This window comes from Faecalibacterium sp. Marseille-P9590, from assembly GCF_017377665.1.
Lineage (GTDB): Bacteria > Bacillota > Clostridia > Oscillospirales > Ruminococcaceae > Faecalibacterium.
In genome coordinates, this window is record NZ_JAFREF010000014.1 from 1 (window position 1) to 56210 (window position 56210).

At 59.3% G+C, this 56210-nt stretch carries 53 protein-coding genes, 1 tRNA gene, 1 pseudogene, 2 riboswitches and 1 other annotated feature (1 of these 58 running past the window's edge); of the genes and pseudogenes, 11 read left to right on the top strand and 44 right to left on the bottom strand.

Annotation, left to right across the window (positions count from 1 at the left end; all coding sequences use genetic code 11):
- Nucleotides 1–323 (top strand): annotated as a pseudogene (locus J3349_RS12465) (recombinase); the annotation flags it as partial.
- A gap of 17 nt (nucleotides 324–340) precedes the next feature.
- Entirely contained in the window at nucleotides 341–517 is a 177-nt protein-coding gene (locus J3349_RS12470) for a hypothetical protein (protein ID WP_223387700.1), read from the top strand.
- Nucleotides 518–615: 98 nt separating this feature from the next.
- Here the strand turns inward: J3349_RS12470 and J3349_RS12475 are convergent, their stop codons facing one another.
- The 3 genes from J3349_RS12475 to J3349_RS12485 all read right to left on the bottom strand — a co-directional run bounded on the left by J3349_RS12475 (nucleotide 616) and on the right by J3349_RS12485 (nucleotide 1706).
- A complete protein-coding gene (locus J3349_RS12475; protein ID WP_207677635.1) occupies nucleotides 616–867 on the bottom strand; it encodes a DUF6061 family protein in 252 nt (83 codons plus the stop codon).
- Nucleotides 868–1019: 152 nt separating this feature from the next.
- Nucleotides 1020–1105, bottom strand: a tRNA-Tyr gene (locus J3349_RS12480).
- 247 nt (nucleotides 1106–1352) lie between these two features.
- Nucleotides 1353–1706, bottom strand: a complete 354-nt coding sequence (locus J3349_RS12485) for an Hpt domain-containing protein (protein ID WP_158396437.1) — start codon at nucleotides 1704–1706, stop codon at nucleotides 1353–1355.
- Between the two features lie 79 nt (nucleotides 1707–1785).
- A riboswitch (cyclic di-GMP riboswitch) is annotated at nucleotides 1786–1880 on the bottom strand.
- A 354-nt stretch (nucleotides 1881–2234) separates the two neighbouring features.
- Here J3349_RS12485 and J3349_RS12490 point away from each other — a divergent pair.
- A complete protein-coding gene (locus J3349_RS12490; protein ID WP_149794774.1) occupies nucleotides 2235–3605 on the top strand; it encodes an NCS2 family permease in 1371 nt (456 codons plus the stop codon).
- Between the two features lie 110 nt (nucleotides 3606–3715).
- Here J3349_RS12490 and J3349_RS12495 read toward each other — a convergent pair whose 3' ends face one another.
- The 4 genes from J3349_RS12495 to J3349_RS12510 form a co-directional block, all read right to left on the bottom strand.
- Nucleotides 3716–4030 carry a hypothetical protein gene (locus tag J3349_RS12495; protein WP_207677636.1) on the bottom strand — a complete coding sequence of 105 codons (315 nt, stop codon included), beginning with the start codon at nucleotides 4028–4030 and terminating at the stop codon, nucleotides 3716–3718.
- A gap of 309 nt (nucleotides 4031–4339) precedes the next feature.
- Entirely contained in the window at nucleotides 4340–5338 is a 999-nt protein-coding gene (locus J3349_RS12500) for a beta-methylgalactoside transporter (protein ID WP_207677637.1), read from the bottom strand.
- A gap of 18 nt (nucleotides 5339–5356) precedes the next feature.
- Nucleotides 5357–6898, bottom strand: coding sequence for a sugar ABC transporter ATP-binding protein (locus J3349_RS12505; protein WP_207677638.1), 1542 nt, complete (start codon nucleotides 6896–6898; stop codon nucleotides 5357–5359).
- 168 nt (nucleotides 6899–7066) lie between these two features.
- Nucleotides 7067–8116 (bottom strand): substrate-binding domain-containing protein, encoded by a 1050-nt coding sequence (locus J3349_RS12510; RefSeq protein WP_174235888.1) that lies wholly within the window; start codon nucleotides 8114–8116, stop codon nucleotides 7067–7069.
- A gap of 512 nt (nucleotides 8117–8628) precedes the next feature.
- Between J3349_RS12510 and J3349_RS12515 the strand changes: the two genes are divergently transcribed.
- Together J3349_RS12515 and J3349_RS12520 are read left to right on the top strand one after the other, a co-directional pair.
- Nucleotides 8629–10554, top strand: a complete 1926-nt coding sequence (locus J3349_RS12515) for a diguanylate cyclase (RefSeq protein WP_207677639.1) — start codon at nucleotides 8629–8631, stop codon at nucleotides 10552–10554.
- Between the two features lie 2 nt (nucleotides 10555–10556).
- Nucleotides 10557–10904: an Hpt domain-containing protein gene (locus J3349_RS12520; protein ID WP_015565918.1), complete on the top strand. Its 348-nt coding sequence runs from the start codon at nucleotides 10557–10559 to the stop codon at nucleotides 10902–10904.
- A 322-nt stretch (nucleotides 10905–11226) separates the two neighbouring features.
- On the opposite strand, the gene J3349_RS12525 is transcribed toward J3349_RS12520, so the two are convergent.
- From J3349_RS12525 to J3349_RS12580, 12 genes are all read right to left on the bottom strand, one after another.
- Nucleotides 11227–12366 (bottom strand): ribose-phosphate pyrophosphokinase, encoded by a 1140-nt coding sequence (locus tag J3349_RS12525; RefSeq protein ID WP_207677640.1) that lies wholly within the window; start codon nucleotides 12364–12366, stop codon nucleotides 11227–11229.
- Between the two features lie 230 nt (nucleotides 12367–12596).
- Entirely contained in the window at nucleotides 12597–13751 is a 1155-nt protein-coding gene (gene metK, locus J3349_RS12530) for a methionine adenosyltransferase (RefSeq protein WP_207677641.1), read from the bottom strand.
- A gap of 110 nt (nucleotides 13752–13861) precedes the next feature.
- Nucleotides 13862–13960: riboswitch (SAM riboswitch) on the bottom strand.
- A gap of 97 nt (nucleotides 13961–14057) precedes the next feature.
- A complete protein-coding gene (gene deoC / locus J3349_RS12535; protein ID WP_158387707.1) occupies nucleotides 14058–14723 on the bottom strand; it encodes a deoxyribose-phosphate aldolase in 666 nt (221 codons plus the stop codon).
- A 42-nt stretch (nucleotides 14724–14765) separates the two neighbouring features.
- A complete protein-coding gene (locus J3349_RS12540) occupies nucleotides 14766–14903 on the bottom strand; it encodes a hypothetical protein (protein WP_015565914.1) in 138 nt (45 codons plus the stop codon).
- 58 nt (nucleotides 14904–14961) lie between these two features.
- Nucleotides 14962–15579, bottom strand: coding sequence for a GtrA family protein (locus J3349_RS12545; protein WP_207677642.1), 618 nt, complete (start codon nucleotides 15577–15579; stop codon nucleotides 14962–14964).
- 87 nt (nucleotides 15580–15666) lie between these two features.
- A complete protein-coding gene (locus J3349_RS12550) occupies nucleotides 15667–17577 on the bottom strand; it encodes a bifunctional 4-hydroxy-3-methylbut-2-enyl diphosphate reductase/30S ribosomal protein S1 (protein ID WP_207677643.1) in 1911 nt (636 codons plus the stop codon).
- Between the two features lie 200 nt (nucleotides 17578–17777).
- Entirely contained in the window at nucleotides 17778–18386 is a 609-nt protein-coding gene (locus J3349_RS12555) for a lysophospholipid acyltransferase family protein (RefSeq protein WP_158396417.1), read from the bottom strand.
- Nucleotides 18383–19048 carry a (d)CMP kinase gene (cmk, locus tag J3349_RS12560; protein WP_158396415.1) on the bottom strand — a complete coding sequence of 222 codons (666 nt, stop codon included), beginning with the start codon at nucleotides 19046–19048 and terminating at the stop codon, nucleotides 18383–18385. Before cmk ends, J3349_RS12555 begins: the two co-directional genes overlap by 4 nt.
- Nucleotides 19049–19168: 120 nt before the next feature.
- Nucleotides 19169–20458, bottom strand: coding sequence for an NAD(P)/FAD-dependent oxidoreductase (locus J3349_RS12565; RefSeq protein ID WP_207677644.1), 1290 nt, complete (start codon nucleotides 20456–20458; stop codon nucleotides 19169–19171).
- A gap of 128 nt (nucleotides 20459–20586) precedes the next feature.
- Nucleotides 20587–21372, bottom strand: coding sequence for a M23 family metallopeptidase (locus J3349_RS12570; RefSeq protein ID WP_207677645.1), 786 nt, complete (start codon nucleotides 21370–21372; stop codon nucleotides 20587–20589).
- Between the two features lie 159 nt (nucleotides 21373–21531).
- Nucleotides 21532–22182, bottom strand: a complete 651-nt coding sequence (locus J3349_RS12575; protein ID WP_207677646.1) for a hypothetical protein — start codon at nucleotides 22180–22182, stop codon at nucleotides 21532–21534.
- A gap of 216 nt (nucleotides 22183–22398) precedes the next feature.
- Nucleotides 22399–23106, bottom strand: coding sequence for a Bax inhibitor-1/YccA family protein (locus J3349_RS12580; protein ID WP_207677647.1), 708 nt, complete (start codon nucleotides 23104–23106; stop codon nucleotides 22399–22401).
- Nucleotides 23107–23216: 110 nt separating this feature from the next.
- Between J3349_RS12580 and hemW the strand changes: the two genes are divergently transcribed.
- Entirely contained in the window at nucleotides 23217–24299 is a 1083-nt protein-coding gene (hemW, locus tag J3349_RS12585) for a radical SAM family heme chaperone HemW (RefSeq protein WP_207677648.1), read from the top strand.
- A gap of 3 nt (nucleotides 24300–24302) precedes the next feature.
- Here hemW and J3349_RS12590 read toward each other — a convergent pair whose 3' ends face one another.
- The 3 genes from J3349_RS12590 to J3349_RS12600 are packed head-to-tail and all read right to left on the bottom strand — an operon-like array spanning nucleotide 24303 to nucleotide 26380.
- Nucleotides 24303–24992 (bottom strand): hypothetical protein, encoded by a 690-nt coding sequence (locus J3349_RS12590; protein ID WP_207677649.1) that lies wholly within the window; start codon nucleotides 24990–24992, stop codon nucleotides 24303–24305.
- Between the two features lie 18 nt (nucleotides 24993–25010).
- Entirely contained in the window at nucleotides 25011–25610 is a 600-nt protein-coding gene (locus J3349_RS12595) for an ATP-binding cassette domain-containing protein (protein WP_207677650.1), read from the bottom strand.
- Entirely contained in the window at nucleotides 25607–26380 is a 774-nt protein-coding gene (locus J3349_RS12600; RefSeq protein WP_207677651.1) for an ABC transporter permease subunit, read from the bottom strand. The genes J3349_RS12595 and J3349_RS12600 overlap by 4 nt, the downstream gene beginning before the upstream one ends.
- A 166-nt stretch (nucleotides 26381–26546) precedes the next feature.
- Here J3349_RS12600 and brnQ point away from each other — a divergent pair, with 166 nt between their 5' ends.
- Nucleotides 26547–27821 carry a branched-chain amino acid transport system II carrier protein gene (gene brnQ, locus J3349_RS12605; protein WP_207677652.1) on the top strand — a complete coding sequence of 425 codons (1275 nt, stop codon included), beginning with the start codon at nucleotides 26547–26549 and terminating at the stop codon, nucleotides 27819–27821.
- Between the two features lie 62 nt (nucleotides 27822–27883).
- On the opposite strand, the gene J3349_RS12610 is transcribed toward brnQ, so the two are convergent.
- Nucleotides 27884–28903, bottom strand: coding sequence for an ABC transporter substrate-binding protein (locus J3349_RS12610; RefSeq protein ID WP_207677653.1), 1020 nt, complete (start codon nucleotides 28901–28903; stop codon nucleotides 27884–27886).
- 168 nt (nucleotides 28904–29071) lie between these two features.
- Here J3349_RS12610 and J3349_RS12615 point away from each other — a divergent pair, with 168 nt between their 5' ends.
- Genes J3349_RS12615 through J3349_RS12625 form a run of 3 tightly spaced genes read left to right on the top strand, consistent with a single transcriptional unit; the run spans nucleotide 29072 to nucleotide 31363 of the window.
- Nucleotides 29072–29752, top strand: a complete 681-nt coding sequence (locus J3349_RS12615; protein WP_207677654.1) for a Crp/Fnr family transcriptional regulator — start codon at nucleotides 29072–29074, stop codon at nucleotides 29750–29752.
- A gap of 46 nt (nucleotides 29753–29798) precedes the next feature.
- A complete protein-coding gene (locus J3349_RS12620) occupies nucleotides 29799–30779 on the top strand; it encodes a glycosyltransferase family 2 protein (RefSeq protein WP_207677655.1) in 981 nt (326 codons plus the stop codon).
- Nucleotides 30776–31363: a flavin reductase family protein gene (locus J3349_RS12625; RefSeq protein WP_207677656.1), complete on the top strand. Its 588-nt coding sequence runs from the start codon at nucleotides 30776–30778 to the stop codon at nucleotides 31361–31363. Before J3349_RS12620 ends, J3349_RS12625 begins: the two co-directional genes overlap by 4 nt.
- 41 nt (nucleotides 31364–31404) lie before the next feature.
- Here the strand turns inward: J3349_RS12625 and J3349_RS12630 are convergent, their stop codons facing one another.
- From J3349_RS12630 to rpsO, 8 genes are all read right to left on the bottom strand, one after another.
- Nucleotides 31405–32445 (bottom strand): P1 family peptidase, encoded by a 1041-nt coding sequence (locus J3349_RS12630; protein ID WP_158403031.1) that lies wholly within the window; start codon nucleotides 32443–32445, stop codon nucleotides 31405–31407.
- A gap of 53 nt (nucleotides 32446–32498) precedes the next feature.
- Complete coding sequence (gene metA, locus J3349_RS12635; protein ID WP_149794871.1) at nucleotides 32499–33437, bottom strand: homoserine O-succinyltransferase; 939 nt, start codon at nucleotides 33435–33437, stop codon at nucleotides 32499–32501.
- A 110-nt stretch (nucleotides 33438–33547) separates the two neighbouring features.
- Nucleotides 33548–34822, bottom strand: a complete 1275-nt coding sequence (locus J3349_RS12640; RefSeq protein ID WP_158396389.1) for an O-acetylhomoserine aminocarboxypropyltransferase/cysteine synthase family protein — start codon at nucleotides 34820–34822, stop codon at nucleotides 33548–33550.
- Between the two features lie 112 nt (nucleotides 34823–34934).
- On the bottom strand, nucleotides 34935–35591 hold the full coding sequence (locus tag J3349_RS12645; RefSeq protein WP_015565892.1) for a methionine ABC transporter permease: 657 nt from the start codon (nucleotides 35589–35591) through the stop codon (nucleotides 34935–34937).
- Nucleotides 35588–36601 (bottom strand): ATP-binding cassette domain-containing protein, encoded by a 1014-nt coding sequence (locus tag J3349_RS12650; protein ID WP_207677657.1) that lies wholly within the window; start codon nucleotides 36599–36601, stop codon nucleotides 35588–35590. The genes J3349_RS12645 and J3349_RS12650 overlap by 4 nt, the downstream gene beginning before the upstream one ends.
- Nucleotides 36602–36759: 158 nt before the next feature.
- Nucleotides 36760–37683, bottom strand: a complete 924-nt coding sequence (locus J3349_RS12655) for a MetQ/NlpA family ABC transporter substrate-binding protein (RefSeq protein WP_207677658.1) — start codon at nucleotides 37681–37683, stop codon at nucleotides 36760–36762.
- A gap of 116 nt (nucleotides 37684–37799) precedes the next feature.
- Nucleotides 37800–38061 (bottom strand) — a binding site (T-box leader).
- Between the two features lie 148 nt (nucleotides 38062–38209).
- On the bottom strand, nucleotides 38210–40354 hold the full coding sequence (locus tag J3349_RS12660) for a polyribonucleotide nucleotidyltransferase (protein WP_207677659.1): 2145 nt from the start codon (nucleotides 40352–40354) through the stop codon (nucleotides 38210–38212).
- Between the two features lie 219 nt (nucleotides 40355–40573).
- Nucleotides 40574–40828 (bottom strand): 30S ribosomal protein S15, encoded by a 255-nt coding sequence (gene rpsO / locus J3349_RS12665; protein WP_005933138.1) that lies wholly within the window; start codon nucleotides 40826–40828, stop codon nucleotides 40574–40576.
- A 227-nt stretch (nucleotides 40829–41055) separates the two neighbouring features.
- Between rpsO and J3349_RS12670 the strand changes: the two genes are divergently transcribed.
- On the top strand, nucleotides 41056–42606 hold the full coding sequence (locus tag J3349_RS12670; protein WP_207677660.1) for a carboxylesterase family protein: 1551 nt from the start codon (nucleotides 41056–41058) through the stop codon (nucleotides 42604–42606).
- A gap of 58 nt (nucleotides 42607–42664) precedes the next feature.
- Here J3349_RS12670 and J3349_RS12675 read toward each other — a convergent pair whose 3' ends face one another.
- The 13 genes from J3349_RS12675 to J3349_RS12735 all read right to left on the bottom strand — a co-directional run.
- Entirely contained in the window at nucleotides 42665–44281 is a 1617-nt protein-coding gene (locus J3349_RS12675) for a GGDEF domain-containing protein (protein ID WP_207677661.1), read from the bottom strand.
- A 5-nt stretch (nucleotides 44282–44286) separates the two neighbouring features.
- Nucleotides 44287–45204, bottom strand: a complete 918-nt coding sequence (ribF, locus tag J3349_RS12680; protein ID WP_207677662.1) for a riboflavin biosynthesis protein RibF — start codon at nucleotides 45202–45204, stop codon at nucleotides 44287–44289.
- 9 nt (nucleotides 45205–45213) lie between these two features.
- Complete coding sequence (gene truB / locus J3349_RS12685; RefSeq protein ID WP_207677663.1) at nucleotides 45214–46098, bottom strand: tRNA pseudouridine(55) synthase TruB; 885 nt, start codon at nucleotides 46096–46098, stop codon at nucleotides 45214–45216.
- Nucleotides 46098–47081: a bifunctional oligoribonuclease/PAP phosphatase NrnA gene (locus tag J3349_RS12690; protein ID WP_207677664.1), complete on the bottom strand. Its 984-nt coding sequence runs from the start codon at nucleotides 47079–47081 to the stop codon at nucleotides 46098–46100. The genes truB and J3349_RS12690 overlap by 1 nt, the downstream gene beginning before the upstream one ends.
- 32 nt (nucleotides 47082–47113) lie before the next feature.
- On the bottom strand, nucleotides 47114–47500 hold the full coding sequence (rbfA, locus tag J3349_RS12695; protein ID WP_015565885.1) for a 30S ribosome-binding factor RbfA: 387 nt from the start codon (nucleotides 47498–47500) through the stop codon (nucleotides 47114–47116).
- 157 nt (nucleotides 47501–47657) lie between these two features.
- A complete protein-coding gene (gene infB, locus J3349_RS12700; RefSeq protein ID WP_207677665.1) occupies nucleotides 47658–50093 on the bottom strand; it encodes a translation initiation factor IF-2 in 2436 nt (811 codons plus the stop codon).
- Entirely contained in the window at nucleotides 50090–50467 is a 378-nt protein-coding gene (locus tag J3349_RS12705) for a 50S ribosomal protein L7ae (RefSeq protein WP_015565883.1), read from the bottom strand. The genes infB and J3349_RS12705 overlap by 4 nt, the downstream gene beginning before the upstream one ends.
- Nucleotides 50451–50756: a YlxR family protein gene (locus J3349_RS12710; RefSeq protein ID WP_158396373.1), complete on the bottom strand. Its 306-nt coding sequence runs from the start codon at nucleotides 50754–50756 to the stop codon at nucleotides 50451–50453. The genes J3349_RS12705 and J3349_RS12710 overlap by 17 nt, the downstream gene beginning before the upstream one ends.
- Nucleotides 50757–50789: 33 nt before the next feature.
- On the bottom strand, nucleotides 50790–51911 hold the full coding sequence (nusA, locus tag J3349_RS12715) for a transcription termination factor NusA (RefSeq protein ID WP_207677666.1): 1122 nt from the start codon (nucleotides 51909–51911) through the stop codon (nucleotides 50790–50792).
- Between the two features lie 100 nt (nucleotides 51912–52011).
- Complete coding sequence (gene rimP / locus J3349_RS12720) at nucleotides 52012–52497, bottom strand: ribosome maturation factor RimP (protein ID WP_158396369.1); 486 nt, start codon at nucleotides 52495–52497, stop codon at nucleotides 52012–52014.
- A gap of 158 nt (nucleotides 52498–52655) precedes the next feature.
- Complete coding sequence (locus J3349_RS12725; RefSeq protein WP_207677667.1) at nucleotides 52656–53081, bottom strand: hypothetical protein; 426 nt, start codon at nucleotides 53079–53081, stop codon at nucleotides 52656–52658.
- Between the two features lie 141 nt (nucleotides 53082–53222).
- A complete protein-coding gene (locus tag J3349_RS12730) occupies nucleotides 53223–54464 on the bottom strand; it encodes an aminopeptidase (protein WP_207677668.1) in 1242 nt (413 codons plus the stop codon).
- Nucleotides 54465–54983: 519 nt separating this feature from the next.
- Nucleotides 54984–56210, bottom strand: partial view of a glycine--tRNA ligase gene (locus J3349_RS12735; RefSeq protein ID WP_207677669.1) — the 3' portion only. 195 nt of this gene lie beyond the right edge of the window; the window shows 1227 of its 1422 coding nt (coding positions 196–1422); its start codon lies beyond the right edge, outside the window; it ends in the stop codon at nucleotides 54984–54986.

Consider the following 56210-nt stretch of genomic DNA (forward strand, 5'->3'; position numbering starts at 1 on the left):
TCGGCAAGCGCACCTTCCTCGGCAACTACTCGCTGACCGAAGAAGAATTTTCCAAACTGAAAAAACAGGCTGACCACGGCTATATGATGGACGTAGAGAACCGCCGCCTGAAAGAAGAACTTTCCACCGCCAAGAAGGAAGCCATTCATTGGAGCAACAAGTACCACGACCTGTGGTACGATGTAAAGCCCTATCTGGATGCGCTCCACCGTGCTCCTGAACTGGTGCGCGGTTTTCTGGAAAAGATTCTTGCTCCCAAGCAGGAGCGCACCATGAATGTGCCACAGCGAAACCGCAAGCGTGGGCAGGATATAGAACTTTGATTTTCGGAGGATACCATTTGAACAAAAAGAAGAAGTCGAACAAATCCGGCTACCCGGATGAAGCAATCAAGACCCTTGCGCGTTGCTTTTATCCCTCCATGGTTGAGTTTTTCAACAGCGAGGAAGGCCAGCGTGAATATGAGGAATGGCTGAAAGAGCAGGAAGCTCTACAAGCCTTGCCTGTTGCAGCATAAAAACAGTAGGACGCTCCCAGTAAAGGGAACGCCCTGCCTTATATAGATGTATCTCACCGAGGTGTGTCCAGTTGGGCACACCTCTTATTTTTTTGTCCTTAATCTTCTAGCCCATGGCTCCCAGCCACATTCTTCAAATATTCCCTCGGATCGCCATTCAGAATCAAATCGGCATAGCCCAGTGGATCATTGTAGATAAGGTAGTCCAGTTCTGTCTGTTGCACCATGGTCACATTCAGCGCATCCTCGACCCCGGTGCAGTCGATGGAAATTTTTCTCCCATCCCGGAGCAGCAGTTCCACGCAGCCAGTGTCCATATTAAACTTGCAGGCTCTTTCATCGTACTTCATAATCATACCCTCCAAATCTTGTTATTGGCTTACGGTCTACGACAAGGCATCGGAGGTTTGCGCCGTCCACGGGAGCCTTCATTGTTGTACCCGAAGAAAACGAAAAATCCGAACCCTTCTCCAATCGGAAATAGGTTCGGATTTTTCTTGTTTGGTGGGCGCGGGTGGATTCGAACCACCGAAGCTGAAAAGCAGCAGATTTACAGTCTGTCCCCATTGGCCACTCGGGAACACGCCCATATTCTTTTCGTGTCCGTTGCCGGACGACTTGCTTAGTTTATCATAGGTTTCTGGATTTGTCAACCTCTTTTTTCATTTCTTTTTCTTTTATCGCAATTTTCAAAAATAGTTCCGGTCAAAACGGCATCTTTGCGATATGCAGTTTGCGGATGTTGCTTGTGCATTAAAAACGCAAACTGCTATAATGTATAAAAAGCCCGGGAGGCCGTGTCATCACAGCTTCCCGGGCTTTTCTTGTTTCAGATTCAGTTTTCCATGCAGGCACGGATGGCACTGAGCGTCACGTCATACTCCCGCTTTGCCTTGTCCATGTCGGCTGCGGCCGCAGCGATATTACCGCCCCGCAGCGCCTCGGTGATGGGATTCAGTGTGCCGCACAGCTGGGTAAACGACAGGCTCTGACAAACGCCCCGGAGGGTATGCGCCGCATTGAAGGCCGCCTGCATATTGCCCTCGGTCATCGCCTGTTCCAGCGCACGAAAGCTGGTGTCGTCGATAAACCTGCCCAGCAGGCGCTTTATCATTGCCTCATCGTAAAAACGGCTCAGGACATTGTTATAGTCTCCGCCCATCTGGCTGTAACATTCCTTAACTGTCATTATTTTCCTTTCCTTCAATCGCCCGAAAAAGCCATAGACACAAAAAAAGACTGCAACAGCCACCCCTTGCGGGGAAAACTATTGCAGCCGAACTACCTTCTGCTTGCAGGAAATAAAAGCAGAAAGCTCCTAGCTTTGCGTCCCTGACTCACATCAGGTTTGCCAACAACGATTCTGTTTTCAGAGTCCATTCCGGAAGCACTATGCTGTTCTCTTTCGCCACACCTCGAAAGTGCGTCGTCCGGCGCAATGCTCCATTAAACTGACCTCTGTTTTTATAGTATAGCACCGACATTTTTTAATGTCAACTCGTTTTGCGTTTTGTCAATACAATGATCGATATTTTCATGCACGCTTCACAAAAGCCCTATCCGAAAAGTCATACTCATTCGTCAAATTTTGCAGAATTATGAATTTTTTGTATTTTTCCGGTGGACAAGCATCCGGCGGGAGTGCTACAATAGTCTTTGTTCTTTCCCGGCCGCTTGCGGGCGGCGGGAGTTTCACACACAAACAGGAGGAACTTTCATGTTCGAAAAAATCTTTCACCTGAAAGAAAACCACACCGACGTAAAGACCGAGGTCATGGCAGGTATCACCACCTTCATGACGATGGCCTACATCCTTGCGGTCAACCCCAGCATCCTTTCCGCTTCCGGCATGGATGCAAATGCCGTCCTGATTGCCACCTCTCTGGCATCCTTCGTCGGCACTGCCCTGATGGCTCTGCTGGCCAACTACCCCTTCGCGCTGGCTCCCGGCATGGGCCTGAACGCCTACTTTGCCTATACTGTCGTCCTCACGATGGGCTACAGCTGGCAGCTGGCCCTGATGGCCGTCTTTGTCGAGGGCATCATCTTCATCGTGCTGAGCCTGACCAACGTCCGTGAGGGCATCTTCAACGCCATCCCCATGACCCTCAAGAGCGCAGTCAGCGTGGGCATCGGCCTGTTCGTTGCCTTTGTCGGCCTGCAGAACGCAAAGCTCATCGTCAACAGCGACTCCACTCTCGTCACCTACCAGCACTTCAAGGGCGAGACCTTCTCCTCTGTGGGCGTGGGCGCCATCCTCGCACTGCTGGGCGTGGCCATCACCGCCATCCTGCTGGTGAAGAAGGTCAAGGGCGGCATCCTCTACGGCATCCTCATCACCTGGGTGCTGGGCATCGTCTGCGAGCTGACCGGCATCTATGTGCCGAACCCCGACGCCGGTATGTACTCCGTCATCCCCACCAGCTTCGTCAGCTTCGACTTCTCCGCTCTGGGCAAGACCTTTGGTCAGGTGTTCAAGACCGATTTCTCCGGCGTGGGCATCCTGAACTTCTTCGCCGTCATGTTCTCCTTCCTCTTCGTTGACCTGTTCGACACCCTGGGTACCCTCATCGGTGTTGCTTCCAAGGCCGATATGCTGGACGAGGAAGGCAAGCTGCCCCGCATCAAGGGCGCTCTGATGGCCGACTCCATCGCCACCTGCGCCGGCGCTGTGCTGGGTACTTCCACCACCACCACCTTCGTCGAGAGCGCTTCCGGCGTCACCGAGGGCGGCCGCACCGGCCTGACTTCCATGACCACCGGTATCCTCTTCCTGCTGGCCGTGGTATTCAGCCCCCTGTTCCTGACCATTCCTTCCTTTGCAACGGCTCCGGCCCTCATCATCGTGGGCTTCTACATGATGGGTTCTGCTATCAAGATCGACTTCTCCGACCCCAGCGAGGGCATTCCCGCCTTCCTGACCATCCTGGCTATGCCCACTGCCTACAGCATCTCTGAGGGCATCGCCATCGGCGTCATCTCCTGGACCATCGTCAATGTGGTTACCGGCAAGGCCAAGGAGAAGAAGATCAGCCCCCTCATGTATGTGCTGACCGTTCTCTTCATCCTGAAGTACGTCCTGCTGTAAGCACCTGCTCTGAACCCGGGACCATCCCCAAAAACAAAACCAGAGCCTCCTGCCCTTGTGCGGAGGCTCTGGTTTTTTGTTGTCTGCTGCAGGGGGGCAGCTGCGGGGGCTTAGCCGCCGAACAGCCCGAAAAAGCTGGTATGGGTGAATCCAAGCACCAGAAACAGGACGATGAGGGCGAACAGCACCCCGATGATGATGTCCATCTGGTGGACCGTCAGCGGGAACTTATCGTAGAGCTTCTCTTTCGGGTTGACGAAATCAGGGTCATTGTTGTTGAGGAACTTTTTGCGGCCCTCCGGAGCCTCTGCACGGGCTGCTTCGAGCTTGGCCTGCTCCTGTTCCAGCTGAGCTTCACGAGCTGCCAGAGCGGCTTCCCGCCGGGCCAGCTCCGCCTCACGGGCGGTTTGTTCTTTTTCGGTCATAGTGTTTCTCCTGCCTTTAGATGAAGTTTTCCTTTTCGGAAAAGGCTCGTCTCCGTACAACCTCTCAGTCTGCTTCGCAGACAATGCCGGATTGCGGCTCCCAGCGTCTGCTGCGCTGTCGCTTGCATCCTGCTGGCCGCGGCCCCAACAGCGACTCCCTGTTTCCGCCGCTGGCGGCGGTCGTCGCCGTTGCCCCTAGTAGGGGAGGTGGCACGGCGTCAGCCGTGACGGAGAGGTTTAACCTATTATAACAAAGTGGGCCGCCCACTGCAACGAGTGGACGGCCCGATAGGCGCTCTCTTAGGGAAATTACTTCTTTGCGAGGTACTTGCGAATATCGATAGCAACAGCCACGATGATGACAAGGCCCTGCACGATGTAAGTGTAAGAAGAGTTGACGTTCATGAACTGCAGAGCGACCTTCATCAGCTCAAAGACCAGCACGCCGACGAGGATGCCGGGGACAGTGCCGACACCGCCGGTGGTGGAGACGCCGCCGATGGTAGAAGCTGCGATGGCATCCAGCTCATAGCCCTGAGCGGTGTTGACGGAGGCGCCGCCGGACTTGGCAGCCAGCAGGCAGCCGGCCAGACCGAACATGCAGGAGGCCAGGATGTAGATGCGGATCTTGGTGGCGTAAACATTGACACCGGCCACCTCGGCAGCAGCCTCGTTGCCGCCGATGGCGTACATGTACTTGCCGTGACGGGTCTTGTTGTACAGGAACCAGAAGCAGGCAGCCACGATGAGGGCGATGACGATCAGCACAGGGATACCGAGGATGGTATCAGAAGCCAGAGAGGTGAAGTTCTTGTTCAGGGAGCCGATGGGGGTACCGCCGGTGTAGACGAGGCAGATACCGTAGACCACCTGCTGCATACCCAGGGTAGCGATAAAGGGCTGGACCTTCAGGTAGCTGACCACGAGGCCGTTGCACAGACCCACGATGGCGCAGATGGCGATGACGAGGATGAAGACCACGGGGGTGGGCAGGGTGGGCATATTGGGGTAGAACTTGCCGGCAGCGCCCTCGGTCTGCGCAAAGATGCAGGCCAGGCAGGCAGCGAAACCAGCCAGACGGCCTGCGGACAGGTCGTTACCGGTGGTGATCAGACAGCCGGAAATGCCCAGAGCGATGATGTAGCGGATAGAGACGTTCTTGAACAGGTTGATGATATTGGCCAGTGCGAAGAAGTTGGGGTGGATGATGCCGACGATGAGGGACACGGCCAGCATCAGGACGATGATGGCGTTGTTGCCCAGCCACTTCTTTACAGACTTGCCCGTTACTTTCTTGGTAGCTTCCACGATAGACAGCCTCCTTGTTTACTGATTGGCCGCCGCCGCTTCGGGCGCGGTCTCGAACTGGGTCGCCAGAGCCATGATGTTCTCCTGCGTAGCATCCTTGCCGTCGATGAAGCCGGTGATGCGGCCATCGCACATGACCATGACGCGGTTGGACATACCGATGATCTCGCTCATTTCGGAGGAGATCATGATGATGCTCTTGCCCTGCTTGGCCAGGTCGGCGATGATGCAGTAGATCTCATATTTTGCGCCGACGTCGATGCCTCGGGTGGGCTCGTCCAGAATGAGGACATCGGGGTTGTTGGCCAGCCAGCGGGCAATCAGCACCTTCTGCTGGTTGCCGCCGGAAAGGCTCTTGATCGCCGTTTTGGGGCTGGGGACCTTGATGGCCATCTTCTCTTTGTTGGTAGCCACCAGCTCGAGGATCTTCTTGTCATCCAGCATGATGGGACCCTTGCGCAGGGCGTCCAGAGAGGCGATAGAGATGTTATCGGCCACGCTCAGCACGCCCATGATGCCGGTGGCGCGGCGGTCCTCGGTCAGCAGAGCCACGCTGTGCTGGATGGCGTCGCGGGGCTGCTTGATGGCGACTTCCTGACCCTTGATCCACACCTTACCGGAGGTGTGAGCGCGCAGGCCGAAAATGCCTTCCATCAGCTCAGTGCGCTGTGCGCCCACCAGGCCGGCCACACCCAGGATCTCGCCCTTCTTCAGTTCGAAGCTGCAGTGGCGGAAAGAGCGCGGATGGATGGAAGTGAAGTCTTCCACCTTCATCATGATCTCGTCGGAGGGATGGTTCTCCAGCGGGGGATACAGGTTGGACAGTTCGCGACCGACCATCTTGGCGATGATCTGCTCTTTGGTCATGTTGGCGACATCCCACTTACCGATATAATGACCATCACGCATGATGGTGACTTCGTCGGCAATGACCTTGATCTCGTCCATCTTATGGCTGATGTAGACCAGAGCGACGCCCTGCTCTTTCAGCTCGTTCATGATGCGGAACAGGGACTCGACTTCGTTCGCAGTCAGCGAGGAAGTCGGCTCGTCCAGGATCAGCACCTTGCAGTTTGCGGAAACAGCCTTTGCAATTTCCACCATCTGCATCTGTGCGATGCTCAGTGTACCCAGCTTTGCGTGGGAGTTGATGTCCAGCTTGAGCTTTTTCAGCAGGTCATCGGTATCTTTGTACATCTTGGCATGGTCCACGATGGTGATGGGACCAGCCTTCTTGGTGGGGTAGCGGCCCAGCCAGATGTTCTCGGCCACAGTACGGGCCGGGATAGGCTGCAGCTCCTGATGCACCATCGCGATGCCGCGGTTCAGTGCATCCAGCGGGGTGGGGATGTTGACCTTTTCGCCTTCGTACTCGATCTCGCCCTCGTCCATCTTGTAAATGCCGAACATACATTTCATCAGGGTGGACTTACCGGCACCGTTCTCGCCCATAAGGGCCATGACTTTGCCGGGGCGGAGCTCCAACTGCGCGTGGTCCAGCGCTTTCACGCCAGGGAAGGTCTTTACCACGCCTTTCATTACCAGACGGTATTCTGACATTCCTCAGAGCCTCCTTGTCTTTGGGTCTTGGAAAGTGCGTCTTTTGCCGACAGGTTCTTAAAATAAGGCGCGTGCGCGGAGATGTTTTCTCGCACGCACGCGCTTTTTAGCTTTTAATTAAGCCTTATTGGTTCACTGCGCACCTTGCAACGATAGGGTTTTGGCTGCTTACTTGATGTACTGTGCAGCGTTCTCCTTGGTGACCTTGACGTAGTCGACCCAGTAGTACTGCTCGACCTTGCTGCCCTCGACGTACAGCTTGGTAGCAGCTGCGGCGGCGGTAGCCTGGCCCACGTCATCGTTCAGAACGGTGCCGGTCATGTTGCCATCGACGACATTCTGGACAGCCTCGCTCAGTGCGTCAACACCGACCAGATAGACGTCCTTGCCGACGGTACGGCCAGCCTGCTGCAGGGACTGCAGAGCGCCCAGTGCCATTGCGTCGTTGTTGCAGAAGACGACTTCGATCTTCTCGCCGTACTGTGCCAGAGCGTTTGCGACGTCCTGCTGTGCGGTGGTCTGGTCCCAGTTGTCCAGGTACTCGTACAGGCACTCGACTTCCTTGCCGGCGTCGGTCAGAGCCTTGATGGAGTACTCGGTGCGGTACTGAGCATCAATGTTCTCGGGGTCGCCCTTGCACATGATGTAGGTGATCTTGCCGTCGCCGTTGATGTCGCCCTGAGTCTCGGTCTCGAGGATCAGCTCGCCCTGATAAGTACCGGACTGACGTGCGTCAGCGCCAACGTAGCAGCACTTGTCTGCGTAGGAGTCCAGAACGCTCTTGTCGGGCTCACGGTTGATGAAGACGATGGGAGTCTCAGAGGGCTTGATGGTATCAACGATGGTCTGAGCGGAAGTGGTCTGGACGGGGTTGATGATCAGGACGTCCACGCCCTGCTGCAGGAAGGTGTTGATCTGCTCGGTCTGGGTGTTCTGGTCGTTCTTGCCATCGACGATGGTGACGGCGTAGCCCATGTCCTTCAGGTACTCTTCCAGGTCGGTGCGGTACAGGGTCATGAAGTTATCAGCAAACTGATAGATGCAGACGCCGACGTTAGCAGAGCCGGAAGCAGCAGCTGCGGTAGAAGAAGCAGCGGTAGAAGCTGCAGTAGAGGAAGCAGCAGTAGAAGCGGAAGAACCGCCGCAGGCAGTCAGAACGCCGGTAGCACCCACAACAGCGGAAGCTTTCAGGAAGTCACGACGAGAAATCATTTTCATAATCTTGTTCTCCTTCATTAACGCTTATCACAGCATCTCGCAAAGCGCACTCGTTACACGTTTTGCGGTTTCTGTTTGTATTATAACCATCCGTCCGACCGTTCGCAATAGAACAAATAGACAAGATTATTTGCCATATTTTGTGAGTGTTCCACAATACATTCTGTTGTATCCAAAAATCTTTTTGTTAAGCAGCACAATTTTTCATATTTGTGCAACCAGCGTCCAAATTTATTGTGTCTGTGCGTATTTTTATCAAATCGGTTACAAACTTTTCGAGCCGTTTCGCGCCGGGATGCAACAATTTTATCGGTCTGCTCCAAATTTCTATTTTCCCGGGAATCCCGGTAGACTGTCATTCCATTTCGGAAATATTTCTTTATGCATTGACGGATTTCCCATGATTGTGGTAGTATATTACATGATTATAATTATCCGCTGCAGAAGGACTGCTGTTTCTCGCCCTCCTTCCACGCCATACCTCGTTACCTCGTTATAATAGGAGCGACATCATGTCCGAACTTACCGAGCAAAATTTGACACGCCAGCAGGCCGAACAGGAGATGGCCTGTCTGCGCAAGATATATGCTTCCGTCCGTCTTCTCGACCCGAAGATGCTGGCGGAAGAACCCTGCTACCCGCCCTGGAAGAATGTCCATCCCTGTACCAGCTGCGTGGGGCGCGAGGCGATGGCAGGCAAATGCCAGTGCTCCAAGCTGGAAACGCTTGGCAGCTCCCTCTATCAGGTCACGGCCCGCTATGTCGAGGTGGACGGCAAGCCCTATGTGATGGAGATGATCCTGCCGCTGGACGCCAGCGCCCGCAGCACCCTCAACTCCAACGAGCTCATCTACCGGGACGCCCTCACCGGTGCCTACAACCGCCGTTTCTATGAAGAGGAATTAAAGCACAAGTACCTTAACGCCGGCGTCGCCATGATAGACCTCGACGACTTCAAGCTCTGCAACGACACCTACGGTCACTCAGCCGGTGACGCAGCGCTCCGGCTCATCGTCTCCATCATCCACCGCCGCATCCGCTCCACCGATATGCTGGTGCGGTACGGCGGCGACGAGCTGCTGCTCATCCTGCCCGACATCTCGGCTGAGGCTTTCGTGCGCAAACTCAAGGACATCAATAAGCGCCTCTTCGCGGCCCATCTGCCCGAGTTCGAGAAGATGCACGTCTCGGCCAGCATCGGCGGCGTGATGGCCGCCGGCATCCCCATCAGCGATGCCCTGCCCATCGCCGACAAGCGGATGTACCTTGCAAAACACCGCAAGAACACTGTCGTCACCGAGGACATCGCCCCCGATGCCGTCCGCTCTGAAAATGACCACCGTCCGATGGTGCTCATCGTGGACGACTCCCCCATGAACCGTGACATCCTCTCGGAGATCCTCTGCGACGATTTCGAGATCCTAGAAGCCCCCAACGGCCCCAAGTGCCTCGAGCTTCTGAACGCATGGGGCTCGAATATTTCCATCGTGCTGCTGGACATCGTGATGCCCGACATGGACGGCTTCGATGTCCTCTCCCGGATGTCCGCCCAGGGCTGGCTCGAGGACATCCCCGTCGTGATGATCTCCAGCGAGGATTCCTCCCAGACCGTCCGCCGCGCCTACGAGCTGGGTGCTTCGGACTACATCAGCCGCCCCTTCGATGCCCGCATCGTCCACCGCCGCGTCTCCAATGTTGCCCGGCTCTACGCCCGTCAGCGCCGTCTCAGTGCGCTGGTGTCCCAGCAGTTCTATGACCGGGAGAAGAACGACCAGATGATGATCGGCATCCTCGGCCAGGTCACGGAGATCCACAACAGCGAGAGCATCCACCACATCTCCCGGGTGCAGCGCATCACCAGCATCCTGCTGGAGCGTCTGTGCCAGAAAACCGACATCTACGGCCTGAGCGGAATGGACCGCTACCTCATCACAACGGCCTCTTCCCTCCATGACATCGGCAAAGTTGCTATCGACGACCGCATCCTCAATGCCCACGACCTGACGCCAGAACAAACTGCCATCCTCCACACCCACCCCATTCTGGGTGCGCAGATGCTGGAAAATCTGTCCCAGTATCAGGACGAGCCGCTGGTGAAGTTTGCGATCCAAATCTGCCGCTGGCACCATGAGCGCTGGGACGGCAGCGGCTATCCCGATGGCCGGAAGGGCGATGACATCCCTATTGCAGCACAGGTGGTAGCGCTGGCGGATGCCTATGACGGTCTGGTCGGCAAGCGGGACAAGCACGAGGCCCTCTCGCAGGAAGAAGCGGTCGCTGAGCTGACCGCAGGAAAGCGCGGTGCTTTCAATCCGCTGCTGCTGGAATGCCTGCGCGACGTAGAAGACCGGCTCGCGGAGGAGACTGAGGGAGATACCCCCGCCCCCCCCCGAAAAAAGGGATTCTCTTTGACGAAACTGTTCTTGGATGAGGTATAAAAATGACGTTGGAACAAGTATATGCAGCCATTGGCGGCGATTACAAGGGCGTGATGGAGCGTCTGCCCAGTGCTGACTTTGTCCGCCGCTTCGCGCTGAAATTTCTACAGGACGACAGCTTCCCGAACCTGAAAAAGGCGCTGGAAGAGAAGGATGCCCCGACAGCATTCCGTGCCGCTCACACCCTGAAGGGCGTCTGCCAGAACCTCGGCTTCGATGCACTGTACGTCCCGTCCAGTGCTCTGACAGAAGCCCTCCGCGGCGGCAGCCTTGACGGTGCCGACGAGCTGTTTCCTCCGGTAGAGAAGGAATATCAGCGTGTGGTCGAGGCGCTGAAAGCATTAGAATAAACCTCTCAGTCTGCCTTCGCTCGACAAGGCCGGGTTGCGGCACCCAGCATCCGCAGCACTTCGTTTGCGTCTTGCTGGCCGCTGCCCCAACAGCGACTCCCTGTTTCCGCCACTGGCGGCGGTCGTCGTTGTTGCCCCTACCGAGGGGAGCCTCTGGCGAAGAGATTAGGCTTTACGAAATGCCAAGGCCTCTCCTCGATAGGAGAGGTGTCACGCCGCAGGCGTGACGAAGAGGTTGTTCCTTAATTATGCAAAAAACACCCGCAGTGCATCAGCATTGCGGGTGTTTTTCTATTGGATGAATATCAGGAAATATCTGTCATTATTTCCGGCTTGCCAGCAGAGCCTCGATCTTCTTGATGGGGTCGATGATGCTGGAAACGGACATGTCATGGTTCAGGGCCACGACGAAGTATGCGGCATACTTGGAGACGTCAACATCGACGTACCAGTCACGGGTCAGCAGCTCAGGCATACGGTAGGTCAAGTTGGTGCCGGTGACGTAGTCCAGAATGCCGTCGGCCACAGCCTTGTCGAACTTCTCGAGGCCGCTGGTGAAGAGCGGGAAGGTGGCGTTGGCGATGATGCGCTTTGCGCCGCGCTCTTTCAGGTTGGTGGCAACTTCCAGCATACTCTCGCCGGAAGCGATGATGTCGTCAGCGACGAAGACGGTCTTGCCCTCGACGGAATCGCCCAGATACTCGTGAGCGACGATGGGGTTGCGGCCATTGACCACGCGGGTGTAATCGCGGCGCTTGTAGAACATACCCAGGTTGCAGCCCAGCACGCTGGAGAAGTACATGTTGCGGCTCATAGCACCCTCGTCGGGGCTGACCACGATGAACTTGTCCTTGTCGAAGCTGATCTCGGGGTTCTTCTTGAGCAGGTTCTTCAGGACCTGATAGGTGGGCATCGCATTGTCGAAGCTCATCAGAGGCACAGCGTTCATCAGGCGGGGGTCGTGAGCATCAAAGGTGATGATGTTCTTGACGCCCATAGCCTGCAGCTCCTGCAGAGCCACAGCGCAGTCCAGACTCTCGCGGGACACGCGGCGGTGCTGACGGCCACCGTACAGGCTGGGCATGATGACAGACACGCGGTGTGCCTTACCGGCCACGGCCTGGATGAGGCGTTTCAGGTTGGCGAAGTGGTCATCCGGAGACAGGTGGTTCTCATAGTTGAACAGCTTGTAGGTCACGCTGTAGTTGCCGGGATCAACAACGATGAAAATATCGTCGCCGCGCACCGACTCCTTGACCAGACCCTTGGCGTCGCCGCTCTGGAAGCGGGGGCAGGCGCTCTCGATGATAAAGCTATCGGTCTGGTAGCCGGCCTCGCTGGCCCAGCGCACCAGATGCTTGTCGATGAGGTTGGTCAGCTCCTCGGCGCCCGGGCAGGCGATGAGGCGCAGGTCGGCGACCTGAGGCTGGTGGAAGCAATCCTTAGGGATAATGACAGACATAATTACAGCTCCTTAAAGTTTCTTTTATCAGTTGATAAAATCAGACGTTGAAGTGCATATCCGCTATTTATTCTATCACATTTTCGGCGTTTCGACACTAGAAACTTGCATCCAACCTGCATTTTCTGCGCCTTGCACATCTCTTTTTCGAAAAAGAGCCGGAGACTATGTGTTTTTTACAAAAACCATACATTCTCCGGCTCAAAAGTCATTCTTTTAAGTTTTTACTCTTACAGGGCAGCGACAGCAGCCTTCAGCTCTTCGACGCGGTCGGTGTTCTCCCACTTCACGCCCAGGTCCTCGCGGCCCATGTGGCCATAAGCAGCCAGCTTGCGGTAGATGGGCTTGCGCAGGTCGAGGTCGCGGATGATGGCGGCGGGGGTCAGGTCGAAGACCTTCTCCACAGCCTGCTCGATCTTCTCGTCAGCCACGACGCCGGTGCCGAAGGTGTCCACCATGATGGAGACGGGCTTTGCCACACCGATGGCGTAAGCCACCTGCACCTCGCACTGCTTGGCCAGACCAGCGGCCACGATGTTCTTGGCCACCCAGCGGGTCGCATAAGCGGCGCTGCGGTCTACCTTGCTGGGGTCCTTGCCGGAGAAAGCACCGCCGCCGTGGCGTGCGTAGCCGCCGTAGGTATCGACGATGATCTTACGGCCAGTCAGGCCGGTATCGCCCTGAGGGCCGCCCACGACGAAGCGACCGGTGGGGTTGATATAATACTTGGTGTTCTCGTCCAGCAGCTCGGCGGGGATGGTTGCCTTGATGACCTTCTCCATCACGTCGGCGCGCAGCTGCTCCATGCTGACGGCATCGCTGTGCTGGCTGGAAATGACCACAGCGTCCACGCGGACGGGCTTGCCGTCCACGTACTCGACAGTGACCTGGCTCTTGCCGTCCGGACGCAGATAGTCCAGCTCGCCGCTCTTGCGGACTTCGGTCAGCTTCTTGGCCAGCTTGTGGGCCAGGCTGATGGGCATGGGCATCAGCTCGGGGGTCTCGTCGCAGGCATAACCGAACATCATGCCCTGATCGCCGGCACCGCCGACCTCATCGTTGGTGCCGAGGGCAATGTCGGGGCTCTGGCCGTCGATGTTGGAGATGACGGCGCAGGTGTCGGCATCGAATCCGAACTTTGCGCGGGTGTAGCCGATGTCAGCCACGACCTCGCGGACGATCTTCTGGAAATCGACGTAGCAGTTGGTGGTGATCTCGCCCATGATGTGGACGAGGCCGGTGGATGCGCAGGTCTCGCAGGCCACGCGGGCATTGGGGTCGTGGGTCAAAATCTCGTCGAGGATGGCGTCGGAGATCTGGTCGCAGATCTTGTCGGGATGGCCCTCGGTGACGGACTCAGAAGTAAACAGACGGTGCTTTGCCATTTTTGTACCTCCTTGGCGTTGGGGTGTGTGTATCGATATTGACAGCTTCCTACTCGTTCATCAAGTTTATGCAATTAAAAACGCTCAGAACCGAAGCTCTGAGCGTTGCACTCTTATCTTTCGGTTTCCCGCAGGATTTGGCACCTTATGCTCACGCACAGGTTGTCGGGCTTCACAGGGCCTGTCCCCTCAGCCGCTCTTGATAAGTCGGTATTCAGTTTGTCCGGGTAATATCTTATCATTGCTTCGTCGAAATGTCAAGAAGAGTCGCACTCTTTTTTGACATTTCGCGCAGATTGATAAGGATCAATAACCCTTTGCCTGCTCGCCGTTCAGGATCTTGACGGCGCGGGAGGTACCCAGACGGTCTGCACCGAGGGCGAGGAACTTTTCCATATCCTCGACGGTGGAGATGCCGCCGGCTGCCTTGACCTTGCAGCGGCCAGCCACGCCCTTGACCATCAGTTCCACGTCGTGGAAGTTTGCGCCGGCGGTGGAGAAGCCGGTGCTGGTCTTGATGTAGTCAGCGCCTGCCTCGCAGACGATGTCGCACATCTTGCGCTTCTCGTCGTCGGTCAGCAGGCAGGTCTCGATGATGACCTTCAGGACCTTATCGCCCACAGCCTGCTTGACGGCGCGGATGTCCTCGCGGACGGCGTCGTACTCGCCGTTCTTCAGGCGGCCGATGTTGATGACCATATCCACCTCGGCAGCGCCGTTCTCGATGGCAGTCTTGGCCTCAAAAGCCTTGGAAGCGGTGTCCATTGCGCCCAGAGGGAAACCGACCACGCAGCAGACCGGGATGCGGCCCGCCATGTACTCGACAGCCTGCTTCACATAGCAGGTGTTGATGCAGACAGAAGCCGTGTGGTTGGCGATGGCCTCGTCGCACAGGGTCTGGATCTGGGGCCAGGTAGCCTCAGGCTTGAGCAGGGTGTGATCGACGTGGGACAGGATCTCTTCACGATTCATACTTTTTTCCTCCTGAATCGAAGTTGTTTTGAAAACAGCTTCTTAGTTCTTGGTGGCACGGCGTACCTTCGCCATGCCGACAGCGCTCAGGGCAATGGCCGTTGCAGACACCGTTGCGCCGATGATGCCCAGCACCAGACCGGAGACCAGAAATGCAAAACCTTTCAGACCACGTTTCATAATACCGTACCTCCTGAAATTATATCAGATATTTTTCTGCCGCTGGCAGAAAAATATCTCACTTACGCTTAAAAACGATGAGCTTGCTGAACACATAATTCAGCACGACCACCACCACGTTGGAGAACACCTTCACCGCCATGCCCCACAGGGCCTGGGCATCGTAGAAGCTGGTGACAAAGATGGCCGTCGGGCCGTCGGCACCGCCGATGATGGCGATGGCGGCAGAGCCGTCGGAGATGGAGGGAGCGGGCGCTGCGCCGCCGGTGGCCATGTGCAGCACCGTATCCGGGCCAAACCAGCCAGCCAACAGACTCAGCGCACCGTTCATAAAGCTTTCCACCAGAGCCGCCCCCTGGGCGGCCAGCAGGTTGCCGAAGATCATCATGATGGCGGCATCCAATACCAGTGTACCCAGACGGCAGGTGACGAATGCACCAAATTCTTTCAGCGCTTCTCTACCCTGCGTCCGGCTGGCGAAGACGAACGCCCGGTTGGTGACGTAGGCGAACAAAATGCAGATGACATTGTCCAGCACATTGCCCCAGCTGTTGGCAGCGGTATAGCCGAACAGGCGGCTGAACAGCGCATACAGTACGATGTTCAGCAATGTGGTCAGCACACCGAAAACGAGATAAGCCAGCACCTCGCGGTGCTTTATAAACCAGTTTTTCATAATTGTACAAAAACAGCCCCGCCGCCGTTTTCCCGGCAACGGGGCTGTAGTTCGCATTGTGTCTGATGAGACTATGCTGCGGGCTGATTACTCAGCGTCGTCGTTCAGCAGAGCCTTCATGGACAGGCTGATGCGCTTCTTGTCGAAGTCAACATCCAGCAGCTTCACGTCGACCATATCGCCGACCTTCAGTGCGTCGGAGACCTTCTCAACGCGGTCATTGCTGATCTCGCTGATGTGGACCAGACCGTCAACACCCGGCAGGATGCGGACGAATGCACCGAACTTGGTCAGGGACACGACCGGAGCATGGAAGGTGCTGCCGATGGGGTAGTTGTTCTTCAGCTGCTCCCAGGGGTTGTCCTCAGCCTTCTTGTAGCCCAGAGAGACCTTGTGGTTCTCGGTGTCGATATCCTTCACATACACCTCGATGGTGTCGCCAACGGAGACGACCTCAGAGGGATGCTTGATGCGGTTCCAGCTCAGCTCGCTGATGTGGCACAGACCGTCCACACCGCCGATGTCAACGAATGCACCGTAAGAGGTCAGGCTCTTGACGACGCCGGTGTAGGTCTTGCCGACCTCGACGCTTGCCCAGAACTCCTCACGCTTAGCCTTGTTCTGCTCAGCGGTGACCTTGTTGATGCTGCCGACGATCTTGCGGCCGGAGCACTCGGTGACGACCAGCTGAACGTGCTGGCCGACCAGAGCAGTGTAGTCCTCGTCGCGGCGCATAGTGGCCTGAGAACGAGGGACGAACACCTTGACGCCCTTGACGTTGACGACAACGCCGCCCTTGTTGAACTCGGTGACGTCGCCCTCGACGACCTCGCCGGACTCAGCTGCCTTGGCGATCTCTTCCATGCCCTTGCGAGATGCGAGCTTCTTGCGGGAGAGCTGGATGACGCCATCCTGATCCATAACCTTCTCGACGATGAGGTCCAGCTCATCGCCAACTTTCACCAGGTCCTCGACCTTGGCGGAGGAATCATCGGTCAGCTCGCTCAGCTTGACAAAGCCGGTCTGCTTAGCTCCGATATCCACCTGGATCTCGTTGGCAGAGATGCTGGTCACGATTCCTTTCACAATACTGCCTGCATGAACACGCTTTTCCTCGGATGCGTTCAGCATCTCCTCAAAGCTCATGCTGTCATTGATTTCTGCGCTCATACTGTTAAGTACCTCCTCAATAATAGACGATGGCGTTGAAGCCCCGGCTGTGACGCCCGCCGTCTTTACATCTGCAAACCATTCCGGCCGAAGTTCGCTCGCTGTCTCGACCGTTACGGCTCGCGTATGCTTTGCGGCGACCTGTACCAGCTTTTGGGTATTGGAAGAATGATGACCGCCAATGACAACAATGATGTCGCATTGTTGGCTGAGGTCTTCCGCTTCCTGTTGCCTCGCCCACGTCGCATTACATATTGTATCAAAAATTCGGGCGTTTGTATAGGCTTTTTTGAGAAACTCCGAACTTTCTTGCCATTTTGTTACCTGAAATGTGGTCTGTGCAACTGCAAAAATGGGCTTTTGGGGGTCAGAAGGCCCTTTCCACGCCTTCAGCTGGGCCAAATCGCTGAAAACGAATACCTCTCCCCGGGTATGTCCGACGATGCCCTGCACCTCCGGATGGGACGCATCACCGGCCACCACGAGCACTGCACCGGCGGCTTCGGCCTCGGAAGCGATCTTCTGTATCTTCTTCACGAAGGGGCAGGTGGCATCGTGATAAGTGCAGCCCCGGGCTTCCAGCTCGTCGTAAATGCTGCGGGGGACACCGTGGCTGCGGATGACCACCTCGTAGCCCGTAGGGACATCAGCGGGGGTGTCTGCTACCAGTGCGCCCCGGTGCTCAAGGTCTTCCACGGTCTGGGGGTTGTGGATGAGGGGGCCGAGGGTGGCCACCTTGCGGCCCTCATCCAGCAGACCGTAGGTCAACTTGACCGCGCGGTCCACGCCGAAGCAGAAACCCGCAGTCTTTGCAAGTCTGATTTCCATTGTACTCTCCTAAATTCAACCTCTCCGTCATCGCTGCGCGATGCCACCTTCCCTATTAGGGGCAACAACGACGACCGCCGCCAGTGGCGGAAACAGGGAGTCGCTGTTGGGGCAGCGGCCAGCGAGACGCAAGCAATGCGAAGCGGATGCTGGGAGCCGCAACTCGGCCTTGTCGAGCGATAGCGAGACTGAGAGGTTCATCACAATTCACTCCACGCATCCAGAACGGCCTGCTTATTTTCCCGCAGTTTCTTTATGTCGCGGCGGCCTTCCATTGCAAACTGTGCAGCGGGCATGGGCTCGCCGAAGATGACACGCACCTTGCAGAACAGCTTCATCTTACCATCAGGGGTGTCGTAGTAGATACGGCAAGGCACGACGTCCACATTTGCTGCCGCCGCGATGACGAAGAGGCCGCTCTTGAGGGGAAGGAACTTTCCCTCCTGCTCCCGTGTACCCTCCGGAAAGAGCAGCAGTGTGCCGCCCTCCTGACACTTTTTCACGGTGTCGTCGATGACGCTGACCTCTTCTTTCGTGCCGCGGACACAGACTGCACCGGCGCACCGGAAGAACCACGACAGGAATGCGTTTATCTCGAACAGCTCTTTCTTGGCAAACACTGTCATCCGCTGGCCCCAGAACCGGGCGATGACGACGAACACCGGGTCGATGGCTGAGATATGGTTGGGGGCAATGATGCAGCCCTTCGTACCGATTTTTTTCAGGTTCTCCCTGCCCTCACACCGGACGCGGAAGCCGATGTGGAACACCAGCCATGCCAGCGGGACCAGAATATAATATAGTATCATCTGACCTTCTCCGTGATAATTTTCTTCATGGCCTCAAAGCTCTGCTCAAAATTCAGCTCCGAAGTGTCCAGCAGCACGGCATCGTCTGCCTGCTTGAGGGGGGCTGCGGCGCGGTGGGTGTCCTGATAGTCGCGCTGCTTGACGTCGGCCAGCACATCTTCGTAGGGGGTATCGATGCCCTTCTGCTGGTACTCCTTCCAGCGGCGGGTGGCGCGGGCCTCCGGGCTGGCGGTGAGGAAGATCTTCACAGTCGCATTGGGCAGCACCACGGTGCCGATGTCGCGGCCATCCATCAGGATGTTCTGCGTCTTGGCCATGTCCCGCTGCATCTCCAGCAGGAAGGCACGCACCGCCGGATTTGCACCCACGGCAGAAGCCGCCATTCCCACCTCTTCGGTGCGGATGGCCGTGCTGACGTCCTCGCCATTCAGATAGATATGCTGTTCGCCCTCGATAAAAGCAAACTCGAGGGTGATATTGGGCAGCAGCGCATCAACTGCCTCGTTGTCCTTCGGTTCTTTGCCCGCGCGGAGGGCATAAAGGCCGATGGTACGGAACATCGCACCGGTGTCCACATAAATGTAGCCGAAGTCCGCAGCCAGACGCCGCGCCAGCGTAGATTTGCCTGCGCCCGCAGGCCCGTCGATCGCAACAGAAATCATTTTTATATCTCCTTCTCTATGAATCTGAAATTTCCAGCCTCTTAAACCTCTCCGTCACGGCTGGCGGCAGTCATTGTTGTTGCCCTAACGAGGGGGCCGTCTGCGAAGCAGACTGAGAGGTCATTCCAGATGATTCGCAAAACTCTGTGCCGTGCAGAATGCGATCTGCAGATTGTAGCCGCCGGTATAGGCGTCCACATCCAGCACCTCGCCTGCAAAGTAGAGGCCGAGGGCCTTTTTGCTCTGCATGGTCTTGGGGTCAACCTCCCGCACCGACACGCCGCCTGACGTGATGACTGCGTGTGCCAAATCGCCCCGGGCGTCGATAGTCACCCGCCAGTGCTTCATCAGCTGTACCAGTTCCCGCTTCTGCTCCCGGGTGATCTGGTTTGCCCTGGTGGCCGGGTCAATGCCCCAGCGGGCCACCATGACCGGCTGCATACTGGACGGCAGCAGCTTCACCAGTGCGCCCTGCGCCGCGTGGTTCGCCAGAAGGGCAAAGTCCCGGGTGATGCGGTCATAAAGCTGTTCCTCACTGAGGGCAGGCTTCAAATCAATAAAAGCTTCGTACTTGTGCTTTTTCATGTCGCCCAGATGGCTCGACGCGCTGAGGGTCAGCGGCCCGCTGATGCCGAAGTGGGTGAACAGCATCTCGCCCTGCTCCTCGAAGATGGCTTTGCCGTCCTCGTGGAGGGTGAGGGTCACGTTCTTGAGGGCGAGGCCCATCATCTTCTTGCAGTCGGCGTCATGGCTCACAAGGCTGACAAGGCTGGGGACAGGCTCCACGAGGGTGTGGCCCGCTTGCTGGGCCAGCTTGTAGCCGTCGCCGGTGGAGCCGGTGGTGGGGTAGCTCAGGCCGCCCGTTGCCACCAGCACGGCGTCCGCTTTGTACTCCCGGCCCGAAGTTCCCCGCACACCCACGCAGCGATAGGCCGGGCCGGGCTTTTTCTTTTTCGGGTGGCGCAGATTTTCCGGCGCGGCAGGCGCTTCTTCCTGCTGGGCCAGCGGCTCCAGCAGCAGCTTTTTTGCCCCGTCGTGGACGATGTCCGCTCCGTCTGCGTACCGCAGAAGAGCCTGCCGAATCTCTTCGGCCTTGTCTGACACCGGGAACACCCGGCGTCCGCGCTCCACTTTCAGCTCCACACCGAGAGATTCGAACAGCTCCATCGTCTTGGCCGGCGGGAAAGCCCCCAGCGACGAGAACAGAAAGCGGGGGTTCGTCCGCACATGGTGCAGAAATTCCTCTGCGGTGCAGTCGTTGGTCACATTGCAGCGGCCCTTGCCGGTAACGAGAATTTTCTGAGCCGGCTTTTCCATATGTTCCAGCACCGTCACCTCATGCCCCTGCCGCAGGGCCGCGCCCGCCGCCATCAGGCCGGCAGCACCGCCGCCTACCACTAAGACCTTCATGTTTCGTTTCCTCCGCTTTTTCTTCTGTCTTCACACTTATTCTAGTTTATCATACCAGAATCGACCGCCAAAAGCAATGTGAAAAAAACAGGTACAGCGTTCTGCTGCACCTGCCCGGAAAATTTTGCTTATTTCATGGCCTTGATGGGGTCGAGATACTTTTCGCCCTCCATGACTTCCAAGTGGATGTGGCTCTCCTCGGCACACTCACAGCTCACGCTGCCCACCTTGCCGATGGTCTGCCCGACCGAGACGGTATCGCCCTTCTTCACCTTGGCATCCGTCGTACCGCAGACCCGCCAAATCCTGCCGGAAGCATCTTCGATGGCGACCACAGGCCCCCACTTGTCGTCCGTGCCGGTCTCCACCACCTTGCCTGCCGCCGGGGCGGTCACTTCCGCGCCCCTGCTGGCGGCGTAGTCCACACCGTTGTGGGTGCGCCAGTCACCCAGCGTCTTGCTGTAGACCAGCTCATCGCCGCTGTAGCTGTTTAAGACGCGCCCCGAGACAGGCTGCGTGGAGGCAGGCGCAGCCGAACTGCTGGCAGGCAAGGACTCGGTTTGCAGCGCGGAGGGTTCGCGCACCGAACCAGACCCAGACTGCGCACCAGAAGAGGACGCAGCCCCACCGGACGAGCTGTCCGCTTTTGGCACATTGGCCACGCTGTTTGCTGCGGGTGCGTTCTGCTGCTGCCATTCGGCTTCCTCCTCTCCGGCAACGCCGGGCGATGTGTTGATGCCCTCGTCGATGCCGGGGGCGGTGCTGGACGGGCTGCGCACCGCGTCCAGATCTTGCTTCAGCTCATTGCGCACCGTGCGCACAGCCCACACCCCGGCCGCTGCCGCCGCCAGCAGGCAGGCGGTAAGCACCAGCGCAAAGGCTTTGTCCCGCAAAAACTTTCTGAATTGCTCCATCGTTCGTTACTCCAATCCATCTTTGTGTACGGAATCGTTTCTTTGGTGGTAGTTTGGAGCGGCAGAGCGGGGTTTATTCATAAGGACGAAAAAAGGCCCCGGCGGACCGGGGCCTAACGGGTTCATGATTCAGTGGGCGGGCATTGCTGCGGCTGAGGCTCAATCCTTACTAGCACCTTCGCCCATGCCATTGTCACCCGGCTGATACTTCGGATTCGTTACAGCAGTGGTCTGGAAGAGCGCGATCATGTACTTCTTACCGCCAACCTCGCCGGTCGCAACGGCAACATAAGATTTGTCACCCACAGTCCAATTAGGCTCACCATTATCCCACTCCGTGTCAGGAGCATTGATGGGGCCTATGGAAGTCATCAGCTGACCTGCATAGTAAATGTTCTTATTGCTACTTGCAGACAGCGTTGCGCTAATATCGGCAAAGCCACACTCATACAGCGGCGAACCATCACCAACATTTGCTTGAGTAAACTTCGCTGCCCAAGCCCCCAGCTTCAGCCTTGCAGCTTTATCTTTCATAATGGCGTTGTACACATCATCGAAGTCCTTGGCATCTCCAAAATCGATGCCCTTGCCGACCTCATCCACGGTCTTCACCAGTGCGTTTACCTGTTCCTGCAATTCTTTATTGCCCTTTTCGAAGGTAGTATCCACACCATAGACCTTCGCCCAGTCATTCAGCGCATCGAGCATTTTCACGGTAGCTACACTATTGCTGTTGTTACAGCCCGTCAGGACGGACAGTGCCAGCACGCCCGCGAGGGCTGCGGCGAGAACCTTTTTGAACAGTTTCATTCGAAACCCCTCCTCAATAAAAATAAGCTCTGTGTGCTGCTGCCGCAAACATCGTCTGCCGCATCACCACACAAATTTTACCCCCCCCCCCGGCATTCTGTCAACCTTTCCCTCGATTTTTGGCAAATCGCACAGTTATCATGATTCAAAGCAGTCATTCTGACAAAAAAGAGCCGCCGTGCAAACGCTCTGCACGGCGGCTCCGAAAAATTTGATTTAATTATTGCGGCTGCGGCTGTTCATGCCCAGCAGGCGGACGACGTACAGGAAGATGTTGATGAAATCCAGATACAGGGTCAGTGCGCCATAGATAGAAGCCTTCTCGGCCATCTCGGCGTCGCCTGCATAGTAGGCGTAGATCTGGCGGAGCTTCTGGGTATCATAGGCGGTGAGCAGCATGAACACCACCAGGCCGATGCCGCAGTAGAGCACCGAGGCACCGAAGCCAAAGCCGAAGAGCGCACCCACGAGGCTGGTGACGATCATGGCCACCAGAGCCATCATGAGGCGGGGACCCCAGCCGGTGAGGTCTTTATGGGTGGTGGTGCCGTACACAGCCATGAGGCCGAAGTAGACCGCCGTGGCGAGGAAGGCCATGACCAGAGTACCTACCGAGAACATCAGGAAGTAGTAGCTCAGGACCATGCCGTTCAGGATGGCGTATCCGAAGAACGCGGCTCTTGCACCGTCGATGGACATCTTCTGCACCCGGGCGCTGAGCATGAACACCAGTGCCAGCTCACCGATGGTAAGCAGGAAGTAAAGCGAATCGACCAGATAGATAAGGGGCGTAGTCGCTGTGATATAGGCCATTGCGAAGGTGACGAGCAGGCCGCCGGCCATCCAGCGGTAGGTGCGGGTCATATAGTCCGATGCGCTCATCGAAGGCTCCGCATAGCCGCGGTCATAGTTGTTGTAATCCATAAGGAATCCTCCATTCAAAATCAGAGCATCGGCCTCGGCCTTGCCCCGGTCTACGAAATATAGTATACTGCATAGAAATGAACGATTCATGAAAAAGGCTGTGATATTTGATGTCTCTCGGACTTTATCTGCATATTCCTTACTGTTTTTCCAAATGCCGGTACTGTGATTTTTACTCAGCCCCCGGCCAGCGCGGCGTCCCCCGCGCCTATGTGGACGCCCTTTTGCGGGAACTCTCCCGGTTTGCGCCGGACGCGCCCCTGCGGCCGGACACCCTTTATTTCGGCGGTGGAACGCCCAGTCTGCTGGACCCGGCAGACGCCGCCCGGCTCATCGCCGCCGCACAGCCCCTGCCCGGAGCCGAGATCACGCTGGAAGCCAACCCTGAGACCGTGACCGAAGACTCTCTCCGGGCATTCCGGGAGGCGGGCGTCAACCGCATTTCCTTCGGCGTCCAATCGGCCCGAGACAGCCAGCTCAAGACGCTGGGCCGCCCCCACACGGCAAAGCAGGCGCGGGCCGCTTTCGCCGCCGCACGCCGTGCCGGGTTCGAGAACATCAGCGGCGACATCATGCTGGCCCTGCCCCATTATACGCAGGCCGAGTTCGACGAGACGCTGGAGCTTATCGAGGATGGCGGCGCGGCCCACATTTCCGCCTACCTCTTGAAGATCGAGCCCGACTCTGCCTTTGGCCGGACGCCCCCCGAGGGTCTGCCCACCTCCGACGAGGCGGCAGATTTTTACCTCTACGCCGTCGAGCAGCTGGAACATCATGGTTACCGGCAATATGAGATCTCCAACTTCGCCCGCCCGGGCTATGAGGGAAAGCACAACCTCATCTACTGGGACTGCGGCGACTATCTGGGCATCGGCCCTGCGGCCCACTCCTGCATGGGCGGCAAGCGGTTCTACTACCCCGCCGACACCGAAGCCTTTCTGCGGGACGAGGCCGCGCCCGTCATGGACGGTGGCTGCGGTGCGGAGGATTATCTCATCTTGCAGCTGCGTCTGCGCAAAGGTCTGAGCCTCGACGAATACAAAAAACGCTATGGCAGGGAGTTCTCCACCGCACAGCTGGCCTTTGTGCAAAACTGCGTGAAGAGCGGCTACGCCAACTTTGACGGCCACACCCTCGCCCTCACGCCAGCCGGGCTCATCGTACAGAACAGCATCCTTGCCGAGCTGCTGTGAGCCTCAGTGAACAGCAAAGCTCATCGCCGCCAGCACAAAAACACCGATGATGCTGGTAATGCGGCTCACCCTCTGCATCGCGTAATACCAGTCGGTGGGCTCACCGCCGTACACTTCCAGCCCGTGACGGAGGTTCCAGAACAGCAGCGGGAACCGGACATCCAGCACAAGGAGCACCACCAGCGCCCCTATCGGCAGCAGGAACGCCACGCTGCCCCGGGTCTCCAGCCGCCCGCCGACGGTTACATTATAGAGCCAGTTACAGCTGGGCCAGAGGTCGGATCTCCGGTATTCGCCGTTGACGACGACGTTCACCTCGTCGGCAAGGCCCCCATCGTCTTCCCTCCACAGGATGGCGTCGCCGGGGTCGCCCAGCGCGGTCCCGGTAAAAACGACCACTCCGTCCTGCTCAATTTTTACGCCCGGGTCGCTCATGCCCTCGGCTTTCGATTCGAGCCGATAGTGCCGCGTCTCTCCGTCCATCGTGAAATCCACTTCCGCACCGTTTCCTGTCTGGGCGATCTGCATGGTGTAGGCGGCATACGCATCCTTGCCCGAAAAGCTGCCGTCGGCCTGACGATACAAAAAGGCATCCCGCAGCCAGACGCCCGGGCGGAGTGCCGCCCAGAGATAGAGTACAGCGAGAAGCAGCGCGGTAAGAACGCAGAGCAGGCAGCTCGTCTTTTTCTCCATGGTCAGGCTCCTTTCGTTTCAGCCCAGTTCGATTATTTTCCACCCCAGCTCCCGGATGGCTTCTTGATCATGGGTCGCCAGCAGGGTGGGCTTTGTGCCGCAGCGTGCCTTGAGCATGGCTGCGGCTTTTTTCATGACGGCGGGGTCCATGCCGGTGAAGGGCTCATCTAACAGAAGCGTGTCGCTCTCGGCCCAGAGAGCGCGTAGCAAGGCGGTGCGGCGCTTCTGTCCGCCGGAGAGCTTCCGGGCAGGCAGGGCAAGGGCCTCGTCATCCAGTCCTAATTGTATAAGGTCATCTCGTATCTGCTCTTTGTATTGTGTTTTGACCTTGTACTGTTCTGCGGTCAGCACCAGCGCCACATTCTCTTCGGCGGTCAGCTGGGGGCAGAGCCTGTCTTCCTGAAAGACCGCGCCGACCCGGCCCACGCCCTCCACGCTGCCGGAGGTGGGCGCTTCCAGCCCCATCAGGATGCGGAGCAGGGTCGTCTTGCCCCAGCCGCTTGGCGCCCAGAGCACCGCCGGGCCGTCCACAGTAAGAGAGAGGTTTTCGAAGAGGATTTTCTCTCCGAATCGTTTAGACAGATTCTTTATTTCCAGTTTGTTGTTGGTTTCACTCATTTTTCAGCCCCCTCTTCGCCCAGAACTGCCGCTACCGCTTTATCCAGCAGAGCAAGGAACAGCTTTTCGAATACGGCGCTCAGCAGGATGATGACGAAGGTCCAGGCAAACAGCTCCCCGGTGGAAAGGGTAATTTTTGCCCGGTAAAGCGCGTCGCCGATGCTGCCGTCCGGCAGGCCGATGACCTCTGCTGCTACGCCGCTCTTCCAGCAGATGCCCAGCGCCACGCTGCATCCCTGCCGAAACGCGGGCAGCACCGCCGGGAGCCAGACCGCCCGCAGACGCCGCCCCAGAGGCAGACGGAACACCTGCGCCATTTCGAGAAGCTGGCGGTCAGCACTCCCGATGCCGGTGCGCACTGCGCTGTAGAGGACGGGCAGCACCATCAAAAAGCTGATAAGGACGGACAGCGACGAGCCGCTGACCCACACCAGCGCCAGAATGATGAAGCTCGCCACCGGAGTAGCCTTGACCAGCTGCATCACGGGGGCGAGAAGGGCATCCACCCACTCCCACTTTTCGGCGGCTACCGCCAGCACCGCGCTGGACAGAACGCCCAGCCCGAAGCCCAACAGGATGCGCCCGGCGCTGAAACCGATGCGCTGCCAGAACTCGGCCTGCGGCAGCAGCTCCACCAGCGTACCGATGGCCTGCACCGGCGAGACAAGAAAGACTTCCTGCCCGATGGCCACAGCCGCCGCCTGCCAGACGCCCAGCCAGAACACCGACGCCGCTAAGATTTGAATGCGGCGTTTTTTTGTTTTATCCATGTATTTCTTTGCTCCTGTTCGTTTTCTCGCTTTCAGAATATCACATCATGTATGAGAATACAATCCTTCATCTTTTCTTCTCTTGACATGAAGGTCATAAAACACTACACTGGAATAAAGTAATCCTTATTCTACGTGCCTCCGCGCACAGCTGGGAGAGATGACCATGCACGATTCCGCTCAGGCCCTCCGGGGCAAAAAGCTCCTTCTGGTGGGGTTCACCCTGTTCTCGATGTTCTTCGGAGCAGGCAACCTCATCTTCCCGCCCTTCCTCGGCGCACAGGCCGGGACGGCGCTCTGGTCCGCTTTTGTGGGCTTTGTCGTCAGCGCCATCGGCCTGCCCATCGCGGGCGTGGCAGCGGTGGCCCGGGCAGGCGGTCTGCCTGCGCTGGCCGGGCGGGTCCATCCCCGCTTCGCACAGCTGTTCGCTGTGCTGGTCTATCTGTCCATCGGTCCCTGCCTCGCTATCCCCCGCACGGCCAGCACCTCGTTTGAGATGCTGACGCCGCTGGTGGGGCGGAGCACACCGGGACAGTTCATCTACTCCCTCGTGTTCTTCGCTGCGGCGTACTTTGTGGCCCTCAAGCCCGAAAAGCTGACCCAGCGGCTGGGCCGCATCCTCTGCCCTGCCCTGCTGGTGCTCATCGTGGTGCTGTTCGCGGGCTGCATCCTCCGCCCGGCCGCGCCCGGCTACGGCACGCCTGCCGAGGCTTACGCCGCCCTCCCCGCCGCACAGGGCGTGCTGGACGGCTATCAGACCATGGACGCGCTGGCAGCGCTCAATTTCGGCGCGGTCATCGCGCTGAACATTCAGGCGGTGGGCATCACGGAAGAAGCTGCCGTCCGGCGCGGCACCATCCGGGCCGGGTTCATCGCAGGCGGGATGCTGCTGGTGGTCTACGCCATGCTGACCCACATCGGCGGCATCTCGGGGGCCGCGTTCCCCGGCAGCGACACCGGCGCCTCCGTCCTGACGGCACTGGCCGACGGCCTGTTTGGCCGGGTGGGACAGGTGCTTCTGGCCGTTATCTTCGTCATCGCCTGCTTCAACACCTGCGTCGGCCTCATCGCCAGCGTAGGCGAATACTTCCACGAGCTTCTGCCCCAGCTGCCCTACCCCGCCATTGCGGCCTTCTTCGCGCTGGTGAGTATGCTGCTGGCGAACATCGGCCTTGCGGACATCCTGAGCCTTTCCGTCCCGGTGCTGAACGCCATCTACCCCATCGCCATCGTCCTCATCGTGGTGGAGTTCCTTCCCGGACGGTTCCAGCGGACATCAGTCTGGCGGCTGAGCATCCTCTTCACGGCCATCCAGAGCATCCCTGCTGCCCTGCCCTTCGGCCCCCTCTCCGCCTTGATGAACGCTCTGCCCCTGAGCAGCCTCGGCTTTGGCTGGCTGCTGCCGGCCCTCATCGGCATCGGCGCGGGCCTTCTGATCTAAGAAAGGGGCTGCTGCACTTTCGGCTAAAACGATGTGCAGCAGCCCCTTCTTTGTTTCAAAGCTTACTTTGCGGAATTGCGGATAGCCGCCATGACCTTGCGCAGGACGGACGGCTCGGTGTAGTAGAAGTTATCGTCCGGCAGCTTGCCGCCCACGGCGGCGGGAGAGGCATCGTAGAGCACCTGCAGGTAAGCAGAGATGTCTTTCTTCATCTCCTGACCGTTGCGGTAGACGATGTTGCACTTGGGCAGGGCCTTCTTGGCGATAGCAGCCTTGGCTACCACGCCGACTTCCTCACAGAGGGCGGCGGTGCCGTCGATGTCCTCGTTCGCCGCCTTGACGCTCTTCTGGTAGTCGGTCAGGAAAGCTGCGATGACGTCGGGGTTCTGCTTTGCGTACTCGGTGCGCACCACGGTGACGCCGGTGATGAGCTGGGTGTCACAGACCCTGTTCCATTCCCTGGTCAGGTCGAGGACGACGCGGAGGTCGCTGTCCTTCATCTGGGCAGCGGTGACGTAGGGCTGAGGCAGGACGGCGATGGCGTCCTTCCTGGCAGCGGCCATCTGGGCCGTGACCTCGGAAGCCTCGCTGTAGTATTCGATTTTCACGTCCTTGTCGGGGTCGAGGCCGTTCTTCTTGAGCAGATAGCGCAGGACGTACTCGGGCGTCGTGCCTTTGCCGGTGGAAAGGATGGTGCGGCCCTTGAGGTCGGCGAAGCTGTGGACGGTATTGCCCTTCTCCACGACGTAGAGAACGCCCAGCGTGTTGACGGCCATGACCTGGATGCCGCCGTTCGTTTTCTGGTAGAGGGTCGCGGCGAGGTTGGCCGGGATAGCGGCCATGTCAAGTTCGCCCTTGATGAGCTTCGGCACGATCTCATCGGCAGCGCCGTAGAGCTGCAGGTCATAGTCGAGGGAAGCAGTGCCGTCCTTCTCCATGCTCAGCAGGTTGACGAGGCCCATGGTGGTGGGACCTTTCAGACCGGCGATGCGCACTTTTGTGCTCGTCTTGGCCGATGCGCCGCAGGCCAGCACGCTGATCATCAGCACCAGCGACAGCAGCAGAGATGTCAGTTTTTTCATAGGATTTCGTTCCTCACTTTCATTGGGAGAAATTTTCCCGCAAAAAAATTGCAAAACCATTTGCTTTACGCCCTCAAGTTTACTATAATAAGAGAAAAAATACCGTTGCGCACGCAACGGAATCGCAGAAGGGCGGTGAGGGCCCGGGGAAAACCTCACGGAATGGGTATGGAAAATTATCTTCCGCTGTTACAATCCACCTCTCTGTTCGCCGGGCTGGAAGCCGAAGCGCTCCGGGTCCTGCTGGGCGAAGTGGGGGCCGTATTGCGCACCTACAGCCGGGGCGAGACCCTCGTACTGGCCGGACAGTCGAACCGCCGGGTGGGCGTGGTGCTCTCCGGCGCCATCGAGGCCTACCATCCCGCCGCCAGCGGGGCGCGTCTGCCCATCAGCCAGATGGGGCCGGGCGGTGTGTTCGGCGACGTGCTGGGCGGCTCGAGCCTTTCCAGCCCGGTAACGGTGATGGCCTCGGCCCCCTGCGAGGTGCTGCTGGTGCCTTATGAGAAGCTTCTGCTGCCCGGAGCCGACCCGGCCCGCCAGCGGGTGCTGCAGAACCTTGTGCGCACCATCAGCGACAAATACTTCCTGCTCTCCCGCCGGGTAGACCTGCTGCTGCTCAAGAGCCTGCGGGCCAAGGTGTGCGCCTACCTGCTCAGCGAGGCCGAGGTTCACCACAGCCTCACCTTCACCATTCCCTACTCCCGCATCCAGCTGGCCGACTACCTCAACTGCGACCGCAGCGCCCTCTCCCGGGAGCTGAGCCTGATGCAGCGGGACGGCCTGCTCGAGACCTATAAGAGCAGCTTCAAGCTGCTGGAACCGGACGCGCTGCGGCACATGGTGCTGTAACAGCCTCTCCCTTTGGGAGAGCCTTATATAGAAGGAGAACTTCATCATGTCCAAACCGATTTTATGGATCGTCATTCCCTGCTACAATGAAGAACAGGTACTGCCCATCACAGCCCCCCTGTTCCTAAAAAAGATACACGACCTCTCCGCGGCGGGCCTTGTCAGCGAGAAGAGCCGGGTGCTCTTCGTCAACGACGGCTCCCGCGACGCCACCTGGTCCCTCATCCAGAAGTTCGCCTCTGAGGATGAGCACTTCATCGGCATCTCCCAGAGCCGGAACCGCGGCCACCAGAACGCCGTGCTGGCCGGGCTGATGGAGGCGCTCCACAGCGGCAGCTGCGACATCACCATCTCCATCGACTGCGACGGTCAGGACGACATCAACGCCATGGACGAGATGGTCAAAAAGTATCTGGACGGCGCCGAGGTAGTCTACGGCGTGCGCAGCCGCCGGGACACCGACACCTTCTTCAAGCGGTTCACCGCCGAGGGCTTCTACCATGTGATGAACGCGCTGGGCGCAGACATCGTATTCAACCACGCCGACTACCGGCTCATCAGCACCCGGGTGCTGGAAAGCTTCGCCGACTACCGCGAGGTGAACATTTTCCTGCGGGGCATGGTGCCGCTGGTGGGCTACCCCAGCGACACCGTCTACTACGAGCGCCACGAGCGTCTGGCCGGCGAGAGCCACTATCCCCTCAGCAAGATGCTGGCCCTCGCCTTCGACGGCATCACCAGCCTGTCGAACAAGCCCATCCGCCTCATCACCGGCGCAGGCATCGCGGTCAGCCTCATCAGCTTCATCGGCGTCATCTGGGCCATCGTGCAGGCTGTTCTGGGCAGCGCCGTGGCAGGCTGGGCCTCCACCATCTGCATCGTCTGCTTCATGGGCGGCGTCCAACTGGTGTGTCTGGGCGTCATCGGCGAATACGTCGGCAAAATCTATATGGAGACCAAGGCCCGCCCCCGCTACATCATCAGCGAGCGCACATGGGCTCCCTACGAAAGGAAGTATCACGGATGAGCAAACAGAGCTGGAAAGGCAGCACCCTCCTGAACCCGGAGCCGCCGGTGCTGGTCTCCTGCGGCGGGCTGGACAAGCCCAACCTCATCACCATCGGCTGGACCGGCACCATCTGCACCCAGCCCAGCATGGTATCCATCAGCGTCCGCCCCGAGCGGTACAGCCACCACCTCATCAGGGAGAGCGGCCAGTTTGCCATCAACCTGCCCACCGAGGCACTGGTGAAGTCGGTGGACTGGTGCGGCGTCAGGAGCGGCCGGGACTTCGATAAATTCGCAGCCTGCAAACTCCATTCTGCCCCCGGCTCGGTGCTGACGGACTGCCCCATCCTCGAAGAAAGCCCCGTCAACCTCGAGTGCAAGGTCACGCAGGTCATCCCACTGGGCAGCCACGACCTCTTCCTCGCCGAAGTAGTCGCCTGCGACGTGGACGAGAGCCTGTTGGACGAGAACGGTAAGCTCTGCCTCGACAAGGCCAAACTCATCGTCTACAGCCACGGCGAATATCTGGCTCTGGGCAAAAAGCTGGGAACCTTCGGCTACAGCGTGCGGAAGAAAAAGCCGACGCGGAAGCCCCGCAGATAATACTATGAAAAATGGGAAGCACAAAAGTGCTTCCCATTTTTTTATTTCTCGTCGAGCAGATCACTCAGACATCTGACCGTCCGGCCATGATAGCCTGTGACCGTCTCGGCATGGAGCAGACTGCTCAGCACACTTTCCTCCACGCACTCGGCCACCGCCCGGAACAGCGGATTGATGGCGTCGTCGTGGAGCATGCCCATCGGCAGGATGGCCTTTTCGGAGTAGTGCGGCACCCGGTTGGCGGTGGTGAAGGCAATGACGATCTCGCCGGAGCCGTTTCCGCAGAAAGAGCCGGTGCGGGACAGGCCCACCAGCGCCCGGTGGCAGAGCCGCCGCAGCTGGCGCTCACTCAAGGGGATGTCCGTCGCCAGCACTGTGATGATGGAGCCCTTGTCCTCGTGGGGCGGGATGTGGGCGTCCAGCAGGCTCTGGATGGGGGTGCCTGCCACTACGAGGTCATCGAAGACGGCGTGGTTGGAGAGCACCAGCGCACCGATGGTGTACTGTTTCCCGTCCAGCTCCACCACACGGGAGGCCGAGCCAATGCCGCCCTTCAGGCCGTGGCAGCGCATTCCCCGGCCCGCGCCCACAGCGCCCTCGGCAAAATCAGCGCGGCAGTCGGCCAGCGCGGCCCTCACGTTTTCTTCCGTAACGTGGAGACCCCGGATGTCGTTGAGGCCGCTGTCGTTGCACTCGCAGACCACCGGGTTTACGCTGCCGGTAGTCTCGCAGATGTCGGGGTTCTTATCCAGCATATACTTCACCAGCGCTGTCTCCACAGTACCTACGCTGAGGGTATTGGTGAAGAGGATGGGCGTTTCCAGAGTCCCCAGCTCGTCGATCTGGACAAGGCCGGTGGTCTTGCCAAAGCCGTTGATGACATGGCTGGCCGCCATCACTTTATCGTGGAAAATATCGCCCTGATGGGGCAGCAGCGCGGTCACGCCGGTCTGGACCTCGCCGTCCGCCAGTGTGCAGTGGCCCACCGTCACGCCCGGCACATCACTTATCTTGTCCAGCGGCCCGCAGGGCAGTTTGCCCACCCGGATGCCCCGGCTCTTCCATTTTGCTTCGATTCCCATAAGTATTCTCCTTGCAAAAATGCCCCCTCCTCACCAGACGGAGAGGGCTGATTTTATTCTTCCTCGTGCTCCACCTTGCTGATAGCACCCAGGTCGTAGGGCGTATTCTGGTAGACGTAGTAGTTCAGCCAGTTCTCATACAGCAGGTGTGCGTGAGCACGCCAGCGGAAGAGAGGCGGCTGCTCGGGGTCGTCGTTGGGGTAATAGTTCTTTGGCACCGCGATGGGCAGACCCTTGCCGACATCCCGCTTGTACTCGGCGTCCAGTGTGTACTTGTCGTACTCCGGGTGGCCGGTGACGAAGATCTGCCGTCCATTCTCGGTACTCATCAGGAAGGGGCCGGCCTCGTCGCTCTCGGCGAGGATGCGCAGAGCCTTGCAGTTCAGCACATCCTCCCGGCTGATGCCGGTGTGGCGGCTGTGAGGGGCGTAGAACACCTCATCAAAGCCGCGCACCAGCGGGTTCGAGGGACGGGTGACTTTATGCTCGAAGACGCCGAACATCTTCTGGTCGAGAAGCTGCTTGCGGATGCCATAGTGATAATAAAGCCCCGCCTGTGCGCCCCAGCAGACATGAAGGGTGGAGTAGACGTTCGTCTCGCTGAAGTCCATGATCTCGCACAGCTCCTGCCAGTAATCCACCTGTTCGAAGTCTATTTTCTCCACAGGCGCACCGGTGATGATCATGCCGTCGTAGCGGTTGTTCTTCACCTCGTCGAAGGTCTTATAAAACGCCTCGAGGTGGGCCGCAGAGACATGGGTCGCCGCATGGCTGGCCGTCTGCAGCAGGGTCATGTGGACCTGAATGGGCGTATTGGCCAGTAGGCGGGCGATCTGGGTCTCGGTGGCGATCTTGGTCGGCATGAGGTTCAGGATGAGGATCTCCAGTGGGCGGATATGCTGGGAGAGAGCCCGTTCCCGGTGCATGACGAAGACGTTTTCCTCGTAGAGGGCATCGTAGGCGGGAAGAGTCTTGGGGATGATCAGCGGCATAGCATCGTTGCTCCTTTTGACGGTTTTAGCGGGAAGTTTTTATCTGCATCCGGAGACGCTTTTTTTCACGGGAAGGGGCCGAAACCGGCAGATGGCGCTGACCGTGTTTCTTAAATCTTATCCAGCGCCTGTGCAATATCGGCGATGAGGTCTTCGCTGCTCTCGAGGCCGCAGCTCATCCGCACCAGCTCAGCAGGCACACCGGCAGCGGCCAGCTGCTCGTCGTTCATCTGGCGATGGGTGCTGGAAGCCGGGTTCAGGCAGCAGGTGCGGGCATCGGCAACGTGGGTCTCAATGGCGGCAAGCTTCAACTCCTTCATAAAGGTGCTGGCGGCTTCGCGGCCGCCGGCCAGGCCAAAGGAGACGACGCCGCAGCTGCCGTTCGGCAGATACTTCTCAGCCAGTGCATGGTAAGGGCTGGACTCGAGGCCGCAGTAGTTGACGTAAGCCACTTTCGGGTGAGCCTCAAGGAACTTTGCGACGGCCATGCCGTTGGCGCAGTGGCGCTGCATCCGGACGTGGAGGCTCTCAAGACCGAGGTTCAGCATATAGGCGTTCATGGGGGACTGCATCGAGCCGAAGTCGCGCATGAGCTGTGCGGTGGCCTTGGTGATGAAAGCCCCCTCTTTGCCGAAGCGCTCCGCGTAGGTGATGCCATGATAGCTCTCATCGGGAGTACACAGGCCGGGGAACTTCTCGGCGTGGGCCATCCAGTCGAACTTGCCGCCGTCCACGATGGCACCGCCCAGCACAGCGCCATGGCCGTCCATGTACTTGGTGGTGGAATGGGTCACGATGTCAGCGCCCCACTCGAAGGGGCGGCAGTTGACCGGCGTGGGGAACGTGTTGTCCACGATGAGCGGTACGCCGTGGGCGTGTGCGGCCTTGGCGAACTTTTCAATGTCCAGCACGGTGAGGGCAGGGTTGGCGATGGTCTCACCAAACACGACCTTGGTGTTGGGCCGGAAGGCGGCATCCAGTTCTTCCTCGCTGCACAGCGGGTCCACGAAGGTGGCGGTAATGCCCATCTTCTTCATGGTGACGGAGATGAGGTTGAAGGTGCCGCCGTAGATGGTGCTGGACGCCACGATGTGGTCGCCTGCCTCGCAGATATTGAACAGCGCAAAGAAGTTGGCAGCCTGACCGCTGGACGTCAGCATGGCGGCGGTGCCGCCTTCCAGCTCGCAGATCTTTTTCGCCACCATATCGCAGGTGGGATTCTGCAGGCGGGAGTAGAAGTAGCCGTCGGCCTCGAGGTCGAACAGCTTGCCCATGTCCTCGCTGGTAGCGTACTTGAACGTAGTGGACTGGATGATGGGGATCTGGCGGGGTTCGCCGTTGCCGGGGGTGTAGCCGCCCTGCACGCAGATGGTATCACGGTTCATTGCAACATACTCCTTTACTGGGTTTGTCTGTATAGCACAATTCCCCGCAGGAGCATGAGCCTCCTGCGGGGAATCGATTCGTTAAATTTTATTCCCTGCAGGAAGCAGAAACTTACTTTCTCAGCCGCTTATCACTCCTGGTCGCCCAGAAGGTGCCGACGGTCTGGAACACCTGCACCATGAGCACCAGCAGCACGACGCAGACGATCATGATGTTGGTCTGGTAGCGGTAGTAGCCGTAGGACAGAGCGATCTTGCCCAGACCGCCGCCGCCGATGACGCCGGACATGGCCGAGTAACCGAGGATGGTCGTCAGGGCAGTGGTCATGCTGGAAATGAGGCCGGGCAGACACTCGGGGATCATGACCTTGGTGATGATCTGGAAGGGAGTCGCGCCCATGCTCTGGGCAGCTTCCACGACGCCCTCGTCCAGCTCACGCAGACTGGTCTCCACCAGACGGGCCACGAAGGGGAAGGCCGCGACCACCAGCGGAACGATGGTGGCCTTGGTGCCGACGGTGGTGCCCACAATGGCACGGGTCAGCGGGAAGACGCAGATCATCAAAATCAGGAACGGCACGCTGCGCAGAATGTTGATGACGATGTTCAGGATGTGCATCAGCCAGCCCGGCAGGGGCAGGACGCCGTCCTTATCGCCAGCCACCAGCAGAACGCCCAGCGGCAGACCCAGAACCAGAGAAAATGCCGTGGAGAGGACGGTCACGTAGAACGTCTCCCAAATGGCGAAGCCATAATCTGCAAAGCTCATTCTCCGGTCACCTCCTCAACGGTCACACCATTCTGGCTGCGCATATAGGCCGCAGCCTGCTTTGCCTGTTCGGTATCGCGGGGAAGTTTGAGCAGCATGGAGCCGTAGCACTGACCACTCAGATCGCGGGTGTCGGCGCTGAGCACAGACACGAGGATGCTCTTCTCCGCAGCAAGGCTCGCCACCAGCGGCTTTGCGGCGGACGAACCATTGAAAGTAACACGGACCACATGATCGTCGGGCGCAAAGCTCGAGAGGTCGCGGGCTGCGCTGCCGCCGTTGGGGGCGACGAGGCGCCTGGCCGCAGCCGTCTTGGGATTCGCGAAGATCTCGCGCACCTCACCCTGCTCCACGACCACGCCGCCGTCCAGAATGGCGACGGAGTCGCAGATCTCTTCCACGACGCTCATCTGGTGGGTGATGACCACCACGGTGATGCCCAGCTTCTTGTTGATGTCCTTGATGAGGGTCAGGATGGCGTGGGTCGTGTTGGGATCCAGCGCACTGGTGGCCTCATCGCAGAGCAGGACTTTGGGGTTGGTGGCCAGCGCACGGGCAATGGCGATGCGCTGTTTCTGGCCGCCGGAGAGCTGAGCCGGGTAGGCGTTGGCCTTATCGGGCAGGCCCACCATTTCCAGCAGCTCCCTGGCGCGCTTTTCGGCATCGGCCTTCTTCACGCCCGCAAGCTCCATCGGGAAGCAGATGTTCTTCAGGCAGCTGCGCTGCATCAGCAGATTGAACTGCTGGAAGATCATGGTGATGTCGCGGCGGCGCTCACGCAGGGCTGCGGGGGACAGGGTCTCCATCGCGGTGCCGTCGATGACGACACTGCCCTCGGTGGGGCGCTCCAGCAGATTGATGCAGCGCACCAGCGTGGATTTGCCCGCGCCCGACATACCGATGATGCCGTAGATGGAGCCATCGGGGATGGTCAGGTCGATGTTCTTCAGCGCATTCACCGCGCCGTCCTTCATCTGGAAGGTCTTGGAAAGGTGTTTGATCTCGATCACGATTTACTCCTTAGTTAATGGGGCTGAACCTCTCAGTCTCGCATTCGCTCGACAGCTCCCCTACCGAGGGGAGCCTCTGGCGAAGAGATAAAGCTTTACGAAATGCCAAGGCCTCTCCTCGATAGGAGAGGTGGCATTGCGAAGCAATGACGGAGAGGTTAACCCACGATGGGTGCCAGGCTGTCCTGCTTGCCGCCGTAGATGCCCATGGGCTCGACGTGGATGCCGGCGACGGTCACCAGATGGGTACCCTTCTCCTCGTTGAAGTTGTCCAGATACGGCTGATGCTGGAAGTAGTTGGTGTCGCACTGGCCGTCCTCGACAATGGTGTTGGGGATCACATAGTCGTCGTACTCCTGAATGTCCAGAGTGATGCCCTTAGCGGCCAGAATGTCCTTGCAGACCTCCAAGACCTCGCAGTGGGGAGCGGGAGTTGCAGCGCAGCTGACGGTCTCGCCGTTCAGTGCATCGTAGTCGATGGAAGCGTCATAGCCATCGGTCGGGTTCTCGACGACGGAGACGACAGCGCCCTTGTAGTTCTCATCCATGAAGTCCTTGACCTGCTGGCTCTGCAGAGCGGCGACGAGGGCCTTGATCTTGGGCTCGTTCTCGTTGCCCTCCTTGCAGACCAGAACATTGACGTAAGCAGAAGAGCCGTCCTCCATTGCCAAAGCGTCGGTCATGGGGTCCAGACCAGCGGAGATGGCGTAGTTGGAGTTGATGACAGCGTAGTCCTCATCCTGCAGGACGTTGGGGACCTGAGCAGCCTCGACCTCATCGACGGTGACGTTCAGGGGGTTCTCCTCGATGTCATTCTTGGTGGCGGTCAGGCCGGCGTCAGCCTTCAGCTTGAAGAAGCCGTTCTTCTCCAGCAGGGTCAGAGCGCGGGCCTCGTTGGTGGTGTCGTTGGGGACAGCGACCTTCACCTTATCCAGCTTTGCCACAGCGGAAGCAGCCTCAGAAGAAGCGGCAGTGCTGGAAGCAGCAGAGCTTGCGGTGGAAGAAGAGCCGCCGCAGGCGGTCAGGGCAGCAGCAGCGGCTGCGACACCGGTAACTTTCAGAAAATCACGACGAGTAATCATAGTTTTTCCCTCTCTATTATTGGATAAATAGAATGTACAGCGGCGGCGCGGCACAGTCCGCGCCCGCCTTGAGCGGAAGCATCAAAAAAGCCTCCGTCCCTGCCAGCCATGCGCTGCACAAGGACGGAGGCCTGAAACTTCCGTGGTACCACCTTGGTTCACAGCATCCTCGCGGACACTGCCTCAAAACTGCGGCAGAATTTTTTCTGCTTACAGCCGGACGCTTTAACGGGCGCACCCGTCGCGGACTAGTGCTCTTGCTCTTCGTCCGCGCAGCTCCGAGACCATTTTCGGCTCCCTGTTTCCTGCCCTTTTCCACCTGCCGGGCTCTCTGGTAAGGCTCATGCGAAAGCTTACTCTTCTCTTCACAGCCATTTTAGTGATATTGCGTTTATTGTACTCGCCTCGACGGGATTTGTCAACCCCTTAAAACAAACTTTTTCAGTAGGGAATTGAAGATCCTTCGCCCATGAGACAAAATATGCCCCCGCGCTGTACGCACGGGGGCATATTCAGAAGCTATCTATCAGCCCTGCTCCTGCTGTGCCTTCTTGGCTTCGAGAGCCAGAATGGCGTCGCGGCGGCTCAGGTTGATGCGGCCCTGCTGGTCGATGTCCGTCACCTTGACAACGATGGCATCACCCACAGCAACAACATCTTCCACGCGCTCGACACGCTTGGTGTCCAGCTTGGAGATGTGGACGAGGCCCTCCTTGCCCGGAGCGATCTCGACAAAGGCACCGAAGTTCATCAGACGGGTGACCTTGCCCTTGTAGATAGCACCGATCTCGGGGTCTTCCACGATGGTCCTGATGGTGAAGATGGCGCGCTTTGCGTCCTCCTGATCCACAGCGGAGACGAAGACATGACCGTCCTCCTGCACGTCGATCTTGCAGTTGCAGGTGGCGCAGATGTCCTGAATGACCTTGCCGCCCTTGCCGATGACATCCTTGATCTTATCGGTGGGGATCATCATGCTGAACATCTTGGGGGCCCAGCGGCTCAGCTCGCGGCGGGGCTCTGCGATGACGGGCTTGATGATCTCATCGAGGATGTACAGACGGCCCTTGCGGCACTTCTCGAAGGCCTCGGCGATGATGTCGTAGGTCAGGCCGTCGATCTTAATATCCATCTGGATGGCGGTGATGCCCTTGCGGGTGCCGCCGACCTTGAAGTCCATATCGCCGTGGAAGTCCTCGACGCCCTGGATGTCCAGCATGGTCATCCAGCGGTCGCCCTCGGTGATGAGGCCGCAGGAGATGCCGGCGACAGGAGCCTTGATGGGGACGCCTGCGTCCATCAGAGCCAGCGTGGAGCCGCAGATGGAAGCCTGAGAGGTGGAGCCGTTGGAAGAGAGAACCTCAGACACGCAGCGGATGGTGTAGGGGAACTCTTCCAGAGAGGGCAGCACAGGCACGAGAGCGCGCTCAGCCAGTGCGCCGTGGCCGATCTCGCGGCGGCCGGGGCTGCGGGGTGCGCGGGCCTCGCCGACGGAGTACGGCGGGAAATTGTAGTGGTGGATGTAGCGCTTGGTCTGCTCGTCGGTCAGGTCATCCATGAGCTGGTTGTCCTTGGTGCCGCCGAGGGTGCAGGTGGTGAGCACCTGAGTCTGGCCGCGGGTGAACATACCGGAGCCATGCACACGGGGCAGGATGCCGACTTCTGCGGCCAGCGGGCGGATCTCGTTGATGCCACGGCCATCCACGCGCTTGCCCTCGTCCAGCAGCCAGCGGCGGACGACGTACTTCTGCATCTTGTAGCTGACGAGGTCGAGGTCGGCCTCGGTCAGGTCGGGGTACTCCTCAGCGATCTTGTCCATGATGGGCAACAGGGCGGCATCACGCACATTCTTGTCGTCGGTATCCATAGCGGCCTTGAAGTCGTCGAGATACTTCTCCTTGATGGCGTGGAACACGTCCATATCGAGGCCCACGACCTGGAAATCGATCTTCGGCTTGCCGCGCTCGGCCACGATGCTGTTGATGAAGGTGATGATCTTCTTGATCTCCACGTGAGCGGCCTTGATGGCGTTCAGCATGGTGTCCTCATCGACCTCATTGGCACCGGCCTCGATCATGACGATCTTGTCCATGGTGGCGGCGACGGTCAGGGCCAGGTCGCTCTTCTTGCGCTGCTCCTGAGTGGGGTTCAGGACGATCTCGCCGTCCACCAGACCCACCTGCACGCCGCCGATGGGGCCGTTCCAGGGGATCTCGGACACAGCGGTGACCAGAGAAGCGCCGATCATGCCGGCGATCTCAGGGCTGCAGTCGGGGTCAAGGCTCATGACGGTCATGGTGATGCAGACGTCGTTGCGCATCTCCTTCGGGAACAGCGGGCGCATGGGACGGTCCACGACGCGGCTGGTCAGGATGGCGCGCTCGCCGGGGCGGCCCTCACGGCGCATGAAGCTGCCGGGGATGCGGCCTGCAGCGTAGAGCTTTTCCTCGTACTCCACGTTCAGGGGGAAGAAATCGACGCCCTCGCGGGGCTTGGGGCTCATGACCACGTTGCACATCACGCAGGTCTCGCCGTAGCGGATGAGGGCGCTTGCGTTGGACAAGCCGCACATCTTGCCCATCTCCACCTTGAAGGGGCGGCCTGCCAGCGTAGTCTCGTAAACTTTGAAGTTGTCAAAGTTTTCTTTGCGGGAACCAAATTCGATTGCCATTTGGTTTGCCTCCTTATGTCCGTTTGATATTCCAAAAGGCTGCCCGCCGCGCATCATAGCAATAAATCCAGCGTCCGTGCCGCTTCACACAGGCGTTCGATTTACTGCTGCAACACGCAGCAGCGGCCTATTTGTTCCAGTGCCTGGGATACAAGGGAAAATCCAACATAAAAGAGCAAAGGGCAGGCACCATTTGCGGTACCTGCCCTCTGTTTTCTATTACTTACGCAGACCCAGAGTTGCGATCAGAGCACGGTAACGCTCGATGTCCTTCTTCTGGAGGTAGGCCAGCAGATTGCGGCGGCGGCCAACCATCTTCATCAGACCACGGCGGCTGTGGTGATCGTTAGGGTTCTTCTTCAGGTGCTCGTTCAGCTCGTTGATGTGAGCGGTCAGCAGAGCGACCTGGACTTCGGGAGAGCCAGTGTCCTTCTCGGTCAGAGCGACTTTGGCCATAACTTCCTGCTTGTTCATAGTAACAGTACCTCTTTATAAAATTTTTATTTGCCAGCGACACAGCAGCGGGAAAACGGTACTCCCGAGTGGGCATACTCCCAGCCCCGTATCGCGGTAACAGGGCTAGTATAACAGAAACCAACGTAAAAAGCAAGAAAAATTTTTACAGATCCGCAAAAATGAGGATGTTGTTTTCCTGTCAAATCATGTTATAATCTGTCTATTGTAATAAAGAGGTAGATCAAATGACACATTGCTTTTCCCGCCGCAGCTTCCTCAAAGGAAGCGCAGCCGCCGCAGCGGCCCTCACCAGCCCGCTCCTCCCGGCTGATGCAGCTTTTTCTGAAACCGAAAACGGCCTGTTCTCCCCTGTCTCTGCTCTCTGCCAGACCCAGTACGGCCCGGTGAAGGGCCGAGAGGGCGAAAACGGTCAGCTCTGCTGGTACGGCATCCCCTACGGTGCCGCGCCCACGGGCGAAAGCCGCTGGACAGCGCCGCAGGAGCCCGCCCGCTGGCTCACTGTGCGGGACTGCACCAGCCCCGCCCCGGCGGCCTACCAGTACACCACCTTTCCCCTCGGCACCGAGGACTGCCTGACACTGGATGTCTACTCTTCTTCTGACGCCAAAAAGCGGCCCGTCCTCGTCTATCTGCACGGCAGCGCCGCCACAGGCTCATCTCTCGAGCTGCCCGGCAGCGAACTCGTGCGGGACGCGGGCTGCGTCTTTGTCGCCCTCAACTACCGGCTGGGGCTGTTCGGGTGGAACTGTCTGCCCGCTCTTACTTCCGGCTCCGACGCCGCCGGCAATTTCGCCCTGCTGGACATCGCCCGGGCGCTGGACTGGGTGCGGGACAACATCCGCCGCTTTGGCGGCGATGCCGACAACATCACCCTCTGCGGCTTCTCTGACGGTGGGCGGATGGCAGCGGCCCTTGCGGGCAGCCCGCTCTTCCGTGGGCGCTTTCAGAAGGCCGTCGCCATCTCCGGCGGGCTGTTCCTCGCCGACCCGGACGCCGCCGCCCAGAAGCTGGCCGAAAATTTCGCGCCGCTGGCCGTGGAAGACGGGCGGTTCGCTGACACGGCTTCCGCCGCCGAATGGCTGCTGACGCCGGGGGCGGACGTCCGGGAATGGCTCTGCGGCCTCGAACCGGCCCGCATTGCGGCCCTCGGCAAACCAGCTATCCTTTACGCAGACGATGTGGTGCTCTCCCGGGGCGCCCGGAGTGCTATCCCCCTCCTGCTGCTCAGCAGCGCCACCGAATTCAGCGGCTTTGTCCGGGACGACCTGCGGCCCGCTTCCAGCGCGGCCCGGGCCTATGCCGTAAAATACGGCTCAGCCCTCTGCCGCTGGAGCAGCACCGAAGCTGTCGCCGAAGCGCTGGGCGGCAGTGCTCCGGTCTGGCTTGGCCTCATCGACTACGGCGGAGCCGACAGTCAGACGACTATTCCGGGCCTCGGCTCCTTCCACGGCCTGCCGCTGGCGCTCTTCTCGTCCGAAAGCAGCTATTCTGCCTGTGCTGATTTGTCTTCGGCAGGTGCGCAGGCCCTTTCAGCCCAACTGAAGCAGGCGCTTGCCGGCTTCATGACCAGCGGCTCCCCGGGCTGGGACGTCTGGACGCCGCAAGACCGCGACGTCCTCCACTTCGATGCCGACAGCGAAACAGCCTGCATCACCTTCAACTCCTACCCGGATACTCAGGAAAGTATCCGTGCCGCCATGGCCGCAGACACGTCCCTCTCCGCCGCCGAAAAGGAAACGGTGGAGCACCTCTATTTTTCCGGTTTCTCTTTCTGACGAAGCAAAAACGCACCTCACCGATTGCTTTCATCGGTGAAGTGCGTTCTTGTTTTATTCAGCGGCTGATGCCGCCCACAGCCTTTTTGATCTCGGCTTTGTTCCGGTACATCGCAGCGTCAGCTTCCATGAACAGCTCGTCCGCCGTCATGGTGCGGCCTGCCTGCATGGCATAGCCCACTGCGATGGAAACGGGATACTCTTCCTTCGCATCCCACTCCGCGCACAGCCGCCGGAGCGTTTCGACTGCTGCCTTCACAGCGTCCTCATCCGTCGCAGCCGCAATGACCGCGAACTCATCGCCGCCGATGCGGAAGCAGTCCTCGGCCCGGTAAAAGGCCTCCCGGATGCAGCGGGCTGCACAGCAGAGCAGTTCGTCACCGGCACGGTGGCCGTATTGGTCGTTGGTCTGCTTGAGCCAGTTGACGTCCATAACGATGTAGGTCCAGTCCGTGCGCTCGGGCCAGCGGGACTTCATATACTTGAAGGCCGTATAGTTGAAAAGCCCGGTCAGCGAGTCGACGTAGGCCAGCTTCTTGTAGTTTTCCAGCTGGGCCTGTTCGTCGATGGCCTGCTGGATGCGGTGGAGCACGATGCGGCCCAGCATCACCAGAAATCCCAGCAGACCGGCGCAGTAGCACACGGCGTAAGTCCGGTCCCGGTAGCCGCTGTAGAAGGTCGCCAGCGCAAGCAGAGTACCCGCTGCCAGCACGCCGAAAGCCAGCAGGATGTTCCTCACCTCGCCGCTGTGGTTCTTTTTATAGGAGACCATGAGGGTATGGAATGCTGCCAGAATGCTGGCAATGACGGTGATATGAATGGGCATGAGCAGCCACAACATGGGCTGTCCGGCCAGCAGCCAACCCGCAGCATCTGCTGCCACCAGTACCAGCGTAGCCATCTGCGGGAGGCGGATGAGCCAGCCATCATTCTTTACGGTGCAGCGGATGAATTCCAGCACGAAAGGCACTGTGAGGCTGAAGGTGACCAGTGAGACGAACACGACGAGATTCGCCCTGTCCGTCACCAGTGCCAGCAGCTCGGAATCGGTCAGCACCCAGATGCCGACGTCCAGCATCAGCCCGATCATCACCCGGGTCTGATGCTGGACCTCCGGAGTGAAGATGCTGCGCATCGTCACCATCAGAACGCCAAGCTCCACGGCGCAGAGGACACAGAGCAGGAAGAACGCCAGCGCATAAAGGCTGCGCCTGAAGTAATAGCTGCTCAGTTTCGTCTGGGTGGCCAGCACCGACTCGCTGCTCAGCATCGCGCTGAGGGCAGACGGCTCCGCACAGCGGAGCACCAGCGTCTTTCCGGCTGCGCCCTCCGGCAGAGCAGCAAAGAGCCGCATCTCTGCCGGGCCGCTGTCCGGGTCATAGGTATAGAACGCCGTCTCCTGGCCGTCCGCTGCCCGCAGCCCGAGGCTGAACTTCTGCTTCGTGCTGCGGATGCTCAGCATCAGGCTTTCCCCCATGCTTTCCGGAATGTCATATACGGCCTGCTGGTCTGTTTCCAGTGTCCAGCTGTCGTCCAGTTCCTGCAGACTGCCCTGCACCAGTGTGCGGTGGGGGTCTTCCTGAACACGGCAGGAGTCTGCCACCCCCAGAAGGACCAGCAGCGCCACCAGCCAGACCAGGATGCGCAGGCACCATTTCTGTTTTGTTTTTTTCATAAAGTTCACTCCGCAAAGTATTCCTGTGCGCGCTGGGCTGCGTGGTCGATGCACTCGCGCAGCTCATCCAGCGTGTCGAACTTTTTGCTGGGGCTGAGGTAGGCGTGGAACTCCACCACCGGGTCGGTGCCGTAAAGGTCGCCGGTAAAGCCCGGGATGAAGGTCTCGCAGGTCACCTTGCTCTCGTCGCTGTTGACGGTGGGCCGGGTGCCAAGGCCGGTGGCCGAGGGGTACCACTTGTCCCCTATTCTGGTGCGGGTGATATAGATGCCGTACCGGGGCAGCTGGAAGCCCTGCGGGTAGAGCTGGTTGATGGTCGGCACGCCCAGCGTCCGGCCAAGGCCCGCCCCGTGATGCACCGTGAAGCGGATGGCGTAGGGCATCCCCAGCATGGCATTGGCCGCCGGGATGTCACCACCTTCCAGCGCGGTGCGGATGCGGGTGGAGGAAACAGGCTTCTCCTCAAACTGTGCCATCGGCAGGACGACTACCTCCACGCCCAGCGGCTCGCAGAGCTGACGCAGCAGCTCCGGTGTGCCTGCCGCCCTGGCACCGAAGGTGAAGTTCTCGCCGCAGAACAGCGCCCGGGCGTTGCAGTCCCGGATGATGCCCAGCACGAACTGCTCCGGCGTCATGGCCTTGATCTCCTCGAAATCAGGGCAGAGATAGTGCTCCACGCCGAGGCTGGCGATAAGGGCGTGCTTGTCCTCGGTGGAGAGCAGGCGCTTGCCCTTCATCTTGTTTTCGGTGGGCAGGCGGAAGGTAAACACTGCCGGTGCCGCGCCATGGGCCTTGGCCCACTCCACTGCGCCATTGATGACCGCGCGGTGGCCGATGTGGATGCCGTCAAAAAAGCCCATTGCCACAGCAGAGCCGTGGGCACCGCCCAGCGCAAGCGGCGCAAGCTGTGAATAGATCTGCATGAATGTTCTTTAATTCCTCTCTACAAAGAGTTTTTCGACCTTGAGCACGCCGCCGGTGATGTTCGCAAGGCCCAGGAACTGACCCTCGGCATTGCGGACACGGTAGCGGCCATCTGCCGCCGGGTAGCGGCTGGTGGGGCAGCCGTTGTACAGGTGCTGCTCCACCCTTGACTCTACCACCAGCAGAGGCAGGCTCTCGAACACGCTCTCCACCGGCAGCATCAAAGCCTGCAGTGCCTCGGGGCCTGCGTCCTTTGCCGCCCGTATCTCTTCCAGCGTGTGGGCGTCGGCCTCGGTGTAGACACCCGCCGTCGTGCGGCGCAGGGCGCTCATGGTGCCTTTCTGGCCCATAGCGGCGGCAATGTCCTCCAACAGAGTGCGGATATACGTTCCCTTGGAGCAGCGGACGGTGAGGACGTATTCGTTCTCCACCGGGCTGCCGCCGTACCGGATGTCCAGTATCTCGATGGGACGGGCCTTCCGCTCCACCGTGACGCCCTCGCGGGCCAGCTTATAGAGGGGCTGGCCGTTGATCTTGACCGCCGAGTACATGGGCGGCGTCTGCATCTGGGGGCCGAGGAACCGAGGCAGAACAGCCAGCAGTTCCTTCTCCCCCGCCGTCACCGGGGCTGTTTCCAGCACGGTGCCGGTGATGTCGCCGGTGTCGGTCTGCATCCCCAGCCGCAGCCGGGCGCAGTAGGTCTTGGTGTGGTCGAGCTGAAGGTCCACAGCCTTGCTGGCCCCGCCGCAGAACACCGGCAGAACGCCGGTGGCCATGGGGTCCAGCGTACCGCTGTGGCCCAGCTTGCGGGTGCCGAGGATGCCGCGCAGCTTGGCGATGACGTCAAAGCTGGTCCACTCCATTGGCTTATCTACGATAAGGATGCCCTGCATCAGCTTTCCTCCTGCGTCTCGGGGCGGTCGAGTTCCGCCTCCACTTCGGCCAGAATGGCGCTCTTGGCGTTGTCGAGGTTGCCCAGCAGCTCACAGCCCGCTGCGCGGGTGTGGCCGCCGCCGCCCAGACGCCGTGCGATGGCGCAGGCGTCCACGCCCTTGGCGGCGCGCACGCTGATGCGGTAGCTGCCGCCGGGCTGCTGACGGAGCAGCAGGCCCACTTTGACCCCCTCGATGCTGATGGGCAGGCTGGTCAGCTCTTCCAGGTCAGCCGGGTCCACGCCGCTCTGCTCTATCTCGTCCCGGGTCAGATACATCAGGGCGCAGCGGCCCTCAAGATGATATTCCAGATGGTTGCGGGCGATACGCTCCGCCTCCATCCGCTCCCGGGGCTTGGTGTCGAAGAGCAGGGTGTTCAGCTCCTCCACCTGCGCACCGGCCAGAATGAGCTTTGCAGCCACGATGTGGGTGTTGGCAGTGGTGGAAGAGAACCGGAAGCAGCCGGTGTCCGTAGCGAGGCCGGTGTAGAGGCAGTTGGCGATGAGGGGGGTGATCTCCACGCCCATCTCGCTGATGACCTCATACAGAAGCTCTGCCGCTGCGGCCGCATTGCCGTCCAGCAGGGTGAAATCCGCATAGCCGCTGTTGCCCGCGTGGTGGTCGATGCAGAGATCGACGTGGCGGGTATACTGCGGCACACCGTTGTTTTCACCAAAGAGCTGCACGCTGGCAACATCCACGGCCACAACGGTCTTGGGCTCAAACTCGCCCCGGAACGGCACCGGTGCGGTAAAGCTGTAGCGGGAAGGCACTGCATCGGAGCAGAGGACAGCTGCCGTCTTGCCCAGCGCCTTGAGCGCGTGGCAGAGGGCGCTGCCGCAGCCGATGGTGTCGCCGTCCGGGTTTTTATGACACAGGACCAGAATGTTGTCCGCAGCACAGAGGCGCTCGGCCATCTGCTGCACATTGAGCTGTTCTGTCATTTGATGGATCCATCCTTTCCGCAGCGCTGGATTTATTCCTCAGTCTCGGCGGGCTGAGAGTCCTCAGCATCGCCGTTCACATTCAGCGTGCGGAGCAGCTCATTGATGTGGGCTGCATAGGCGGCACCGTCATCCTCCACAAAGATGAAGCGGGGTGCCTTGCGGATGTGCATTTTCTTGCTCACTTCGGTGCGCACATGGCCTGCGGCGCGGTTCAGGGCCTCGATAGCGGGCTTGGGGCCGTCCTCACGGCCCATCACGCTCACATAGACCTTCGCCACGTCCAGATCGGGCGTCACATCCAGCCGGGTGACGGTCAGCAGACCGCCCTCCAGCCGCGGGTCTTTCAGCCGTCCGATGATGGCGATGAGCTCACGCTTCATGTCCTGCGCCAGACGGCCCATATTTTTCTGAGACATAGTTTCTCCTCTGAAATAAACCTCTCCGTCATTGCTTCGCAATGCCACCTCTCCTATCGAGGAGAGGCCTTGGCATTTCGTAAAGCTTCACCTCTTCGCCAGAGGCTCCCCTCGGTAGGGGAGCTGGCTGCCGAAGGCAGACTGAGAGGTTATTCTTTTAGTCGCGGTATTCTTCCATCTTGAAGGCCTCGTAGACGTCGCCTTCCTTGACGTCGGCAAACTTTGCCAGAGTAACGCCGCACTCGTAGCCCTCGGCCACTTCCTTGGCGTCGTCCTTGAAGCGCTTCAGAGATGCGATCTCGTCCTCCGTGATGACGATGCCGTCACGGACGACACGCACCTTGCTGTCGCGGGTGATCTTGCCGCTGGTGACACGGCAGCCTGCAACGGTGCCGACGTTGGAGATCTTGTAGACCTGACGGACCTGCAGCTCGCCCAGAGACACCTCGCGGAACTTGGGAGCCAGCATACCCTTCATAGCGTCGGTGACGTCGTTGATGGCGTCATAGATGACGCGGTACATACGCATCTCGACCTTGGTGGCAGCGGCCTCTTCCTTCGCCACGTTGTCGGGGCGGACGTTGAAGCCGATGATGATGGCGTTGGATGCGTCGGCCAGGTCAACGTCGGACTTGCTGATGGCACCGACACCGGCGTGGATGACGCGGACGCGGACCTCGTCGTTGGAGATCTTCTCGAGGCTCTGCTTGACGGCCTCGGCGGAGCCCTGCACGTCAGCCTTAACGACGATGGCCAGCTCCTTCATATCGTTCTGAGCCATCTGGCTGAACAGGTTATCCAGAGTGACCTTCTGGAAGGCGGAGAACTGCTTCTCCTTGGCGGCAGCGATGCGCTGCTCGGCCAGCTCACGGGCCAGACGCTCGTCCTCGACGGCCTCGAACAGGTCGCCGGCCTCAGGCACAGCGGTCAGACCGGTGATCTCCACAGGAGTGGAGGGGCCGGCGTCGTTCAGCAGAATGCCCTTGTCGCTGCGCATGGTACGCACACGGCCCACGGCGGTACCGGCGATGATGACGTCGCCGGAGTGGAGGGTGCCGTTCTGCACCAGAATGGTGGCGATGGGGCCCTGGCCCTTGTCCAGACGAGCCTCGACGACAGCGCCCTTGGCACGGCGGTTGGGGTTGGCCTTCAGCTCCATGACCTCAGCTTCCAAAGCGATGCGCTCCAGCAGGTCGTTGATGCCCATGCCGGTCAGAGCAGAGACAGGGATGCAGGCGACATCGCCGCCCCAGTCCTCGGTGATGATGCCGTACTTGGTCAGGCCCTCCATCACGCGCTCAGGGTTGGCGGTGGGCTTATCCATCTTGTTCATGGCCACGATGAGCTTGACGTTGGCGGCCTTGGCGTGGTTGATGGACTCGACCGTCTGGGGCATGATGCCGTCATCGGCGGCGACGACCAGAACTGCAATATCGGTCATGTTGGCACCGCGGGCGCGCATGGAGGTGAATGCCTCGTGGCCCGGGGTATCCAGGAAAGTGATGAGGCTGTCGTTGACCTTGACCTGATATGCACCGATGGCCTGAGTGATGCCGCCGGCCTCGCCTGCGGTGACGTTGGTCTTGCGGATAGCGTCCAGGATACTGGTCTTGCCGTGGTCAACGTGGCCCATGACGCAGACGACCGGGGGACGGGTGACGAGATCGTCCTGAGAATCCTCCTCCTGGGTGAACAGGCGCTCCTCGATGGTGACGTGGACTTCCTTCTCGACCTTGGCGTGGAACTCCTCGGCCACCAGAGCGGCGGTATCGAAATCGATGATGTCGTTGATGGCATGCATCTCGCCCATCTGCATGAACTTGGCGATGACCTTGCCGGCCTGCTGCTTCAGGCGGGCAGCCAGCTCACCGACGGTGATCTCATCGGGGATAAGAACCTTCAGCTGCGCATTGCGGGCCTTTTCCAGCTGGATGCGCTGCAGACGCTCGAACTCGGTCTCGCGCTTGCCCTTCTGGAACTGCTGGCGCTGGCGCTGGCCGCGCTGGGTGAACTTCTGCTTGTTGCCCTGGGGGGTGGGCTTGCGGCGGTTCTCGGTGTTCTTGGTGGAAGCCAGATCGTCGTAACGGGCGTCGAAGCGGTCCACGTTCATATCGACGGTGCGGGTATCGACGGTGACCTGATTGTCCTCGCGGCGGACAGAGACGGACTGAGCGGAAGCTGCAGTAGCCTTTGCGCCGGTCTCACGGGCCAGCTCGCTCAGGGAGACGGTCTTCTCCTCGCGCTTCTTGTGCTGCTCGTTCTTCTTGCTGTCGTGCTTGGTAGCGGGCTTTGCCTCGGCCTTTGCGGGCTCAGCCTTGGGAGCCTCGGGCTTCTTTTCGGCCTTGGGCTCCGCCTTCTTCTCGGCGGGCTTCGGCTCAGCCTTGGGAGCCTTGGCGCTGTTCAGGAACTCGTCCAGGCTCTTGACGCTGTTGTCCTTGCTGAACTTCTCCAGCAGGTAGTTCAGCTCGTTCTCTTCCAGAGTGGAGCTGTTCTTCTTGCCGGTGCTGCCCATGGCGTTCAGCTCGTCAAGGACCTTCTTGGCAGAGATGCTCAGGTCCTTTGCAAAATCGCTCACTTTATATTTTACGGTCATTCGCTCATATCCTCCTCAGTTTGAATCGCTCCGCACGCCGTCAGCCGGTCAAAGCAGAGTTTGGCGAGGTTGCGGTCGGTGACGGCATAAATGGCCACCGGTTTGCGGCTGATGTCAGCCAGCTTATCCTGTGTCAGCGGCATGGGGATGACGTCCACCATATCGCCCACAGCGTAGTTGAGCCGCTGCACGGTCTTGGGGCTGGCGTCGGATGCAGTCATCACGAGCCATGCCTTACCCTTGACGACGGCGTCTTCCACCGCGTCAAAGCCCATGGTCAGAGCGCCCGCCTTGCGGCAGAGGCTCACGGCCTGGAACAGGGCCTCATTCGGCTCAAGGGCCGGTTTTGCGGGGGCGTTATGCTTCTTTGCCATCGCGGTCGGCCTCCTTTTCTGCTTCCACACTGGCCAGCTGCTGGGCCAGTGCATCGTATACCTCGGCGGGGACCGGCTGCTCAAAGCAGCGCTCCAGCGCCTTCTTCTTTTTTGCCTTTGCAAGGCAGGCGGCATCCGGGCAGAGGTAAGCACCGCGGCCGGGCTTCTTGCCCACGGGGTCGATGCTGATCTCTCCGCTGGGTGCGCGCACCACACGCACCAGTTCCTTCTTGGGGCGGCTGGTCAGGCAGCCGATGCACTGGCGGGCAGGGATCTTCTTTTGTGCCATCCGGTTTTCCCTCCTTCGGCAGGTGTTCCGCGCTTATTCTGCGGCGGTGTCTTCGGTCTTCTCAGCCTCGGCAGCCTTCGGCTCTTCCTCGCCGTAGTAGCCGCTCTCGGGGCGGATGTCGATATTGTAGCCGGTCAGGCGGGCGCACAGACGGGCGTTCTGGCCCTTGTTGCCGATGGCAAGGCTCAGCTGCTGGTCCGGCACGGTCACGCGGCAGGAGCGGGTCTCGCCGGGCAGCAGCTCGACCTTGACCACCTTTGCGGGGCTGAGAGCTGCGGAGATGAACTCGGAGATGTCCTCGCTCCACTTCACGATGTCGATCTTCTCGCCGCCCAGCTTCTCGACGACAGCGGCCACACGGTCGCCGTGGGGGCCGATGCAGGCAGAGACGGGGTTGACGTTGGCGTCCTTGGACCAGACAGCCATCTTGGTGCGGGCGCCGGCCTCGCGGCTGATGGCCTTGACCTCGACGGTGCCGTCGTAGATCTCAGGCACTTCCAGCTCGAACAGGCGCTTGACGAGGCCGGGGTGGGTGCGGCTGATCATGACGCGGGGGCCGCGCTCGCTTGCCACGACATCCACGATGTAGACCTGCAGCATCTGGCCCTCGGTGTAGACCTCGCCGGGGACCTGCTCGTTGCGGGGCAGGATAGCCTCGCCGCCCTTGCCCAGGTCGAGGGCAACGATGCCCTTCTCGGGGTCAACGCGGGTGACGGTAGCCTGCACGATGTCGTGGGCGCGGGACTGGATCTCGCTCAGCTGCTGGCTGCGCTCAGCCTCACGGATGCCCTGACGGATGACGTGCTTTGCGGTCTGGGCGGCGATGCGGCCAAAGTCCTTGGTCTTGAGGGGGGTCACGACGCGGTCGCCCACCTGATAGCTCTTGCGGATGTGCTGAGCCTCGGTGATGCCGATCTCGCTGTGCTCGTCGTACCAGTCCTCATCGGCCACGACGTCCTGGATGAGGGCGACGTTGAACTTGCCGGTGTTGGGGTCGATCTCGACCATGACGTGGTCGTCCTCGACCTCGTAGTTCTTCTTCACGGCGATGACGATAGCAGCCTTGATCTTGTCGATCAGGTACTCCGCGGTAATGCCGCGCTCGTGCTCCAGCATGGAGAGAGCTTCAAAAAATTCGTTGTTCGCTGCTGCCATTTTTCGGGTTCCTCCTAGATTATAATGGTATCTTTTCTCGATTCATCTTTGGCTCTCCCTCTGGGAGAGCTGGCGCGGAACGCGCCTGAGAGGGCTGTTCTTAATCAAACAGATGTTCGTCATCACAGAGATGGACGCCGGATGCGGCGTTCACCTCAAAGCTCACCGGGCCGTTCTCCGTCTCGACCGTGACGGTGCTGCCCTCGCGGCCTTTCAGGATACCGGCAAACTCGCGCACGCCGTCGGCGGTGGGGCGGATGAGCTTGACGCCGATTTTCTCGCCCTTGAGTGCCTCGTAGTGCTCCGGGCGGGTCAGCTTGCGGCCAAGGCCGGGGCTGCCCACCTCGAGATAATAGCTCTGGTCGATGGGGTCTGCCTCATCGAGGATGGGGTCCAGCGCGTGGGACACTTCGGCACAGGTGTCGGTGTCCATGGTGCCATCCTTGTCGATGAGCACACGGAGATACCAGTCCGGCCCTTCCTTCTCAAAGACCACATCCCACAGGCGCAGGCCCATGCCCTCCACGACGGGGCGGACAAGCGCTTCGACTCTCTGGGCGGTGTTGCCGCCAGACTGCTTCGCCATAAAAAACCTCCAAACAAACAAGAAAAGCGGACCTTGCGGCCCACTTTCCAATAAAACTATAGCGTACAATTAGAATATAGCATACTCTTGCGGATTATGCAAGCTTTTTGCTAGAAATTTTGCGTTTTTACGCCTGCTGTACCCGCAGCGAAGCGAATTCAGCCGTCGAGCCATGCATCCAGAAAAGCAGATGCAAGCTTAAGGGCAACCTCAGCAACCTCTCCGCCGGAGACTCCATCCCCGTTCACTTGATACAACTTGTCCAGCATCTCATCAAGAACAGGTGTATTATAACCCAGAAGATGACCATACTGTGGATGATAACGGTAGCGGATGCAGCCATCTGAACCCTTTGTATAGTATCCCTCTTCCGTAAACAGGAATCCCTTACTGCCGTCTCCAAAAAACGATTCATCAATCATGCCCAGAACATCCCGGTAAGATACCCCGCTCGCGTAGGACTCGCGTGCTTTCTCGAACTTGCTCATCGGGATCTCCCCTTGTGTATAGCACTTGTATCTGCTGCATCTGGGCAAATACTCTTGAATGATCCGGGCTTTCGCCTTCTTTTTGTCTTCTGCCATACTTGCACCTTCTCCATTTCTACATTCGACATCGTTCGCAGTTTTCTCCTGCCCGCAGATGCCATCTCCCAATAGCTATATTATACTATCAGTCTCTATGCAAATCCATCGGCAAAATTCCAGAAAATCCGGTCGATTCTTTTACAGCACCCACACACCATCACGGAACAGGTCAACCGTATGTCCATCGCGGCACTTGCCGGTAATATGGCTGTCCTCGGCACCCACCATGACGTCCTCGTGGATGGCGGACTGGTTCATGCCCCGGGCCAGCAGCTCGTCCTTGCTCAGGCGGGTGCCGTTCTCGGTGGTGCCGGGATAGCTGGCACCAAAGGCGATGTGACAGGCGGCGTTCTCATCGAAGAGGGTGCTGTAGAACAGCGCGCCGCTGCGGTTGATGGGGCTGGATGCCGGCACCAGCGCCACTTCGCCGATGCTCCGTGCGCCCTCGTCGGTGTCCAGCAGCCGGCCCAGAAGCTCTGCGCCCTCGTCTGCACCGTGCTCCACGACGCGGCCATCCTTGAAGGTGACATGGAAGCCCTTGATGAGCTGGCCGTTGAAGACGTAGGGCTTGGTGCCGTAGACGATGCCGTTCACCTTGTCCTTGTGGGGTGCGGTGAAGACCTCTTCGGTGGGGATGTTGGGCAGGAAGACCACGCCCTTTTCACTGACGCTGGCAGCACTCTCCCAGGTAGCCTTGTCGGCGATGCCGACGGTCAGATCCGTGCCGTTGCTGCTCTCGAAATGGACGCTCTCGAGGTCGAGGGCGTTCATCTTGTCCTTCAGGCCGGTGAGACGGTCGAGGTGAGCCTTCCACTCGTTGACGGGGTCGCCGCCCGTCACGCGGCAGACATCGAAAATGAGCTGCCAGAGCTTCTCGATGGCCGCAGCCTCGTCCAGCTCCGGGAACATCTTTTTTGCCCACGGGGCGCTGGGCATGGCGGCGATGGACCACTGGACGCGGTCGTTCATGGTGTACTCGCGCCACGGAGCCATGAACTTGCGCTGACCGGCGTTCACCCGGCTGATTTTCGCGCCGTCCAGACCGGCGTAGACTTCCGGGTCATCGGCGAGGATATGCAGCACGCAGACCCCGCCCTCACTCTCGGCGTAGTCGAGATAGCGGCGCAGCTGCCAGGACTTGAAATCGCTCAGGGCTTCCTCGCTGCCCAGTTCCATCCGGCTGCGGGAAACGTCGTTGTCGCTCCAATTCACCAGCACGTCACGGGCGCCGGCCTCGTAGGCACTGCGCACGCACAGACGGGCCAGCGGTGCGGCCTCGAGGCAGCAGTTGATGACAAGGGTCTGGCCCGGCTGGGGATTGACACCCACCCGGACGATGAAATCGGCATATTTTTTCAGAAGAATAGTAAAGTTTTCCACGGAATATCCTTTCTGCCGTGCAAACCACGGCGGTGCATTTTCTATCTGACAGTATAACCGTTCCCGGGCGAATTGTCCACCCGATAAAAACAAAACAGACGCCTCTTCCGGTTGAAAAAACCACGAAACGTCTGTTATACCATCATTCGAGAGTGCTGTCTACATACGGCAGGCGGTCTGCACCTTTCCGGTCCTGCGTCGGGAAGGCGAACATTTTTGTTATGCCCCCGACGCTCCACAGCGAAAGGGGTGATGCTTCATGACGCTTTTGGAAACTTTAGCTCTACTCACGTTGCTTGCAACTGTGGGTTTTGGGATGTTCGATATTGCGTATAAAATCTTCAATAACAAAAAATGACCGTCGTGCCTACCAAACTCGTGCGGTCATTCTTTGTGATTGACTTGCCGGAAAGGTGCTAACCGTTTGCCAGACAGCACTTTCTTTAGTTTATATTAAACCACAGCCCCGCCGAAAATGCAACGGCGGGGCTGTTTTTCACTCACAAAAGTGAGTTTTTATCAGAACTCAATCTTGCTCTCGATGTAGCTCTTCAGCTCGGAGATAGGCATACGAACCTGCTCCATGGTGTCGCGGTCACGGACGGTGACGCAGTTGTCGGCCACGATGCCCTTGGCCTCGTCGCCCACGGTGTCGAAGTCCACGGTGATGCAGTACGGAGTACCGATCTCGTCCTCACGGCGGTAGCGCTTGCCGATAGAACCGGTATCGTCGTAGTCCACCATGAAGTACTTGCTCAGCTCATTGCGGATCTCCATTGCCTTGTCACCCAGCTTCTTGCTCAGGGGCAGGACAGCGCACTTATAGGGAGCCAGAGCCGGGTGCAGATGCAGGACGGTGCGGATGTCCTCCTTGCCCTTGCTGTCGGTCAGGTGCTCCTCATCATAAGCCTCGCACAGGAAGGCCAGAGCCACGCGGTCACAGCCCAGAGACGGCTCGATGACATAGGGGATGTAGTGCTCGTTGGTCTCGCTGTCGAAGTACTCGAGGCTCTTGCCGGAGGCTTCCTGATGACGGCTCAGGTCGTAGTTGGTGCGGTCTGCAATGCCCCACAGCTCGCCCCAGTCGGTGAACGGGAAGGCATACTCGATGTCGGTGGTAGCGCGGCTGTAGAAGGCCAGCTCTGCAGGCTCGTGGTCACGCAGGCGCAGGTGCTCCTTCTTGATGCCGAGGCTCAGCAGCCAGTTCTCGCAATAGTCCTTCCAGTAGGCGAACCACTCGAGGTCGGTGCCGGGCTTGCAGAAGAACTCGCACTCCATCTGCTCGAACTCACGGGTACGGAAGGTGAAGTTGCCCGGGGTAATCTCGTTTCGGAATGCCTTGCCCACCTGGCAGACGCCGAAGGGCAGCTTGCGGCGGGTGGTGCGCTGGATGTTGGCAAAGTTGACGAAGATGCCCTGTGCCGTCTCGGGACGGAGGTAGCAGGTGGAAGAGCTGTCCTCGGTGACGCCGATGGCGGTCTTGAACATCAGGTTGAACTTACGGATGGGGGTGAAGTCGTGCTTGCCGCAGACGGGGCAGACAATATCCTGGTGTTCAGCGATGAAAGCGTCCATCTCGTCAAAGCTCATGGCATCGACGTTGACCTCGGGGTGCTCGTCGCCGATAAGCTTGTCAGCACGGTGGCGGGCCTTGCAGGCACGGCAGTCCAGCAGCGGGTCCGAGAAACCGGCAACGTGGCCGGTGGTGATCCAGGTCTGAGGGTTCATGATGATGGCGGCATCGAG

Excerpts from the sequence above, each read along its gene's own strand:
- J3349_RS12475 (WP_207677635.1), bottom strand. The coding sequence starts at position 867 with ATGAAGTACGATGAAAGAGCCTGCAAGTTTAATATGGACACTGGCTGC.
- J3349_RS12485 (WP_158396437.1), bottom strand. The coding sequence starts at position 1,706 with ATGACAGTTAAGGAATGTTACAGCCAGATGGGCGGAGACTATAACAAT.
- J3349_RS12490 (WP_149794774.1), top strand. The coding sequence starts at position 2,235 with ATGTTCGAAAAAATCTTTCACCTGAAAGAAAACCACACCGACGTAAAG.
- J3349_RS12495 (WP_207677636.1), bottom strand. The coding sequence starts at position 4,030 with ATGACCGAAAAAGAACAAACCGCCCGTGAGGCGGAGCTGGCCCGGCGG.
- J3349_RS12505 (WP_207677638.1), bottom strand. The coding sequence starts at position 6,898 with ATGTCAGAATACCGTCTGGTAATGAAAGGCGTGGTAAAGACCTTCCCT.
- J3349_RS12510 (WP_174235888.1), bottom strand. The coding sequence starts at position 8,116 with ATGAAAATGATTTCTCGTCGTGACTTCCTGAAAGCTTCCGCTGTTGTG.
- J3349_RS12515 (WP_207677639.1), top strand. The coding sequence starts at position 8,629 with ATGTCCGAACTTACCGAGCAAAATTTGACACGCCAGCAGGCCGAACAG.
- J3349_RS12520 (WP_015565918.1), top strand. The coding sequence starts at position 10,557 with ATGACGTTGGAACAAGTATATGCAGCCATTGGCGGCGATTACAAGGGC.
- J3349_RS12525 (WP_207677640.1), bottom strand. The coding sequence starts at position 12,366 with ATGTCTGTCATTATCCCTAAGGATTGCTTCCACCAGCCTCAGGTCGCC.
- metK (WP_207677641.1), bottom strand. The coding sequence starts at position 13,751 with ATGGCAAAGCACCGTCTGTTTACTTCTGAGTCCGTCACCGAGGGCCAT.
- deoC (WP_158387707.1), bottom strand. The coding sequence starts at position 14,723 with ATGAATCGTGAAGAGATCCTGTCCCACGTCGATCACACCCTGCTCAAG.
- J3349_RS12540 (WP_015565914.1), bottom strand. The coding sequence starts at position 14,903 with ATGAAACGTGGTCTGAAAGGTTTTGCATTTCTGGTCTCCGGTCTGGTG.
- J3349_RS12545 (WP_207677642.1), bottom strand. The coding sequence starts at position 15,579 with ATGAAAAACTGGTTTATAAAGCACCGCGAGGTGCTGGCTTATCTCGTT.
- J3349_RS12550 (WP_207677643.1), bottom strand. The coding sequence starts at position 17,577 with ATGGAAATCAGACTTGCAAAGACTGCGGGTTTCTGCTTCGGCGTGGAC.
- J3349_RS12555 (WP_158396417.1), bottom strand. The coding sequence starts at position 18,386 with ATGATACTATATTATATTCTGGTCCCGCTGGCATGGCTGGTGTTCCAC.
- cmk (WP_158396415.1), bottom strand. The coding sequence starts at position 19,048 with ATGATTTCTGTTGCGATCGACGGGCCTGCGGGCGCAGGCAAATCTACG.
- J3349_RS12565 (WP_207677644.1), bottom strand. The coding sequence starts at position 20,458 with ATGAAGGTCTTAGTGGTAGGCGGCGGTGCTGCCGGCCTGATGGCGGCG.
- J3349_RS12570 (WP_207677645.1), bottom strand. The coding sequence starts at position 21,372 with ATGGAGCAATTCAGAAAGTTTTTGCGGGACAAAGCCTTTGCGCTGGTG.
- J3349_RS12575 (WP_207677646.1), bottom strand. The coding sequence starts at position 22,182 with ATGAAACTGTTCAAAAAGGTTCTCGCCGCAGCCCTCGCGGGCGTGCTG.
- J3349_RS12580 (WP_207677647.1), bottom strand. The coding sequence starts at position 23,106 with ATGGATTACAACAACTATGACCGCGGCTATGCGGAGCCTTCGATGAGC.
- hemW (WP_207677648.1), top strand. The coding sequence starts at position 23,217 with ATGTCTCTCGGACTTTATCTGCATATTCCTTACTGTTTTTCCAAATGC.
- J3349_RS12590 (WP_207677649.1), bottom strand. The coding sequence starts at position 24,992 with ATGGAGAAAAAGACGAGCTGCCTGCTCTGCGTTCTTACCGCGCTGCTT.
- J3349_RS12595 (WP_207677650.1), bottom strand. The coding sequence starts at position 25,610 with ATGAGTGAAACCAACAACAAACTGGAAATAAAGAATCTGTCTAAACGA.
- J3349_RS12600 (WP_207677651.1), bottom strand. The coding sequence starts at position 26,380 with ATGGATAAAACAAAAAAACGCCGCATTCAAATCTTAGCGGCGTCGGTG.
- brnQ (WP_207677652.1), top strand. The coding sequence starts at position 26,547 with ATGCACGATTCCGCTCAGGCCCTCCGGGGCAAAAAGCTCCTTCTGGTG.
- J3349_RS12610 (WP_207677653.1), bottom strand. The coding sequence starts at position 28,903 with ATGAAAAAACTGACATCTCTGCTGCTGTCGCTGGTGCTGATGATCAGC.
- J3349_RS12615 (WP_207677654.1), top strand. The coding sequence starts at position 29,072 with ATGGAAAATTATCTTCCGCTGTTACAATCCACCTCTCTGTTCGCCGGG.
- J3349_RS12620 (WP_207677655.1), top strand. The coding sequence starts at position 29,799 with ATGTCCAAACCGATTTTATGGATCGTCATTCCCTGCTACAATGAAGAA.
- J3349_RS12625 (WP_207677656.1), top strand. The coding sequence starts at position 30,776 with ATGAGCAAACAGAGCTGGAAAGGCAGCACCCTCCTGAACCCGGAGCCG.
- J3349_RS12630 (WP_158403031.1), bottom strand. The coding sequence starts at position 32,445 with ATGGGAATCGAAGCAAAATGGAAGAGCCGGGGCATCCGGGTGGGCAAA.
- metA (WP_149794871.1), bottom strand. The coding sequence starts at position 33,437 with ATGCCGCTGATCATCCCCAAGACTCTTCCCGCCTACGATGCCCTCTAC.
- J3349_RS12640 (WP_158396389.1), bottom strand. The coding sequence starts at position 34,822 with ATGAACCGTGATACCATCTGCGTGCAGGGCGGCTACACCCCCGGCAAC.
- J3349_RS12645 (WP_015565892.1), bottom strand. The coding sequence starts at position 35,591 with ATGAGCTTTGCAGATTATGGCTTCGCCATTTGGGAGACGTTCTACGTG.
- J3349_RS12655 (WP_207677658.1), bottom strand. The coding sequence starts at position 37,683 with ATGATTACTCGTCGTGATTTTCTGAAAGTTACCGGTGTCGCAGCCGCT.
- J3349_RS12660 (WP_207677659.1), bottom strand. The coding sequence starts at position 40,354 with ATGGCAATCGAATTTGGTTCCCGCAAAGAAAACTTTGACAACTTCAAA.
- rpsO (WP_005933138.1), bottom strand. The coding sequence starts at position 40,828 with ATGAACAAGCAGGAAGTTATGGCCAAAGTCGCTCTGACCGAGAAGGAC.
- J3349_RS12670 (WP_207677660.1), top strand. The coding sequence starts at position 41,056 with ATGACACATTGCTTTTCCCGCCGCAGCTTCCTCAAAGGAAGCGCAGCC.
- J3349_RS12675 (WP_207677661.1), bottom strand. The coding sequence starts at position 44,281 with ATGAAAAAAACAAAACAGAAATGGTGCCTGCGCATCCTGGTCTGGCTG.
- ribF (WP_207677662.1), bottom strand. The coding sequence starts at position 45,204 with ATGCAGATCTATTCACAGCTTGCGCCGCTTGCGCTGGGCGGTGCCCAC.
- truB (WP_207677663.1), bottom strand. The coding sequence starts at position 46,098 with ATGCAGGGCATCCTTATCGTAGATAAGCCAATGGAGTGGACCAGCTTT.
- J3349_RS12690 (WP_207677664.1), bottom strand. The coding sequence starts at position 47,081 with ATGACAGAACAGCTCAATGTGCAGCAGATGGCCGAGCGCCTCTGTGCT.
- rbfA (WP_015565885.1), bottom strand. The coding sequence starts at position 47,500 with ATGTCTCAGAAAAATATGGGCCGTCTGGCGCAGGACATGAAGCGTGAG.
- infB (WP_207677665.1), bottom strand. The coding sequence starts at position 50,093 with ATGACCGTAAAATATAAAGTGAGCGATTTTGCAAAGGACCTGAGCATC.
- J3349_RS12705 (WP_015565883.1), bottom strand. The coding sequence starts at position 50,467 with ATGGCAAAGAAGCATAACGCCCCCGCAAAACCGGCCCTTGAGCCGAAT.
- J3349_RS12710 (WP_158396373.1), bottom strand. The coding sequence starts at position 50,756 with ATGGCACAAAAGAAGATCCCTGCCCGCCAGTGCATCGGCTGCCTGACC.
- nusA (WP_207677666.1), bottom strand. The coding sequence starts at position 51,911 with ATGGCAGCAGCGAACAACGAATTTTTTGAAGCTCTCTCCATGCTGGAG.
- rimP (WP_158396369.1), bottom strand. The coding sequence starts at position 52,497 with ATGGCGAAGCAGTCTGGCGGCAACACCGCCCAGAGAGTCGAAGCGCTT.
- J3349_RS12725 (WP_207677667.1), bottom strand. The coding sequence starts at position 53,081 with ATGGCAGAAGACAAAAAGAAGGCGAAAGCCCGGATCATTCAAGAGTAT.